We start from the raw sequence: 57671 nt of genomic DNA on the forward strand, positions 1-57671 counted from the left end.
GTGCGGGACCGTCCTGGTCCCGCACGGAGCCTCTCCCGTGTCTCAGGCGGTCGCGAGCGACACCTCCGTCGACTTGACCAGCGCGACGACGGGAACGCCGACGGACAGTCCCAGGTCGTCGGCGGCCTCCTTGGTGATCACGGCGGTGAGTTCGGAGCCCTCGACGGCGACCCTGACGGAGGCCATCGCGTCGCCGGTGGTGAGGGCGGTGACCGTACCGGGCAGCCGGTTGCGGATGGACAGGCCCTCGACGCGGCCGGTCGCCACGGACACCTCCGTCGACTTCACCAGGGCGCGGACCGCGGTGCCGACGGACAGTCCCAGGTCGTCGGCGGCGTCCCGGGTGATCGCCGCGGTGAGGTCCTGGCCGCCCAGGAGGCGGACCCGGACCGTCGCCATCGCCTCGCCCGGGGTGACGGCGGTGACAGTGCCGGGGAGCTGGTTGCGGATGCTCAGGCTCATGGGGGCACCGTAGCCCGGTGGAGGTGTCATGCCGGGTATGCGTGTGTCTGCGTCGCCTTGACCGTCGCCCATACCGGCGCGCCCGGGTGGAGGCCGAGCTCGGCCGCCGCGACCGTGGTGAGGTCGGCGGCGAGCGGGAGTTCGCCCGTGAGGTCCACGCGGATCTGGTCGCCGTGGGTCTCCAGGCCCGCGACCTCGCAGCGCCACAGGTTGCGTGCGCTGGAGCCGGTGGGGCGTTCCCCGTACAGGGTCACCGCGCCCGGCGGGAAGGCCACGAAGACCGGGCCGGACAGATCCTCGGTGGTGGTGATGGCGGGACCGGCGTCCAGCCGCACGGTGTGGCCGTCGGCCCGGCCGCGGTAGAGGTTCAGGCCGACCAGCTGGGCGATGTAGTCCGTGCGGGGCCGGCGGGCGATGTCGGCGGGGCCGCCTTCCTGGACGACCCTGCCGCTCTCCACGACGACCAGCCGGTCGGCCAGCACCATGGCGTCCAGCGGGTCGTGCGTGACCAGCACGGCGACGGCCTCGAACTCGGCCAGGTGGCGGCGGAGCTGGGCGCGGACCTCCAGGCGAGTCCGGGCGTCCAGCGCGGCCAGGGGCTCGTCCAGGAGCAGCAGCCGGGGGTGGGTGGCCAGGGCGCGGGCGAGTGCGACGCGCTGCGCCTGGCCGCCGGAGAGGCGGCGCGGCTTGGCGCCCGCGTGGCCCGCCAGGCCCATGCGGTCCAGCCACCCGGCGGCCAGCGCCCGGGCGTCCGCCTTGCTCGCGCCCCGGCAGCGCGGCCCGAACGCCACGTTGTCGAGCGCGGTCAGGTGCGGGAAGAGCAGGTAGTCCTGGAAGACCACGCCGACGGGGCGGGACTCGGGCGGCGTACGGTCCAGGGCGGCACCGTCGAGGCGCAGGTGGCCGTCGGCGAGCGGGACGAGGCCGGCGAGCGCGCGCAGGGCGGTGGTCTTGCCGGCGCCGTTGGGGCCGAGCAGGGCGACGACGTCGCCGGGCTCGGCGGTCAGCGCGACGTCCAGGTGGAAGGTGCCGCGGTCCACGACGAGGCGGGCGTCGAGGCCGGCGCCGGGGGCGTGTCCGCCGGTGGGTTCCATGGTGGCGGCCGGTTCGTCGGTGTCGGTCATGATGCCCTCATCCAGCGGTCCCGGAGACCGGCCAGCACGGCGATGGAGACGGCCAGCAGCACCAGGCTGAGGGCGATCGCGGCCGCCGGGTCGTTCTGCAGGGCCAGATAGACCGCCAGCGGCATGGTCTGGGTCCGGCCCGGGAAGTTGCCCGCGAACGTGATCGTCGCCCCGAACTCGCCCAGTGCCCGCGCCCACGCCAGGACGGCGCCCGCCGCGATGCCCGGCGCGATCAGCGGCAGCGTGACCCGGCGGAACGCGGTGAAACGGGACGCGCCCAGCGTCGTGGCGGCCTCCTCGAAGCGCGGATCGGCGGCGCGCAGGGTGCCCTCCACGCTGATCACCAGGAACGGCATCGCCACGAACGTCTCCGCGAGGATCACACCCGTCGTCGTGAACGGCAGCGTGATCCCGAACCACGCGTCCAGCCACTGCCCGACGACGCCGTTGCGCCCGAACGCCAGCAGGAGGGCCACGCCGCCCACCACCGGGGGCAGTACGAGGGGCAGTGTCACCAGGGCCCGGACGAAGCCGCGGCCGGGGAACTCCGTGCGGGCCAGCAGCCAGGCCAGCGGCACACCGACGACCAGGCTCAGCGCGGTCGCCGACGTGGCGCACAGCAGTGACAACCGAAGGGCCTGCCACACCTCCGGGCTGGCCAGCTGGTCGGGCAGGTCGCGCCACGGCGCACGTACCAGCAGGGCGATCAGCGGCAGCAGCAGGAAGGCCAGGCCCACGAGGGCGGGCACCAGCAGGGGGACCGGCACCATGCGGGTGCCCGTCCTGGGCATGTCGGGCTTCTTCACGGCGTGCGGAACCCGGCCCCGGTCAGCACCCGCTGCCCCTCGGCGGACTTCACCATGTCGATGAAGGCCTTCGCCGCGCCGGCGTTGGGAGCCTCCTTGAGGAGGCTGATCGGGTAGTCGTTGACGGCGTCGGCCGACTCGGGGAAGTCCACGCCCGTCACCTTGTCACCGGCCGCCTTCACATCGGTCCTGTACACGACGGCGGCGTCGGCCTCCTTCAGCTCGACCTTGGTCAGGGCGGCTTTGACGTCCTGCTCGTACGACACGGGGGTGAGCTCGACGCCGCCGGCCGCCAGCGCCTTCTGCGCCGCGGCGCCGCACGGCACGGTCTTGTCGCACAGCACGACCTTGAGGCCGGATTCGGTGAGGTCCTTCAGGGAGGAGATCCCTTCGGGGTTGCCCGCCAGGGTGGCGATCTCCAGCTGGTTCCGTACGAAGGTGGACGGCTCGCCGGCCGTGGCCCCGGCGTCGGTGACGGTGGCCATCGTCTTGGGGCTGGCGGAGGCGAACACGTCCGCCGGGGCGCCACTGGTGATGCTGGCGGCGAGAGTGTCGCTGCCGGCGAAGTTGAAGGTGACCTCGGTGCCCGGGTGCCGCTTCTCGAAGGTCTCGCCGAGCGCCGTGAAGCTCTCCTTGAGGGAGGCGGCGGCGAAGACGGTGACCTGGCCCGAGACCTTCCCGGAGGAGGACGACGAGGATCCGGCGGAGTCCGAGCCGGAGGACGACGAGCACGCGCTCAGGGCCAGCAGCGCGGAGGCGCCCGCGCCGGTCACCCGCAGGGTCCGGCGGATGCGGCGGGTCCCGCGCACGGAACGGGTCATCTCGGGCCACTCCCTCTGCGTTCGGGGGTGGGAGTCCGACGGCCCCGGCGCCCGGGCTGGGCGACCTTGCGCACGGCGGGCTCCCCTTGCGCCGATCATACTTCCGCAACTGCGAGGGGAAAGTCTGCTGTCACATCGCATGAGCAAGCGGTGCGTGACAAATAGCTTGCATGTGCGTTCCTACGGGTGCGAGGTCGCCGGGGCATGTCCGGCGGGTCGGGTCACGTCCTGTCGATATGTACGTTCGTCGACTTCACCCGGGCGGTGGCCTCCATGCCCACCTCCAGGCCGAGTTCCTCCACCGCCTCCCGGGTCAGCAGGGAGACGAGCCGGTGCGGGCCGGCCTGGATCTCGACCTGGGCGGCGACGTCGCCGAGCTTGATCGCGGTCACGATCCCCGGGAAGGCGTTGCGGGCGGAGGTGTACGGAGTCTCCTCGCCGGCCCCGTCGGAGCGGGCGAGGCCGACCGAGAACGCGGCCAGGTCGCGCCCGTCGACGAGTCGCCGCCCGCCCTCGTCGCGGTGGGTGGTGATCCGGCCCGCGTCGGCCCAGCGGCGCGCGGTGTCCGGGCTGACGCCGAGCAGCCGCGCCGCCTGGCCGATCGTGTAGGACTGCATGCCGGTCACGATAGGCCGCGGGAGGGGGAACGGCGGGACGTGGGGTTGGCCGTTGGGTATAACGCGATATATCTTTAGTCCGTGGCGGTGGTGGGGTGCTCGCGTGGCACCCCGGGGAGATCGGGGTGGAGCGATGACGATGTTGCCCTCGCGAGTCGGCGAGTCGGCCGGCCTCCGGGCCTCGCATGCGGACCGGGACCGGGTCGTGGACATACTGAGCGGCGCCGCCGGGGACGGCCGGCTGACCGCTGAGGAACTGGACGAGCGGGTGGGCGCGGCGCTCACCGCGCGGACGCTGGGAGAGCTGGCCGCCTTGACCGCCGACCTGCCGGTGGTGGCGGGCGAGGGCCCGGTCGCCGAGGCGAAGGACGTCGTCCGCATCGAGCAGGAGGGGGCGTCGACCCGACGTGGTGACGGCTGGGTGGTGCCCCGGCGGATGGAGATCCGGTCCGCCTGGGGTGAGGTGACACTCGACCTCACCCGGGCGGTGATCGCCCACGACACCCTCCACATCGACCTCGACATGCGCGCCGGCGCGCTGAGGATCGTGACCCGGCCCGGCATCGTGGTGGACACCGACGCGCTGGTGGCGAGCTACGCCGAGGTGAAGATCGCGCGCGCCGTCGACACCGGGACGCCCGTGGTGCTGCGGGTGCGGGTCACGGGCGGGATCAGCTGGGGGCAGGTCGTGGTGCGTTCGCCGCGTCGCGGGTTCCGGAGGAAGGCGTAGGCGCGGCTCGGCGCACCGCTCTGTGCGGCTCACCCGGCCAGTGACGGTCGTACGGCGTGTCGTCGAGTGGGGGCCCTGGGGCGACCGTAGGGACCGCGGGGCCGGTGACGGCGGCCCTTGACGGGGCTCTGACGTGCGCTCAGCCGTTCCTGACGCCGCCGCAGAGGGCCCCGAGCCGCCGGTGCCGGGGCGCGGCTCCCGCACGCTTCGGTCCGAAGTCGTAAGGGATCCGTCAAAGGGGCACAGACCACCGTATGGGACCCGTCAACAGTGGTCGCATCCGGTCGGGTGAGGGGTTTGCTCGAAGCGTCCTAGTCGCAACCGAACCTCACTCCAGGAGCTCACGATGGCCGATCTGGCCTTCGTCGTCACCACGATCGCGGTCTTCGCGCTGGTGGCTCTCGTCGCCAAGGGGGTGACGAAGCTGTGACCGCCGAGAACATCGTCGGCCTGGTCGTGGCCGTCTCCCTGCTGGGCTATCTCGTCCTCGCCCTGATCTTCCCGGAGAGGTTCTGAGAGTCGCATGGGTCCCGTAACCGCCGGCGTACTCCAACTGCTGGCCCTCATCGGCGCACTGGCCATCGTGCACGCCCCCCTGGGCAATTACATGGCCCGGGTCTACTCCTCTCCCCAGCACCTGCGGGTCGAGAAGTGGATCTACAAGGGCATCGGTGCCCGTCCGGACACGGAGATGCGCTGGACCGCGTATCTGCGCGGCGTGCTGGCCTTCTCCCTCGCCGGTGTCCTCTTCCTCTACCTGCTCCAGCGCGTCCAGGGCGTCCTGCCGGGCTCGCTCGGCTTCGACTCCGTGGAGCCGGCGCAGGCCTTCAACACCGCGGCGTCCTTCGTGGCCAACACGAACTGGCAGTCGTACTACGGCGAGCAGACGATGGGGCACGTCGTGCAGACCGCCGGTCTGGCCGTGCAGAACTTCGTTTCCGCGGCCGTCGGCATGGCCGTGGCCATCGCCCTCGTCCGGGGCTTCGCCCGCGCTCGCACCGGAGAGCTGGGCAACTTCTGGTCGGACCTGGTACGCGGGGTCACCCGCGTGCTGGTGCCGCTGGCCGTCCTCGGCGCGCTCGTGCTGGTCGCCTGCGGAGTCATCCAGAACTTCTCCGGTATCCACGAGGTCGGCCAGTTCACGGGCGGCTCGCAGCAGTGGAACGGCGGCGCCGTCGCCTCGCAGGAGGTCATCAAGGAGCTGGGCACCAACGGCGGCGGCTACTTCAACGCCAACAGCGCCCACCCCTTCGAGAACCCGACGCCGTTCACCAACCTCTTCGAGATCTTCCTGATCCTGCTCATCCCGGTCTCCCTGACCCGGACCTTCGGCGTCATGGTCGGCTCGGTGCGCCAGGGCTACGCGATCCTCGCGACCATGGCCACCTTCTGGGTCGGCTTCGTCGCCCTGATGATGTGGACCGAGTTCGCCCACCAGGGTTCCGCCCTGCAGGCGGCCGGCGGTGCGCTCGAGGGCAAGGAACTGCGCTTCGGGGTCGGCGGCTCGTCGATCTTCGCGGTGACCACGACGCTCACCTCCACCGGTGCCGTCGACTCCTTCCACTCGTCGTACACCGGGTTCGGCGGCGGCATCACGATGCTGGGCATGATGCTGGGCGAGATCGCGCCCGGCGGTGTCGGTTCCGGGCTCTACGGCATGCTGATCATGGCGATCATCGCGGTCTTCATCGCGGGGCTCATGGTCGGGCGTACGCCCGAGTACCTCGGCAAGAAGATCGGCCCCCGCGAGATCAAGCTCGCCGCCGTCTACATCCTCATCACCCCGGCGCTGGTGCTGGTGTTCACCTCGCTGTCGATGGCCCTGCCGACTCCGCCGAACTCGATGCTCAACCCCGGCGCCCACGGCTTCTCCGAGGTGCTGTACGCCTTCACCTCCGCCGCGAACAACAACGGCTCGGCCTTCGCCGGCCTGAACGCGAACACCGACTGGTTCAACACCACGACCGGGCTCGCGATGCTGCTCGGCCGTTTCCTGCCGATGGTGTTCGTCCTGGCCCTGGCCGGGTCGCTGGCCGGGCAGCAGCCGGTGCCGGCCACCGCGGGCACCCTGCGCACCGAGAAGCCGCTCTTCACCGGCCTGCTGGTCGGCGCCATCCTGATCATCGTCGGTCTCACCTACTTCCCGGCGCTGGCCCTGGGCCCGCTGGCGGAAGGGCTGGCGTGATGACCACTCGTATACCGAAGCACGAGGACTCCATGTCCACAGCCCCTTCCGCGGCCACTCCCACACCCCCTTCCGCAGCCACCGGGAACCGGGCGCCGCACGGCGACGTACCCACCGGTCGGCCGTCACCCCGGGGGCGTGGCGGCCAAGGTCTCTTCGCACCGGCGCAGCTGGCCCGGTCGGTGCCCGAGGCGTTCCGCAAGCTCGACCCGCGGGTGATGGTCAAGTCGCCCGTGATGTTCGTGGTGTGGATCGGCTCGGTGCTGACCACCGCCTTCTCCTTCACGGACCCGGGGGACTGGTTCGGCTGGACCATCAGCGTCTGGCTCTGGCTGACCGTGTTCTTCGCCAACCTGGCGGAGGCGGTCGCCGAGGGCCGGGGCAAGGCGCAGGCCGACACGCTCCGCAAGGCCAAGACCGACACGGTCGCCCGCCGGGTCGACGGGAGCACGGTCCCCGGCACCGAGCTGGGCGTCGGCGACCTGGTGGTCTGCGAGGCCGGGGACGTCGTCCCCGGTGACGGCGACGTCGTCGAGGGCGTCGCCTCGGTCGACGAGTCGGCCATCACCGGCGAGTCGGCGCCCGTCATCCGCGAGTCGGGCGGTGACCGCAGCGCCGTCACCGGCGGGACGAAGGTCCTCTCCGACCGCGTCGTCGTCCGGATCACCGCGAAGCCGGGCGAGACCTTCATCGACCGGATGATCAACCTGGTCGAGGGCGCGGCACGGCAGAAGACACCGAACGAGATCGCCCTGAACATCCTGCTGGCGTCGCTGACCATCGTCTTCCTGCTGGCCTGCGCCACGCTGACGCCCTTCGCCGACTACGCGGGCACCCGGCTGACGCTGGTCGTGCTGGTGGCGCTGCTGGTCTGCCTGATCCCGACCACGATCGGCGCCCTGCTCTCCGCGATCGGCATCGCCGGCATGGACCGCCTGGTCCAGCGCAACGTGCTGGCCATGTCGGGGCGTGCCGTCGAGGCCGCCGGTGACGTCTCCACGCTGCTGCTGGACAAGACCGGCACGATCACGCTGGGCAACCGGCAGGCGGCCGAGTTCGTGCCGGTGCGCGGTACGACGGAGGCCCAGGTGGCGGACGCGGCCCAGCTCTCGTCCCTGGCCGACGAGACGCCCGAGGGCCGCTCGGTCGTCGTCCTCGCCAAGGAGAGGTACGGGCTGCGCGAGCGGCACCAGGGCGAGCTGACCGGCGCCGAGTGGATCACGTTCACCGCACAGACCCGCATGTCCGGCGTCGACGTCGGCGGCCGGAGGATCCGCAAGGGCGCGGCCGGGTCGGTGATGGCCTGGGTGCGCGAGCGCGGCGGCCAGGTCGCCGAGGAGACGGAACGGCTGGCCGACGCCATCTCCGCGGCGGGCGGAACGCCGCTGCTGGTCGCCGTGGAGGACGGCGACGGAGCCCGCGTGCTCGGCGTGATCCATCTGAAGGACGTCGTCAAGCAGGGCATGCGGGAGCGGTTCGAGGAGCTGCGGCGCATGGGCATCAGGACCGTCATGATCACGGGCGACAACCCGCTGACGGCCAAGGCGATCGCCGACGAGGCGGGCGTCGACGACTTCCTCGCGGAGGCCACGCCCGAGGACAAGATGGCCCTGATCAAGCGGGAGCAGGCCGGCGGCAAGCTGGTCGCGATGACCGGCGACGGCACCAACGACGCGCCCGCGCTCGCGCAGGCCGACGTCGGGGTGGCGATGAACACCGGCACGTCGGCCGCCAAGGAGGCCGGCAACATGGTCGACCTCGACTCCAACCCGACCAAGCTCATCGAGATCGTCGAGATCGGCAAGCAGCTCCTCATCACCCGGGGCGCGCTCACCACGTTCTCCATCGCCAACGACGTCGCCAAGTACTTCGCGATCATCCCGGCGCTGTTCGCGGCGGTCTACCCCGGCCTGGACAAGCTCAACATCATGCGCCTGTCCTCGCCGGACTCCGCGATCCTGTCGGCGGTCGTCTTCAACGCGCTGATCATCGTCGTACTGGTGCCGCTCGCCCTGCGCGGCGTGCGGTACAGGCCGATGAGCGCGGACCGGATGCTCCGGCGCAACCTCGCGGTCTACGGCCTCGGCGGACTGATCGCCCCCTTCATCGGCATCAAGATCATCGACATGCTTCTGTCCCTCATCCCCGGAATCGGTTGACCGCCATGAACAACTCGGTATCGAACACCGTCCGGCTGCTCGGGGCAGGCCTGCGCGCCCTGCTCGTGCTGACCCTGGTGACCGGCGTCATCTACCCCCTGGTGGTCACGGGCGTCGCCCAGGCCGTGTTCAACGGCAAGGCGAACGGCTCACAGGTCTCGGCGGAGGGCCGCGTCGTGGGTTCCTCGCTGATCGGACAGTCGTACAACCTGCCGCTGAAGCCGGGGCAGGAGACTCCGGAACCGGACCTGAAGTGGTTCCAGGGCCGCCCTGCCAACGGCCTGGGGGAGAACACCCTCAACACCCAGTACCAGTTGATCCTGTCCGGCGCCACCAACCTGGCCGCCGACAACCCGGAGCTGGTCGAGCGGGTACGGGCGGCGCAGGCCGCCGTCATCAAGGACAACTCGGTGCCCGGCCACACGGTCGAGCGGTCCGACATCCCCGCCGACGCGGTGACCTCCTCCGGCTCGGGGCTGGACCCGCACATCTCCCCGCGCTACGCCGAACTGCAGGTTCCCCGGGTCGCCCGGGAGAACGGCCTGCCGGTCGCGGAGGTAGGGGCGCTCGTCGACCGGCACACGGAGGGCCGCACCCTGGGCTTCATCGGCGAGCCGCGGGTGAACGTCCTCGAACTGAACATCGCCCTCAAGGGGCGTGCGCAGAGGAGCTGAACGGGAGCGCCGGCACGGACGGCGCTCCACGGCCGAGCGGGAGCCGCCGGCACCGACGTCCCGGTGCCGGCGGCTCCGGCACCGGGGACGTCCTGGTGCCGGCGGCTCCCGCACCGCGCGCTACGGCCGCGTACGGATCGCCACAGCAGCCGGCGCCGTGCTCGCGCGGAGTACGAGTTCCGTGCCGAGCTCCACCCGCGGCGAGTCCGGCCGCGGGTCGCCGGTCAGCCGGAGCACCGTACGAGCGGCCAGTCTGCCCATGTCCGCGAGCGGCTGCCGCACCGTCGTCAGGGGCGGCGCCGACCAGCGGACCTCCGGAAGGTCGTCGAAGCCGACGACGCTCATGTCCTGCGGCACCCTCAGCCCACGCCGGCGCAGCGCCTCGATCGCGCCGAGCGCCATCTGGTCACTGGCGGCGAACACGGCGGTCGGTGGCTCGGGGAGGTCCAGCAGCGTGTCGCAGCCCGCGAAGCCGGACTCGGGGTGGAAGTCGCCGGGCACGATCAGGGACTCGTCCACGGGGACGCCGGCGCCTTCCAGAGCGGCTCGGTAGCCGTCGAGGCGGGCTCGTGAGCACAGGAGCAGGGGCGGGCCCGCGATCAGTCCGATCCTGCGGTGCCCGAGGGACAGCAGATGCTCGGTGGCCGCCATGCCGCCCGACCAGTTGGCGGCGCCGACCGTGGGCGCGTCCAGGGCCGGGGAGCCCGCCGGGTCGACGACCACCAAGGGGACGCCGAGGATACGGAGCTCCTCGTGGAGGACCGGCTCCAGCGCGGAGGTGACGAGTACGACGCCGTCACAGGCGCGGGCGCGCAGGTTCCGCATCCACTCGCGTGCGTCGCCCGAGCGTCCGTGGATCGCGGACACCACCGTGCCGACCCCGGCCGCGTGGGCCACCTCCTCCACTCCTCGGATGATCTCGACCGCCCAGGGGCTGTCGAGGTCGTTGAAGACCAGGTCGATCAGGGCGGCCCGGCGGCCGCGGGCGGCGGCGCGTTTGCGGTAGCCGTGCCGGCGGAGCAGCTCCTCCACCCGGGCCCGGGTCCCCGGCGACACGTCGGACCGGCCGTTGACGACCCGGGACACGGTCGGCACCGAGACGCCCGCGCGACGGGCGATGTCCGTGATCGTGACCCTGCCCGGGCTGCCGGGCGCCGCTTCGACCGCGGCCTCGTCAGCTGCCACTTCCCCCACCTCCGTCGACGCGCACCGTGGAACGTCCCGGAGTCTTCCGGAAACCGAGTGCTCGGGGGAAGGCGTTCGGGGCCGGTGAGCCGCACCATGACCGCGACAGCACGGGGGATCACGGGGAGTGACCGGCGTCGGGCACGCGTCGGGGCCGGTTCGCAGAGGTACCTGCGGGCCGGCCCCGTGGTTCACCGGGCCGAGCGGCGTCAGACCGCCCGGCCTGTGCTCAGGCGGCGGTCATCAGGCCCGCGCCGACAGGGCGGTGCGGGGCGATGGCCCGACCGTCCGGCAGAAGCTCACCGGTGTCCTCGAAGAGGACAACGCCGTTGCACAGCAGGCTCCAGCCCTGCTCCGGGTGGTGCGCCACGAGACGGGCGGACTCCCGGTCGGCGGAGTCGACTGAGGGGCACGGTGGCTGGTGCTGACACATGAGTGGGGTCTCTCGGTCTGTTGTGACGGGTGCGTTCGCTGTCTTGGCTGTCTCGCGGCGTGAAGCGTCGTTCATGGCCGCCCCCCGTTGTGAAAGTAGGTCCGAACCCAGTGTTGCCCCACGGGCCTCGATCCGCAGGTATTTCGCAGCACCGCTTCTCACAGGTTGATGACGCCTCACCCGCGCGGACGGTTCACCTCAACCGCACTGTCATTTCGGGTGGTTCGACATGGCCGGAAGGGGCTAGTCCGCGCGGGTGGGTGAGCGGTGCGGGTCAGGCGGGGGAGCGCAGCAGCCGGGTCGGCGTCACCCTGTGTGTGAGGACCGGCAGCAGCTCGGCGACCCGGTGCGGACGGTGGGCCGCGATGCCGGGAGGGGCCGGCGCCAGCGGCACCAGCAGGTCGGTGGCCGCGGGATGCCCGGCGGCGGCGTCCGCCGCGCAGTCGCCGTGCAGCCACAGGGTGAGCATGTACAGCCCGGGGACCGACAGCAGGCGCGGCTGGTAGGCCTGGGGGATCGACTCGGCCTGACGCAGCGCGCGCTCGGTCGAGGCGACGTAGGGGCCCTCGAAGAAGTGCGAGAACGCCCATCCGTCGGGGGTCAGCATGGTCTCCGCCGCCGCCACCGCCCGGTCGCCGCAGCGGATGAGGAACCGCCATCCGGTCAGCCGCGTCGCCGTCACGCCCTCTGCCGTGATCCGGTCCAGAACGTACACGGGCAGGGGCAGTTCGGGTGTCGCGGGTCCCTGGGCGCCGAGCAGGGAGGGTGTCCGGGCCTCGCGGACCGCGGTGGGAGAGGAGAGGGCGGTGAGGACGGAGCGCAGGGCGGGCGCGGGGGCAGGGGGGACACGCAGGGGCATGATGGGTCGCCTCTCATTCGAAGGCACGTGGCGCGAGGGCGGAGCGGGGCGGACGACGCTGTCAGCTCACAGGGCTGGGGAGGCAGGGGCCGGGGTCCGAGAACCGAGAAGGGGTGAGGCCTGCCGCGCGTCAGCTCGACGGCAGGATCCATCGACCGTGGGCGCCGGTCATCTGCCTTGTCCCCGGAGTTTATACGACATGTGTTCAGACTGTGTTTCGACTAGCCGATTCCGGTAACCAGTACAAGGTTGCATTCGGCCGTCGATATGCGGGAATCATCCGGATTTCCGAGCGGGTGTACGGCGATGACCTCGGGGAATGCTCACCGAGCGGTCGGCCAATTGTCGTCGGCGTTTTTCACGAGTTACCGGGCAGGGAAACCGCAGGACGTGTCATGCCCGGTGAATGTGCCAGCGGTCACATCGGCACAGCGTAGTGGGTGCCGGGTCGGCGCGAGGCGTTATCGATCGCATCGGCTGGGCATCATCCCACCTGACCGGCCACCGGCCACCGGCGGCCGGTTCTTCGACTCAACGCTCCGAGAAGGGACTCTTCCATGGGGGAGAAGGTCGTGGCAGGTCAGTTCGACCTGTCCGATCGCCAGCGCTACCGCGAGAAGCTCCAGCGGTGTCTGACGGGCCTGGAGCGACTTCTGGCGGAGAAGCGGTTCGACCGTCCGAAGAACCTCATGGGGCTGGAGATCGAATTGAATCTCGTCGGTGCCGACGGGATGCCGAAAATGTTGAATGCGCAAGTCCTCGAACGCATCGCGAGCCGTGACTTCCAAACAGAACTCGCCATGTTCAACCTGGAAGTCAACATCGCCCCACATCGGCTGGGCGGCCGGGTTTTCGACCGTCTCGCGGAGGAGATCCGTACGTCGCTGGCCTATGCGGACCGCAAGGCCGGCGAGGTGGACGCGAGCATCGCGATGATCGGCATCCTGCCGACGCTGGACCGGGACGACCTGGTCTCCTCCAACCTCTCCGCCGTCGACCGCTACGCACTGCTCAACGAGCAGATCGTGGCCGCCCGCGGCGAGGACTTCACCCTCGACATCGAGGGCGTCGAGCGACTGACCTGCACATCCAAGTCCATCGCCCCCGAGGCCGCCTGTACCTCGGTGCAGTTGCACCTCCAGGTCACCCCGGACCGTTTCGCCGACGTGTGGAACGCGGCCCAGGCGGTCACCGCCGCGCAGATCGCCGTCGGCGCCAACGCGCCCTTCCTGTTCGGCCGCGAGCTCTGGCGCGAGTCACGCCCCCCGCTGTTCCAGCAGTCCACCGACACCCGTCCCCCCGAGCTCCAGGCCCAGGGCGTCCGACCGCGCACCTGGTTCGGCGAGCGGTGGGTGACCTCGGCGTACGACCTGTTCGAGGAGAACCGGCGCTACTTCCCGGCGCTGCTGCCGATCTGTGACGACGAGGACCCGCTGGCGGTCCTGGACGCCGGCGGCGTGCCCTCCCTCTCCGAACTCGTCCTGCACAACGGCACCGTCTACCGCTGGAACCGTCCCGTCTACGACATCGCCGACGGCGTCCCGCACCTGCGCGTGGAGAACCGCGTCCTGCCCGCCGGCCCCACCGTCACCGACGTCATCGCCAACGCGGCCTTCTACTACGGAGTCGTGCGCGCGCTGGCCGAGGAGCCCCGGCCGGTGTGGACCCGGCTGCCGTTCGAGGCCGCCGCCGCCAACTTCGAGGCCGCGTGCCGCCACGGCATCGACGCCCGCTTCGAATGGCCCCGGCGCGGCCGGCTGGGCGGCACGACCGAGGTCGACGCCGCCGTCCTCGTACGCGACGAACTGCTGCCGCTCGCCGAGGCCGGGCTGGACGCGTGGGGGGTCGAGCCCGCCGACCGGGACCTGTACCTCGGCGTGATCGAGGAGCGGTGCCGGCGCCGGGTCAACGGCGCGTCCTGGCAGGCGGCCACCTTCCACCGGGCGCTGGAGTCGGGCCTGTCCCGGGAGGCCGCGCTGGCCGCCACGACCCGCCGCTACGTCGAGCTCATGCGCGACGGCCATCCCGTACACCAGTGGCCGGTGGGCCTGCCGGAGCCGGCGCGGCTGGGCTGATCCACGCCAGGGGCGCGCTGCTCCACGCCACGACCGCGCCGTTCCACACCCAGGCCCGCCGGGTCCGCCCCCGCCGCGCGCCGCCTCATACTGATCGGGCAAGCTGTGACGTCCCAGCTGGAGGCAGGTGTGCATGGCGGAGGCGGGCCCGTTGGACGATTCGTTCCCTCAGAAGCCAGTTCGTGAGGAGAAGCCCGGTGGCGGGGAGAAGCCCGCTGGCGGGGAGAAGCCCGGTCGGGGGGAGCGGCCCGGTCGTGGGGAGAGCGCGGGCCGTGGGGCGAAGGCGGTTCGTGAGGAACCGGTTGCCGGGGAGCGGCTCTCGCGACGGAGTCTGCGCGACGAGACGCTGCTCGTCCTGGCGCTGTCACTCGGCGCCAGCGGGGTGTCGGCCCTCATCAGTTTCATCGGCTCGGTCACCCGCCCCGGTGGGCTGAAGGACCAGGCGGCCACTCTCAACGCCTCCGCGGCGCCCGGCCGCCCCTGGCTCGACCTGGCCTGGCAGCTCTTCGGGATCACCACGGCGCTCGTGCCGGTCGCCCTCGTCGCGCACTTCCTGCTGCGCGAGGGGCGGAGCCTGCGCACGCTCGGCTTCGACCGCGGCCGTCCGTGGCCGGACCTGGGCCGCGGTGCCGCCGTCGCCGCCGTCATCGGCAGCACCGGTATCGCCTTCTACCTGGCCGCCCGGGGCCTCGGCTTCAACCTCACCGTGGTGCCCGAGGCCCTGCCCGAGGTGTGGTGGAAATACCCCGTACTGATCCTCTCGGCGGTGCAGAACTCCGTCCTGGAGGAGGTCATCGTCGTCGGCTACCTGCTGCGCCGGCTGGACCAGCTCGGCTGGAGTCCGGGCGCGTCCCTGGCGGCCAGTTCGGTGCTGCGCGGGTCCTACCACCTCTACCAGGGCATCGGCGGCTTCATCGGCAACATGGTGATGGGCGTCGTGTTCGTGTACCTGTACCGCCGGTGGGGGCGCGTGGGCCCGCTGGTGGTGGCGCACTCGCTGCTCGACATCGGGGCCTTCGTGGGCTACGCGCTGCTCGCCGGGAAGGTGGACTGGCTCCCGACGGCGTGAACGCGGCGGGGAGGTGGAGGGAGACGTCCCCACCACGTCCCACCTCACCCGCCACCGGACAGGCCCGGGCCCGCTCTCAAGCCAGCAGCTCACCCTCGATCACCGTCACCGCACGCCCGCTCAGCAGCGTGCGCTCGCCGCGCAGCTCGGTACGGACCCGGCCGGAGCGGGGCGAGGCCTGGAGACCGGTGAGGTCGGCGCGGCCGAGGCGCTCGGACCAGAAGGGCGCGAGGGCCGTGTGGGCGCTGCCGGTGACCGGATCCTCGTCGATGCCGACGTTCGGGAAGAAGCAGCGGGAGACGTAGTCGTAGCCGCGTGCCGGGTCCGCCGCACGGGCGGTGGCGATGATGCCGCGCTCGGAGTAGGCGGCCAGCGCCCTGTGGTCCGGCGTCAGGCCATGGACCGTCTTCTCGTCGGCGACCTCGACCAGCAGGTCCCCGATGTCCGGCCCGGTGTCGAGGACGGCGTGGGGCTCGGCGCCCAGGGCCTCGGCGACGCCCGCCGGTACCTCGACCGGAGTGAGTGTCGCGGTCGGGAAGTCCAGGGTGATCGACCCGTCCTCGCGGGGCGTCGCTACCAGGACGCCACTGCGCGTGGCGAACCGCACGGGGCCCTCGTGGGCGCCCGTGGTGTGCAGGACGTGGGCCGTGGCGAGCGTGGCGTGGCCGCACATCGCGACCTCGGTGGCCGGCGTGAACCAGCGCAGCGCCCAGTCGGCCTCACCGTCCTCGGACAGACGGTGGGCGAACGCGGTCTCGGCGTGGTTGACCTCCAGGGCGACCTGCTGGAGCCGGTCGTCGTCCGGGAAGGCGTCGAGGAGCAGGACCCCGGCGGGGTTGCCGGCGAAGGGCCGGTCGGTGAAGGCGTCGACGATTCGGATGCGCATGCCCCGACGCTAGACGCTCCGCGCGGCCGCGGGCCAAGGCCAATTCGCGAGTTCTGGACCGGGTCCCGTATGGGGAGGGGGCGGGGCGGTCCATCCGGTGCTTCCCGCTCTCGGCTCCGCGTCGAACCGGGCACAGCGCGAGAGCTTGGCGATCGGCTCCCCGCACGCTGACGCCCGCCGTCCCAAGGCGACCTGTGCCCAACTGCCTGGCCCCCGCTCAGCTCCCGCGCTCACTCAGGACGCGGAACTCGCGGGGGAAGCTCACACGAAGCCGGCGAGCCTTGCCAGCTCCTACGTTCCGATATATCGTTGAGTTATCGCGACAGATCAACGACTGAATGGAGTGATGGCGATGCACAGCCACGGATACGAGCGTGGGCATGGTGGGCACGGCGGCTTCGAGGGTTTCGATGGCCGGCGCGCGGCCTTCGGTCCCTTCGGGCCGGGTGGTCCCGGCGGCGGCCCCGGTGGCGGTCCTTTCGGGCCGGGCTTCGGCCACGGAGGCCCTTGGGGTGGCCGAGGGCGCGGCGGTCCGAGGGGAAGGGCGCGGCGCGGTGACGTACGGGCGTCGATCCTGGCCCTCCTGAAGGACCGGCCGATGCACGGCTACGAGATGATCCAGGAGATCGCCGAGCGCAGCGGCGGGGCGTGGAAGCCCAGCCCCGGTTCGGTGTACCCCACCCTCCAGTTGCTGGAGGACGAGGGGCTGATCGTCAGTGAGAGCGAGGGCGGGAAGAAGCTCTTCGCGCTCACCGAGGAGGGCCGCACCGTCGCCGAGGAAGGGCCGCAGGCGCCCTGGGAAGAGGCCTCGCGGGGCGTCGACTGGGAGGCCCTGCATGACATCCGGCAGGCCGGCTTCGGGCTGATGGAGGCCTTCGGCCAGGTCTGGAAGACCGGCAGCAAGGAGCAGCGGGAGAAGGCACTCGCAGTTATCGGTGACGCCCGCAAGAAGCTGTACCTGATCCTCGCCGACGAGGACTGACCCGTACCGCCGTGGTGAGGCCCTCGGGGAGTGCGGCACGACCGCCCCACCCCGCCGGCCGCGGTGTGGGTCACCGGCCGCTCCACGCCTGCCGGCGCGGCCCAAGGGGGCATCGGCCGGCAGGCGTGGAGCCCTGTACGTCGGGTTCGGTTCCGAGCCGGACCCTCAGCTGTTGCCCAGCGTGCGCTCCAGGAGAGGGCGCAGGCGGTCCCAGTGGTGTTGCAGCCCGGAGGCGCTGAAAGCGTCCGTGTCGGACATGGTGAAGCCGTGGATCGTGCCGGGGTAGATCTCGGAGGTGTAGTCGGCACCTGCGGCGTCAAGGGCCTGGTTGAGTTCGCCGAGGGCCTCGGGTGTCATGTCGCCTTCGGCGTGGCCGAGGTGGACCTGGGCGCTGAGCTCGGAGAAGAGGCCGGGCCCGTCGGCGCCCACCGGACCGTGGAACGCGGCGACGGCTGCCACCTGGCCGGGGTGGGCCGCGGCGGTGCGCATCGCCAGGAGGCCGCCTATGCAGTAGCCGGTCACCGCGACCGGACCGGCGCCGACCTCGGGCTGGGCGGTGAGGAACCCGAGGTAGGCCTCGGCGTCGCTCAGAACGCGTACGGTGGTGTGCGCCTCGATCAAGGGCATCAGCTGGGCGAAGATCGCGGGCCGGGCCTCTTCTCCGATGTGTTCGGGAAGCTCGACCACCGGTGCCGGGCCGTGCCGGTAGAAGAGGTTGGGGACGAGCACGTAGTAGCCGTGCCCGGCCAGTTCGCGGGCCATCTCCCGCAGCACGGGCCGGATGCCGAAGCCGTCCGCGTACATCAGCACCCCCGGGTGCCGCTCGCCGCGGTCGGGGAAGGCGGCGAACGCATCGGCGTGGCCGTCCGCGGTGGGAATCCGCAACGTCTTGGTGGGCATGAAGTCTCCTGTCGTGGTTGATGTGTCGAGCCTGTGATCAACACGACGGAGGCGGAGCCCGCGCGGCGGCGCGAGATCCTCGATCGAGCGGCGGACCCCCACCGGCCCGTACGGCGCTCAGAAGAGCACCGGGTCGCCAATCCGTGTGTGGCGCGATGCCGTCCCGGTAGTCATCCCCACAACCTAGTCCACAGCCCCGGTCACCCAGCCCTCGCGGTGGCCGTGCGGCCTCTCCCACGGGAGGCCCCTCCAAGGCGTCCACACCCGTCCCCGCCCGGCGCCGCCCTATTCGGCGAAACGGCTTGATCTCATCCGCAAGGAGGATATTTCGACCGACTGGGTCCACTCCACGTGGGACGCCGAAATGCTTCCCTTCGGGGATGCCCCGGTCGCGAGGGACTGATGAGCTAGGGGATGTGCAACCCCGTATCCCCCGGCAGTCGCCCGGCGAGCAAGGCCCCAGGCGCCCGGACGGCACCGACGTCGATGCCCGGTTCAACGCGGAACTGGCATCGGTGGTCTCCGGTGCCCGCCGCCGAGCGGTGCGGGACGGGGACCGGCAGGTCGACACGGCCCATCTGCTGCACTCCCTCCTGGAATACGACCCCGAGGTGCGCACCGTCCTCGGCGAGGGACCGCGGATCGCCCGGCTCCTCGGTTACCTCGTGCAGCGCAGCATCGGCTACGGCCTGCGCTGGCAGAGCACGGTCGAGGACTCCGGCGCCGTACCCGTGGTGACCGGCGTCGCCGGTTTCTCGCCGCTGGCCGCCGCGGCCATGGAGGACGCCCGCGCACGCGCGCAGCGGCGAGGGGCGGCCCGGGCCTGCGGTATCGACCTGCTCGCCGCCCTCGTCGCGGACCCGCAGGCGCGGGCCGTCGAGGTGCTCGGCCGCGCCGCCGTCGAACCGCGCACGGTGCTCGCCCGCGTGGAGAACCACTTCGAGCCGACGCCCTGATCCCGACCGGGGCGTCCGCGCGTTCGTGTCGTGGACGCGTCCAATCGGTGAGACAGGTGTCATTGGGGGTGACGGTCATGTCGTCCCCTGTCATCATGTGCCGGTGCATACGTCTGACAGTGCTCGCGGCAGCCACGGAAAGGGCGCGGGGCTCGGCCTGGCGCTCGCGTCCGCGGTCGCCTTCGGAGGATCCGGGGTCGCGGCCAAACCGCTGATCGAGGCGGGACTCGACCCGCTCCACGTGGTCTGGCTGCGCGTGGCCGGCGCGGCCCTGGTGATGTTGCCGCTCGCCGTGCGCCACCGCGCGCTGCTGCGCCGCCGGCCCGGTCTGCTCGCCGGGTTCGGACTGCTCGCCGTGGCCGGTGTGCAGGCCTGCTACTTCGCCGCCATCTCCCGTATCCCCGTGGGCGTCGCGCTGCTCGTCGAGTACCTGGCACCCGCCCTGGTCCTCGGCTGGGTGCGGTTCGTGCAACGACGGCCCGTGACGCGGGCCGCGGCGCTCGGCGTGGTCCTCGCGGTCGGCGGGCTCGCCTGCGTCGTGGAGGTCTGGTCGGGGCTGCGCTTCGACGCGGTCGGACTGCTGCTCGCGCTCGGCGCGGCCTGCTGCCAGGTCGGCTACTTCGTCCTGTCCGACCAGGGCAGCGACGCCGGCGACGAGGCGCCCGACCCGCTCGGCGTCATCGCCTACGGTCTGCTCGTCGGGGCCGCCGTGCTCACCGTCGTGGCCCGACCCTGGTCCATGGACTGGTCCGTCCTCACCCACGAGGTCCCCATGGACGGCACACCCGTCGCCGCCGCGCTGCTGCTGGCCTGGATCGTGTTCCTCGCCACCGTCCTCGCCTACGTCACCGGCATCGTCGCCGTGCGCCGCCTCTCGCCGCAGGTCGCGGGCGTCGTGGCATGCCTCGAAGCGGTCGTCGCGACCGTCCTGGCCTGGGTGCTGCTCGGCGAACACCTCTCCGCCCCGCAGATCATCGGCGGCGTCGTCGTCCTGGTGGGCGCCTTCATCGCCCAGTCGTCGACACCCGCCAAGGGCTCCACGGATCCGGTGGCGAGCGGCGGTCCGGAAAGGGAGTTGTCCGGCCGGGGAACGGCGACCTAAGGTGCCGATCATGCATTCCGACGCACTCGTCCTCCCGCCTCCGGCCGCCTGAGGCGGGCCCCTCCGATCAGCCCGGCGCGCTGTCGCCGGGCCGGACGATGCTGCCCGCAGACGCAGTCCCCGCGCCCCCGGTCGTTCCGGGGCCGCTTCGAACTCCCGCGCCCTGTGCGCGTCTGCGGAGAGAACTCGTGTCGAAAGCCGTGTCGAATGCCGTCTCCGGCCTGCCCGTCGGGCGTGGCCTCCTGTACCTGATCGTCGCCGGTTTCGCCTGGGGCACCGCCGGTGCCGCCGCCTCGCTGGTCTACCGGGCCAGTGACATGGGGCCCGTCGCCCTGTCCTTCTGGCGGTGCGCGGCCGGGCTCGTGCTGCTGCTCGCCGTCCGCCCGCTGCGCCCGCGCGGGCGCACCGCCGTACGCGAGCCGTTCGCCCGCAAGGTGCTGCGGGTCGTTGTCACCGGCCTCGGCCTCGCGGTGTTCCAGACCGCCTACTTCGCGGCGGTGCAGTCCACCGGGCTCGCCGTGGCCACCGTGGTCACGCTCGGCGCCGGCCCGGTGCTGATCGCGCTCGGCGCGCGCCTCGCCCTCGGGGAGCACCTGGGCCGGGGCGGGGCCGCCGCCGTGGCCGGGGCGCTCGCCGGGCTCGTGGTGCTCGTCCTCGGCGGCGGAAGTACGACCGTCCGCCTGTCGGGCGTGCTCCTCGCGCTGCTGTCCGCCGCCGGCTACTCGGTGATGACGCTGCTCACCCGCTGGTGGGGACGTGACGGCGGGGCGGACGCCGCCAGTACGTCCGTCGGAGCGTTCGCCGTCACCAGCCTGTGCCTGCTGCCGCTCGCCCTCGCCGAGGGGCTGGTGCCGCACACCGCCGAACCGGTCCGCCTCCTGTGGCTCCTGGCGTACGTCGCCGCCGTCCCGACCGCCCTCGCCTACGCGCTCTACTTCGCCGGCGCGGCCGTCGTCCGGTCCGCCACCGTCTCCGTGGTCATGCTGCTGGAACCGGTCAGCGCGGCGGCGCTCGCCGTGCTGCTCCTCGGCGAACACCTCACGGCCGCGACGCTGTACGGGACCCTGCTGATGCTCGGCTCGGTCGCGGGGCTGGCGGTGGCGGAGACCCGACGGGCGCGGACGCGGCCGGCGCCGGCGTGACGATCGGCCGGCGCCGGCAGGACGGCCGGCGCCGGCTCGCGGACCGGCCGACCCCGCGTCACAGGGCCGACAGGTAGCCGGGCAGCCCGGTGCCGGAGTCCAGGCCCGGGTCGGCGACCGGGGCGTCGTAGCCCTTGCGCAGCGGGACGAGGCCGGCCCAGTGGGGGAGGGCGAGGTCCTCGGGCTCGTCGTTCACGCCGCCGGTGCGGAGCTTGGCGGAGACCTCGTTCAGATCGAGGCGGATCACGGCGGTGGCGGCCAGCTCCTTCTTGTTGGCCGGCCGGGAGTCGCGGGAGCGGCCGGGGACGACGTGGTCGACCAGGGCGTCCAGGGCCGTCCGCCGCTCCTTTGGGTCCGTCACGTCGTACGCGGTGCCGTGCACCACCACCGACCGGTAGTTGATCGAGTGGTGGAAGGCCGAGCGGGCCAGCACCAGCGCGTCCACGTGCGTCACCGTCAGGCACACCGGCAGCCCCGGGTCGGCCGCGCCCGTCATCCGCAGCGGGCGCGAGCCCGTCGAGCCGTGCACGTAGAGCCGCTCGCCGACCCGGCCGTAGAGCGTCGGCAGCACCACCGGGGAGCCGTCGCGGACGAAGCCGAGATGGCAGACGTAACCCTCGTCGAGGATCGAGTGCACCAGCTCCTTGTCGTACGAGGCGCGGTCGGGGGAGCGGGTGGGGACGGTGCGGTCGGTGGGCGGGTACGCGGTGGCGGACTGCGACGGCGTCTGCGTGGGCCCCTGCATGGCACTCTCCATTGCACTAGTGCATAATGTGTTTTGTGCTAGGAGAGTATCGAATCACGGGGCGGGGTGCTGCGGAGATTTCCGCGAGCGTCGAGCGCGCGGTGGGCACGGGGGAGCTGGAACCCGGTCAACCACTGCCGCCCATGCGGGAGTTGGCGCAGCTGCTCGGGGTGAACCCGAACACGGTCGCCGCCGCCTATCGCACCCTGCGCGAGCGTGGGGTCATCGAGACGGCCGGGCGCCGGGGCAGCCGCGTACGGGCGAAGCCGGCCACCACCGGGCGTGAATTCATCCGGGTCGAGGTGCCGAAGGGTGTGCGCGACGTGTCCGCCGGCAATCCCGACCCGGCGCTGCTGCCCGCGCTGGGACCGGTGTTCGCGGCGGCGGCCGAGCAGGGCGACCGGGAACCGGTGCTGTACGGGGACGAGCCCGTGGAGCCCGAACTGGTGCGCCTCGCGCGGGCCGAACTGGACGCCGACGGGGTCCCGGAGGGGCCCGTGGCCGTCACGTCGGGTTCGCTGGACGCCATGGAACGGGTGCTCGCGACCCACCTCCGGCCGGGCGACGCCGTCGCCGTCGAGGACCCGGGCTGGGGAAGCCTCCTCGATCTCGTCCCCGCGCTCGGCCTGCGCACGGTCGCCGTCGGCGTCGACGACGAGGGGCCGCTGCCGGAAGACGTACGCCGGGTCCTGGAGGGCGGTGCCCGCGCCCTGGTCGTCACGGACCGCGCGCAGAACCCGACCGGCGCCGCGGTGAGCGCCGCACGCGCGCGTGCCCTGCGGTCCGTGCTGCGCGACCACCCTCAAACGCTGCTGATCGAGGACGACCACGGCCACCGCATCGTCGACCTGCCCCTGTACCCGCTCGCCGGTACGACGCACAGCTGGGCCTTCGTCCGCTCCGCGGCCAAGGCCTGCGGTCCCGACCTGCGCCTCGCCGTACTCACCGGGGACGCCATCACGCTGGACCGGGTGCGCGGGCGGCAGCGGCTGGGTCCGGGCTGGGTCAGCCGCGTCACCCAGCGGGCGGTGGCCCGGCTGTGGGCGGACGGCGCGGTGGACGCGCACGCGGTGGCGGCGGCGTACGGGCGGCGCCGGGACGCGCTGCTCGGTGCCCTCGCCGCACGCGGGATCGCCGCGCACGGACGCAGCGGTATGAACGTGTGGATTCCGGTGCCGGACGAGACCGGCGCCGTCGCCCGGCTGCTGCACACGGGCTGGGCCGTGGCACCGGGCGCGCGCTTCCGGGTGGGCGCCCCGCCCGGTATCCGGATCACCGTCTCCTCGCTGACGGAGGGTGACATCGGGCCGCTGGCGGACGCGGTCGCGACCGCGGTGGGGCCGGGACCGCGGTCGGGAAGGCATCGGAGCCAGGTCTGACGCCCGGCGTCCGCCGGGCCGCGCACGGTTTCGGCCGGGTCACCCAAGGGACAAGGGACTTCTACGTCGTCGACTTCTGCCGCACTCGCGACCGGCGCGTCGGCTGCTCCGCCGCGCCGTCCGTCGCGCTGGTGGCGACAGCGCCCTGCGTGCCGCCGGTGCGGGCGGTGCCGTCCATGGCGCTCGTGGTATCGGTGTGGGCGGTGGCGTCCGTGCCTTCCGTGGCATCGGCGCGGGCCGCGGTGCACGTGCCGCCCGTGGCCGTCTTCGGCCGTGACTGGGTCAGCGCCGCGCCCGCGAGGACGATGGCCGCGCCGACCGGCGTCGACCAGGACAGCGACTCGCCGAGCAGCGCGACGCCCGCGGCCGTGGCGATGACCGGGGTGAAGTAGGTGACCATCTGGGCCGTCGTCGGGCCGACCTCGGCGACCAGGTCGTACTGGATCAGGAAGGCGAGCCCGGTGCCGAGGACGCCCAGCGCCACGACCGCCAGCAGTGGAAGTACCGGGAAGCTGCTCGGCACCGAGGTGAAGAGCGGTGTCACGACGGCCAGTTGCAGGGTGGCGAGCAGCAGCTGACCGCCGGTCAGGGAGAGGTGGGAGTGGCTGGAGCCGGCCAGCGTGCGGCGGACGTAGATCCAGCCGATCGGATAGCTGAGCGAGGCCAGCAGGGCCAGCGCCGTGCCGGTGACGTCCAGGCCGTGGAAGCCCTGCCAGACACCCAGCACCGTCAGGACGCCGAGGAAGCCGATACCGAGGCCCGCCACCCGCCGCCGTGTCGGCCGGTCCTCGGAGAGGGCGACCAGTGACAGGGCCATGCCCCACAGCGGCGAGGTCGCGTTGCAGATGCCCGCCAGCGACGACGGGATCGTCAGCTCCGAGAAGGCGAACAGGGAGAACGGCAGCGCGTTGAGCAGGAACCCGGCGACCGCCAGATGCACCCAGGTCCACGCCCCGCGCGGCAGTCGCTCCCGCTTCACCGCCATCGCCACGGCGACCACCGCCGTACCGAACGCCAGCCGCCCCAGCGTGACCTGGAACGGGGCGAAACTCTCGGTGCCCACCTTCATGAAGAGGAAGCTGAAGCCCCAGACGAGGGAGAGGAGCCCGAAGCGCAGCCGCCAGTCGAGGGCGCGCAGGGACAGGGAGGAGGACGTGCCGCTACTGCTCATGCAGGCAACGATGATGCAAGCCGTCCTCGTAGCACAATCGAGATTTCACACGGAGTATCTCGTAGCATTGCTTATATGTTGAACTTGGAGCGCCTGCGCACCCTCGACGCCCTCGCCCGGCACGGATCGGTGAGCGGCGCCGCCGCCGGCCTGCACATCACCACCTCGGCCGTCTCCCAGCAGATGGCCAAGCTGGAGCGCGAGGCCGGTCAGCGGCTGCTGGCCAAGAACGGGCGGGGCGTGCGGCTCACGGACGCGGGCCGGCTGCTCGCCGAGCACGCGGCCCGCATTCTCTCCCAGGTCGAACTCGCCCAGGCCGACCTGGAGGCACAGCGCGGTCAGGTGGCGGGTGAGCTGAGGCTGTCGGCGTTCCCGACGGCCGCCCGCGGACTCTTCCCCGCGGCGCTGGCCGCCCTGCGCGCCGAGTACCCCGCGCTGCGCATCCGCTCCTGCGAGTTGGAGCCGGAGCGCGGCGTCAACGGTGTGGTGCGCGGCGACCTCGACCTGGCCGTCGTACTCGACTGGTACAACAAGCCGATGCCGCTGCCCGACGGCCTGGTCAAGGCGCCGCTCCTCGACGACCCCGCCGGCGTGGCCCTGCCGGCCGGCCACCGGCTCGCGGGCCGGGGCGAGGTGGACCTCGCGGAGTTCGCGGAGGACGAGTGGATCACGTGGGGAGAGGGCGAGTTCTGCCACGAGTGGCTGATGTTCACGCTGCGCTCGAAGGGCATCGAGCCGATCATCGGCCACCGCGCCGCCGAGACCCACACCCAGCTCGGGCTGGTCGCCGCGGGACTGGGCGTGTGCATCGCCCCGCTGCTCGGACGCCATCCGGTGCCCGACGGGGTCGTCACCGCGCCGCTGAAGCAGCGGGTGCGCCGGCACGTCTACGTCGTCTGGCGCGCGGACGCCGACCGCCGCCCGTCGATCCGGGCGGCGGTGGACGCGTTGCGGACGACGGCGGGGGAGGTGGCTCAGGCGGAGCGGGCGGGCTGAGCCGAGCCGCTCACCGCGACGCCAGTTTGCGGAAGTCCCAGGAGACGGTCTTCTCGGGCGTCAGCCGCAGCCAGGCGTGCCGGCCGTCGTGCGGCATCTCCTCGAGGGCGAAATTCTTGCGCGCGAACAGCGTCTCGGGAAAGTCGAGTTCGGCGCACAGCTCGCCGGTGCGCGGCGCCTCGCCCACGAACTCCACCCGGCCGGACAGCTCCGCGCCCCGCAACTCGTCGTACTCCTCTCCGGTGTCGACCACGATCGCCACCCGGGGGTCGCGCCGCAGGTCCGCCCAGCGTCGGCTGCGCACGACCGAGTACAGCCACATCGAGGAGCCGTCCCAGGCGAACCAGAGGGTGCTCACGTGCGGGGCGCCGTCTGCCGAGACCGTGGCGAGGCGGCAGGTGCGCTGGGTGGTCAGGAAGGCGTCCAGCTCACCGGGCGTCATCATGATCTTCCGGCCCCGGCGCTGAGTCACGGTCATCCGGCCAGCCGGATCGAATCCCCGCTGACCGTGATCCGCACGGCGGGCAGCGGCTTGCGGGCGGGACCGCTGCGCACGCTTCCGTCGGTGATGGAGAAGTTGCTGTTGTGACAGGGGCAGTTGATGACACCGTCGGCCACGCTCTTCACCGCGCATCCCTGGTGGGTGCAGGTGGCGGAGAACGCCTTGAAATCGCCCGCCGCGGGCTGGGTGACCACCACCTTCTGGTCGGCGAAGACCTTTCCGCCGCCCTCGGGGATGTCGGCGGTCGCCGCGAGCGCGGCTCCGGCGTCCTCGCCGCCTGCCGAACCGCCGCCCGCCTCCTCGCCGGCGGGAGCCGAGGGAGCGGTGCCGGTGTCGTCGGACGAGCCGTCGTCCGAGCCTCCGCACGCGGTCAGCGCGACGGCGAGCCCTGCCGCTCCGGCCGCCGCCACGACGGTACGACGGGCCGGCCCTGCGGGGTGAAACGATGCGCTGGTCATGCTGGGGTTCCCTTCCGGGGTGGACGCGTGAGGATCTGCCGAGAGGTACGGCCCCGGGACACATGCTGTTCAGACCGTGCCGAGATGCTGTCGTGCCGGCGGTCGGACGGGCGTAAAACACGGCTGTCGTTTCGCTGTCGGCCGGTCCCTGCCCCTGGTGGCGGCCGTATCCGTGATTCTCGGGCGAGGGAACCGCGGCCGAGGCCGTGGTCGTGGGTGGGGATCAGTGACCGTGGCGCCGTGAGGCGCCTCCGCCGGCCGCGTGCCAGGCCGCCTCGTCGAAGTCCGCGGGCAGGCCGCCCCCGGTGAGGTCCCAGGCCCACATGCCGACGAAGGCGCCGGTGAAACCGAGGGATCTGATCTGCCCGCTCTCGAACACCTCCGCGTGCTCGTCGGACAGGACGGTGGCGTCGAGCAACGGGCCGACCGGGTTCCAGCCGTCGTCGGTGGAGTAACGGAAACGCAGGTCGGGCCCCCGCAGATCGAGGCCCAGACGCAGCCGGCGGACCTCGCCCAGAGGTACCCCGCCGGCCTCGTCCACGCTCAGCACACCGCGGTCGCAGCCTGCCACGCGCAGCACCGCCCGGCCCTCGTCGTCCGCGGTGACGTACAGGAAGTACCAATTGCGCGTGTTGTAGTACGCCGTGATCCCGGCCAGATGCTGGAAGGACCGCGGCCGGTACTCCACGCTCACCTCGAAGGCACCGTTCGCGGACGTCACCCGGCGGCCGACCAGGCTGGAGCCGGTCAGGCTGCGCGGCGAGCGGCCGCCGCGCAGCCGCAGATGCGACGGGCGGTCGGTGAGCGACAGCCAGTCAGGAGCCGCTGGACGCCGCAGCGTCGACCACTGCGGCCCGAGCACCGGCTGGTCGAAGCCGTCGGCTTCGTCGTCCTCGACGCCCACCACGTCGTCGCCGCAGTCGTCGCCACCGTCGACGGCGACCGGGCCGGGGACTTCCAGCGCGGGCAGGCCGGTCGGGACCCGCGGCCATCCGTCGGGAGTCCAGGTGACGGGTGCCAGCGCGGTCTCGCGGCCCAGCACGCACGGTCCGCGGCGGCCTTCGGGCCGGGCGACGAGATAGGCCAGGTACCACTGGCCGTCCTCGGTGGCGACAAGGCTGCCGTGTCCGGCCTTCTGCAGAGGCAGGTCCGGATGGTGGCGGGCGGTGACCAGTGGCCCGCGCGGATCGCGCTCGTAGGGACCGGCCAGGGCGCGCGAGCGGGCGACGGTGACCTGATGGTCGTAGCCGGTGCCGCCGTCCGCGGTCAGCAGGTAGTACCAGCCGGCGTGCCGGTAGAGGTTGGGGCCTTCGATCCAGCCGGCCTGCGGCGGCAGCGTGATCGGCACCGGGTCCCCGACCAGACGGCGCGCGGACCGGTCGTACCGGGTCGCCTCCAGACCGGCCGAGCCGCCGTGACCGGGCCGCCAGTCGTGGACCAGGTTCAGCAGCCAGCTGTCGGGACCGTCGTGGAAGAGGGACGTGTCGAATCCGCGCGCGTGCAGCGGCACGGGATCGGACCAGGGGCCATGGACCGACGGGGCCGTGGTGAGGAGGTTGGGGCTGTCCGTGAAACCTCCCGCATACGTGGAGACGTTGCTGAAGACCAGGTGGAACAGGCCCTCCGCGTAGGTGAGGTTCGGTGCCCACACCCCGCCGGAATCGGGACAGCCGGTGAGGTCGAGGAGGCGTGTGGTGTCCAGGACACCTCCCAGCGGTCGCCAGTGCACAAGATCACGGGAGTGGTGCAGCCGTACGCCGGGGTGCCACTCGAACGTCGAGGTGGCCAGGTAGAAATCGTCGCCCACGCGCAGTGCGCTCGGGTCCGGGTGCGAACCCGGCAGGACCGGATTCCGGATGGTCTGGACAGTCGGCTGCCGCATGCGCCGCGTGCACCTCTCGAACCTCGGTGGTCGCCCTGTGAAGCCACGAACCGTAATGTCGAACATGCTTGCGTGCAACGGCTTGCAGTCGCCGTCCGCGCCCCGTCGTCCGCGAGGTCACCGAAACTCCTCGAACAGCCCCCGTGCGTGGAAAGCCGCCGGAGGGGTGGGCCGGGGGGGAGGGGGCGGTTCACACGCGTCTGCGCGCCGCCGGTGGGCGACGCGCAGACGGGGCCTGATGTGCGACGGGTCAGACGCGGTGGCCGGTCAGGCCCAGCATCCGTTCACGGTGGCGGCGAGGCCGTCCATGGCGTCCTTGATGTCGCTCGGGTCGGCCGACGAGTTGTTCTCGATGAAGGAGAAGATCCTCCACTCGCCGTCCTCGGTCCGCGTGACGCCGCTCAGGGCGACGGCTCCGGTGAGGGTGCCGGTCTTCGCGTGCACCTTGCCGACGGCGCACTGGGAGTTGGCGTCGTCGAAGCGGCCCCACTCCGGGCCGAGGCTGGCACCGGCCTCGCCCGCGACCGGCAGGCCCTCCAGGATCGAGCTCAGGGCGGGGGACTCCGTGATCGCGTCGAGGAGCTGCGCGAGGGTCGCGGCCGGGATGCGGTCGGCGCGGGACAGGCCGCTGCCGTCGTGCATCTCGAAGTTGTCGAGGGAGATTCCGTACGAGCTCAGCACCTGGCGGACGAGTTCGGCGCCGCCCTCGAAGGTGGCCGGCTTGCCCAGCTCCACGGCGGACATCCGCAGCAGGGTCTCCGCGATGTTGTTGTCACTCGTCTTGAGCATCTGCTTGACGATCTCCGACAGCGGCGCCGACTTGTGCTGCGCCACCGGTACGTCGGACTGCTTCGCCGTCGCGCGGCTCACGTCGCCGTCGACGGTGATGCCCTGCGCGGCGAGCTTCTCGGCGAAGACGTTGCCGGCGTCGATCGACGTGTCGTGGACGGCGGCGCCGTCCACGACGAGCGAACGCACCGGCGTGACCTCGGTGGGGTAGTAGCCCTCGTTCCAGCCCTTGGCGAGGCTCGGGTCGGCGAACAGGCTGTCGTCCACGCGGACCTTGACGCTGGTCAGCCCCGCGGCCTTGAGTCCGTCGACGGCCGTCCTGGCCATCTCGGCGACGTCGTCGCCGGTGAGGGTGCGGTCACCGCCGCCGACGAGGGTGAGGGTGCCGTCGCCGTACACGACCTTCGTGGTGAACTCGTGGTTCGCGCCGAGCAGCGTCAGGGCGGTGGTGGCCGTGGCGAGCTTGGCGTTGGAGGCCGGCATGAGGGTGGTGGACCCGTTGTGGTCCCAGAGCGGGGTGTCCGAGTCGGCGTCGAGCACCACGCCGCTGACGTCGGAGCCCAGACGCTCGTCGGCGACGCGCTCGTTGAGGTTCTTGACCAACTGCGCGTCGTCGGCGTCGAGGCCGTCGACCGAGACGCCCTGCGCCGTCGCGGTGCCGCCGTCGGCGGCGAAGGCCGAGGTGCCGGCCAGGGTGGCGGAGGCCACGGGCACGGCCATCGCGAGCACGATGGCCCGTCGCGCGCCGATGCGGCCCACTCTTGCCTTGCGGTGCCGACGGCGCCCGCCCGGGGCGAAAGTGTTCGTGGAGGTGGTGTCGTCCGGCGTACCAGTCATAAAGTGGAATCCAAGGATCGAGAACTTTGTTCTGTGGGGGTCGAACGGCGGGCACGTTACCAGCCGTCATGTGCGGGGCCGGAACAGGAAATGACGTGTGTGAAAGTCTTGCGACTGTTCATGACCGTCTCGTGACGGTGACGTCTTGCGGCCCGGGACCAGGCGGGCGCACGTGACGGAGCGGCACGGTCGGTTCTGACGGAGAGCAAAATACAGAACCGGCGTCCGGGAGTCCTCGTAACGGGCCTTTTTCAGTGCCGTACGGGCATTCTCCTTGCCCTTTCGTGCACAGACAGAGAATTTCCGGGTGCTTTCAGTGCCGGGTCGGGCGCGCGCGTCGGGAACCGAATGCGGGTGAACGGCGTCCGGGGGCGTCGTTCAGCAATACGTCAGCGTGAGTGCGCGTCGGCCGTTGCCGGTCCAGTGGTTCTCACAGTCGCCGTCAGGTGTGGACGCCGCGTCCGTTCCGCATCTCGACCACCCGGTCCGCGAAGTGCCGTACGACCGACCGGTCGTGGCAGATGAACAGGTAGGCGAGGCCCAGGTCGTCCTGGAGATCGGAGAGCAGGTTCAGAACGCCGGCCCGCACGGAGGCGTCGAGCGCGGAAACCGGTTCGTCGAGGACGAGCAGGCGCGGTGCGGAGGCCAGGGCGCGGGCGATTCCGGCCCGTTGGCACTGGCCTCCGGAGAGTTCGTGCGGGCGCCGGTCCCCGTACGCCGGGTCGAGACCGACCCGGTCGAGCAGCTCGGCCACGCGGGCGGGCCCGTCGGACCTGTCCCAGGTGCCCTGGACCCTGAGCGGCTCGGCCACCGCGTCGCGGATGCGGTGACGAGGACTGAGGGAGCCGTAGGGGTCCTGGAAGACCGGCTGCATGCGTGGGCGCAGGGGGCGCAGTTCGCGTTCCGTCAGGGCCGTCAGTTCCCGCCCCTCGAAACGGACCGTCCCGCCGTCGGGCCTGCGCAGCTGGAGCACCGCGAGGGCCGTGGAGGACTTGCCGCAGCCGGAGGGGCCGTTGAGGGCGAGGGTCTCACCGGCGTTCAGCGTGAACGACAGCCGGTCCACGGCGGTCACCGGGCCGTAGCGGACGATGAGCTCGCGGACGTCCAGCAGGGGGTGGTTCACACGAACTCCCGGAGGGGGTCGGTCATGTCGTCGGCGTGATGGCAGGCGACCAGGCGGCCGTCCACGGCCCGCGCTTCCGGTTCGTGGTCGCGGCACGGGTCCGTCGCCAGCGGGCAGCGCGGCGCGAAGGCGCAGCCCGGCCCGACGGCGCCCGGCGCGGGCGGGGTGCCGGGAAGCGCCGGCAGTCGGCGGAGCCGGGGGCCGTCCTGCGGGAGCGAGGCCACCAGGCCCGCCGTGTAGGGGGCGCGCGGACGGCCGAGCACCTGCCGGGCCGGGCCGAGTTCGGCCGCCCGGCCCGCGTACATCACCAGTACGCGGTCCGCGTGTTCCCGCACGACCTCCAGGTCGTGGGTGACGAGCACCAGCGCGGCGCCGACCGCCTCCCGCTGCTCGGCGAGCACCCGCAGAACCTGCTCGCGGCGCTCCTCGTCCAGCGCGGTGGTCGGTTCGTCGGCGACGACGACGTCGGGCTCGTTGACCGTCGCCATGGCGATCACCGCGCGCTGCCGCATGCCGCCCGAGTACTCGTGCGGGTAGGCCCGCGCCCGGCGAGCGGCGTCCGGGATGCCGACCCGGTCCAGCGCCGCCACGGCCCGGGCACGCGCCTGACCGCGGGACAGCCGCCGCACGGACCGTACGGCGGCGGCGAGCTGGTCGCCGACCGGGTGGACGGGGGAGAGGGCGGACAAGGCGTCCTGCGGAACGAGGGTGATCCGGCGCCCGCGTTCGGCGGCGAGATCGGCGGAGCCGCGCAACCGTACGCTGCCGCCGGCCGTCGCGCCCCGCGGCACCATGCCGAGCAGCGCCCGCGCGGTGAGGGACTTGCCCGCGCCCGACTCCCCGACGACGGCGAACACCTCGCGCGGGCGGACGTCGAAGGACAACCCGCGAACCGCCTCGACGGGGCCGAACGCGATCCGCAGGTCACGCACCGACAGCAGTGCCTCGGACAACATGGGCGGTCTCCTTTCGTGCACTGCGGCCGGTCGCGCGCCGGGTCTCCCGGCCCTGTGCGTACGCCGCCCCCGACACGGCCAGACCCGCCAGCAGGGCCAGAGCGGCGGCCGGGGCGAGGGCGGCCCAGGGGGCGCGTTCGATGTAGGCGCGCGATTCGTCGAGGAGCAGCCCCCACTCGGGGGCGGGCGGCTGGGCACCCAGGCCCAGGAAGCCCAGGGAGGCGAGAGCGAGGGCGATGCCGGGCAGTCGCAGCAGGGCATGACGTGCGACCGGGGCCGCGACGGACGGCAGGACGTGCCGGGTGAGGATCCACAGGGGCCGCGCCCCGATGGCGCGTTGGGCGGTCAGGAACGCCGACGCCCGCACCTCCTGCACCAGCGCCGCCGCGTGCGCCGCCAAGGGCGGCCAGGAGATCAGCGCGACGGCGAGGGCCGCGCCGCCGGTGCCGGGACCGGCCACCGCCGCGACCAGGATGCCGACGATCACGGGGGGCAGGGCGTTGGCGATGTCCGCCGCCCCCGCCGCGACGCCGGGCAGGAAGCCCAGCGCCAGGCCGGCCAGCAGGCTCAGCAGGCACACGGCCGCCGCCGTACCGACCGTGGAGGCGGCCCCGTGCCCGAGCCGGGCCAGTACGTCACGGCCGAGCCCGTCCGTGCCCAGCGGGTACGCCCACGACGGCGACGCCAGCCGCGCCGTGGTGTCCACCGCGTACGGGTCGCGCAACAGACCCCAGCCGATCGCCGCCAGCAGTACGGCGGCGAGGACGACCGGCACCGCCGGATGCGCCCGGACCGGGCGGGCAGGGGGCAGCGTGAGCCCGGCGTCACGCAGGGCGGGGCCCAGCAGCCGGCGCCGTACGACGGCGGCCAGCGCGCCGGTGACCAGGCCCAGGGCCAGGAGGGCGAGGACCGAACCCTGGAGCAGCGGCAGGTCCTGCGACTTGGCCGCACCCAGCGCGGTACGTCCGATGCCGGGAACCGCGAACACGGCCTCCACCGCGACCGCGCCCCCCGTCAGGCCGACCGCGACCATCCCGAACTGGGGGACCAGCGGCGGCAGCACACGGCGCAGCGCGGCGGCCGAGATCCGGGTACGGCTCACGCCCGCGCCCCGCCACAGCTCCACCCATCGTTCGTCCAGCACGGCGGGCAGCGCGTCCGCGACGAGCCGGCCCAGCAGCCCGCCCGCCGGGACGCCGAGCGCGAGGGCCGGCAGGACCATGTACGCGGGACCCTGCCAACCCGAGGTGGGCAGCCACCCCAGCCACACTCCGCACACCAGCAGCGCCACGGTGGCCAGGAGGAACTCGGGCACGGCGGCGGCCATGGCGGCGACCGCCCCGGCCGAACCCCGTCCGCGCATCAACACGGGCGTCACCAGTGCCACGGCCAGCAGCACCGCCACGGTCAGCGCCGCTGCCATCAGGCCCAGCGACACCTGGAGCCCGGAGACGACCGACGGCAGGATGTCCGTCCCCGACACCCACGAGGTGCCGAGATCGCCACGCACCAGCCCGGCCGCCCAGTCGCCGAGCAGGGAGAGCGGGCCGGCGTCCAGCCCCAGGTCCCGGCGGATGGCGGACAGCGCCTCCTCGGTCGGCTCCCGCTCGGCGGAGCGGGCGCGCAGCACGGTCAGGGCCGGGTCCCGGCCGGACAGCCAGGGCAGCAGGCCGACGGCGGCCAGCACGGCGAGCAGTGAGACGGCGCGGGTCGCCCCCGCTGCGAACGGCCTCACTCGACGTGGGTGTCGAGCGTGATCAGCTCTCGCTCACGCGGGTCGTGGGCCGCGCCGACCACGTCGGCGGCGTCGCCCTGGATCACGCGCTCATGGAGCATCGGCACGGCCGCGTCGGTGGCGAGCACGGCGGCCTCGGCGTCGACGACCGCCCGGCGGCGGGCCTCACCCGTCGGCGTCGCACCCGCCTTGTTCAGGGCCTTGTCCACGGCGGGGTCGGCCAGCTGGGAGATGTTGAAGGAGCCGTCGGAGGCGAAGTCGCTGTAGAGGTACGCGGCCGGGTCGCCCGAGTCGAGGACGGTGGCCCGGGAGAGGATGAACGCGTCGAAGGCGCCCGCCAGGGCGTCGGACTCGATGTTGGCGTACTCGCGGACCTCGAGCCTCACCTGGAATCCCGCCTTCTTCAGCTGCTGTTGCAGCGCGGCGGCGACCTCGGGCAGCTCGGCCCGGTCGGTGAACGTGCCGATGGTGATCTCCCTGCCGTTCGGATCACCGGCCTTCGCACGCCGTACCGGCTCGCGCAGGCCGGCCGCCCACGGCAGCGCGGGGCCGAGCAGCCCCTCGGCCACGTCCGCCCTGCCCTCGTACACACCCTTCACGATGGACTCGGCGTCTATCGCCTCCCGTGCCGCCGCCCGCAGCGAGGGGTCCTTGAAGGCGCCCTTCCCCGTGTTGAGGTACAGGGTGTTGGTGCGCGGCATCGGGACCTCGGTGATCAGCTCCTCGTCCAGCAGCGCGGCCTGCGAGACGGGCACCGCCTCGACGATGTCGGCCTCACCGCTGCGCAGGGCGGCGGCGCGTGCGGTGCCGTCCGGCACGAACGTGACGTCGATGCCGGGAGCCTTGGCCGTACCGCCCCAGTAGCCGTCGTAGCGGTCGAGGGCGGCGGAGGAGGTGCCGTTGACCTCGGTCAGCTCGAACGGGCCGGTGCCGGCGCCGACCGGGTTCACCGTCTTCCCCCGGTACGCCTTCGCCGAGAGGATCGACAACTGGGGGGAGCTGAGCCGCTGGGGGACCAAGGGGTCCTCCTCGGCGGTGGTGAGGACCACGGTGGCGGCGTCCACGGCCTTCACGGTCAGCTCGACGCCGTCGAGAATGCGGGGCTTGGGAGAGGCGCCGGTGGCCCGGGTCAGAGAGCGGACCACGGCCTCGGCGGTCAGCTTCGTACCGTCGTGGAAGGTGACACCCTCACGAAGAGTGAAGGTCCAGCTCCGGCCGGACTGCTTCCACCCGGTGGCGAGCGCGGGCTCGGCATCGCCGTCCGCGTCCAGCTTCACGAGCGTCTCCGCCGTCGACCAACGGGACAGCTTGAAGGCGTCGTCGGAGAGCGGGGACAAACCGGAACGCGGTGGCTGCATCATCGCGACGCGGAGCCGCTCGCCCGCGTCCGCGCCGGTTGCCTCCGTGGACGCGAAGCAGCCGGTGAGCAGGGCGGAGGCGGCGAGTGCCGCGGGGAGGGGCAGGAGACGGGCAGGGACGCGCACGGGTCACTCCGGGTAAAGGGCCGGTCAATGGTTGAGCGTGCGACGACCGTAGCACGATGACAATCGTTTTCATGATGGGGCCTACTTGGCGCCGTGCGTCGCACATGGTAATCATTTCCACCAAGGATTCGAACGGGGCCCACCGTGGCGGCATGCCGCGATCGCCGGCGCGGGGGTGAAGGTCGGCGACTAGTTGAAAATGGTAGTCGTTTGTTATTACTGTCTGACTGCCGCATGTCGGTCGCGTCGGCGGCTACAGGGGAGGGGCCCTCATGACCTTGCCAGGCCAGGCGTTCGAAGCCGGGAGAGTCAGCGCCGAGCGGGATCGGTGCGTCGGGGCGGGGCAGTGCGTGCTCGCCGCGCCGGCCGTCTTCGACCAGGACGAGGACGACGGGCTCGTGCGCGTCCTCGCCGAGAGGCCGTCGGCGGCCCAGTCGGACGCGGTACGCGAGGCCGTACGGGCCTGCCCGTCCGGAGCCCTCACCCTGCGGTAGCCGGCGGCCGGACCGGCTACGGGCCACCGCGGGGGACGGTACGGCTTGTCCGTACGCGCGCTCGTCCACGGCCACCCGCCCGCGTCGGGCCTCACCTCACGCGCCGCCGGTATCTCCCGGTGCTCGGTTCAGCTCAGCAGAACGTCAAGGAGAAGCATGTCCAGACAGATCGACCGCCGTGCCTTCCTCCGTCGCGGCGCGGCGGGCGCCGCGGCTCTGGCGGTGGGACCCGGCCTGCTGGCGGCGTGCTCCACCGACGAGCCCGACTCCGCCAGGAAGCCCGGATCAGGTTCCTCGCCCCGTTCGGGCGGCACGCTGAGGGCCGCCTTCGTCGGCGGCGGCGCCTCCGAGACGCTCGACTTCTTCAACGGCCCCTCCGCACTGGATCTCGTGCGTGCCCGGGCGTGGCACGGCACCCTGGGCAACCTCGATCCCAGCGGTCCCGACGGGGTGCGCTACGGCGTGCTCAAGGGCATCGACATCTCCGACGACCTGTCGTCCTACACGCTGCACATACGGCCCGGCGTCCGCTTCACCGACGGATCCGAACTGACCTCCGCCGACATCCTGCACTCGCTCAGCGCGCTCGCGGCCAAGAGCAAGCTGCCCGTGTACCGGCTCGCCGCCGCCAACTTCGACCTCGCGCGCGCCAAGGCCGACGGGGCCCTGAAGGTCGTACTGCCCACCCTGCGGCCCATCGCCGACGGCCGGCTGATCCTCTGCCAGGGCAACTTCCTCGTCGTCAAGGACGGCACCAGCGACTTCCGTAAGGGCATGCCCAGTTGTGGCCCCTTCCGGCTGACCGAGTTCGCGGCCGGCCAGGGCTCCGCGTTCGAGCGCTACGACGACCACTACGGTCACGTGCCCCACCTCGACGGCCTGGAGCTGCGGTCGATCGCGGACTCGACGGCCAGGGCGGGGGCGCTCACGGGCGGGGAGATCGACTTCGCCCACGACCTCTCGCCGGTCACCGCGCGCACGCTCGCGGACGACGCGAAGGCCGAACTCGCTCCCACGAAGAGCCCCTACCTGGTCGGTCTCTCCTTCCAGCTGAACATGAGCGTCAAGCCCTTCGACGACCCGCGGGTCAGGGAGGCGTTCAAACTCGCGATCGACCGTCAGGCCATGGTGAAGACCGTGTTCTACGGCAACGCCGAGATCGGCAACGACCTGCCCTCCATCGGCTTCCCCGACTACGCCGACGGGATCCCCCAGCGCGCCCACGACCCCGAGCGGGCCCGCCAACTCCTCCAGGAGGCCGGGGCCGACGGGATGAAGGTACGGCTGACCACCGGCCCCGAGACCCCGGGCATGGTGGAGATGGCCGCCCTCTTCGTCGAGGACCTGAAGAAGATCGGTGTACGGGCGTCCGTCCGCGAACTGCCCGCGGGTCAGCTCTACGCCGACTTCCCCGCGTACTCGGCGCTGCCACTGGCCGGTTCGTACCAGATGCCCATCCCCGCACTGTCCACGTACCAGATGAACACGGCGGGCGGATCGCCGTCGGCGTTCGGCTGGAAGAAGTCCGGGACCGACGCCCTCGTGGCGAAGGCACGCGCCGAGAGCGACGAAACGCAGGCCAGGAAGCTGGGCACGCAGGCCCAGCGAACACGCTGGGAAGAGGGCAACCAGGTGCTGCCGGTCTTCAAACCGAACCTGAACGCCCAGGCCAAGGGGGTCGACGGGATCCGGGACGATCTCTTCGAGCAGTTCCCGGGCTTCTCCCGGGCGTCGCTGGCGTGAACCTGCTCGCCTTCGCCGCCCGTCGCCTCGCGGGGGCCGCCGTCCTGCTCGTCCTGCTGTCGGCCGCGGTCTTCGCGGCCACGGCGGTCCTCCCCGGGGACGCCGTCAGCGCGGTCGCCGGCGTGGACGCGTCCGAGACGCAACGCGCCGAGGTCCGGGCCGGACTCGGGCTGGACCGGCCCGCCGCCGAGAGGTACGCGGACTGGGCGGCCGACGCGGTCCGGGGGGATCTGGGCAACGGCTTCGTGGGGGAGCGGCCGGTCACCGACGTCCTCGCCACCCGCCTGCCCAACAGCCTGCTCCTCGCCGGACTGACGCTCGCGGTCACCGCGCCGCTCGCCGCGCTGCTCGGCCTGTGGACGGGGCTGCGCGGCGGCGGCGCCGACCGTGTCGTCTCGACGTCCGCCCAGATCCTGGCCGCCGTACCGGAGTTCGTCGTCGCCGCGCTGCTCGTCGCGGTCCTGGCGGTGTGGCTGGAGGTCCTCCCGCGTGTCTCCGTGATCCCTCTCGGAGGTACACCGCTCGACGTCCCGCACGCGCTGGTCCTGCCCGTACTGACGCTCAGCGCGGTCGGACTCGCGGTGGCCACCAGGCTGCTGCGGGCCTCCGTCGCGGACGCCGCCGCCACACCGTACTGCGAGGCCGCACGGCTCAACGGTGTGCGCGGCGTGCGACTCGCGGTACGCCACATCCTGCCCAACGCCGCCGGACCGGCCGTGCAGGCACTCACCCTCACCACAGGGGCACTGGTCGGCTCCGCGGTGGTGGTGGAGAACGTCTTCGACTACCCGGGAATCGGCCGGGAGCTGCAACTGGCCGTCGCGGCACGAGACGTACCGATGGTGCAGGGCGTCGCCACCGCCCTGGTCGCGGTGATGCTCGTGGTGCTGCTGCTGGGTGACATCTGCGCGCGTCTGCTGGGGGCACGGGAGGCGCACGGCCGATGACGACGGCTCTGACACCACCGCGCCGCCGGGCACGCCCCGGCCGGCCCGGCACGCCCGGGCACCGCCGACCGCCACTGCTCACCGGGGCGGTCACCCTGCTCGTACTCCTCCTCGCGCTCCTGGGCCCGCTGGCCGCGCCGCACAGCCCCACCGCGCAGCTCGCGGCGCCCTTCCAGCAACCGGACGGACGGTTCCTCCTCGGCACCGACGTGCTGGGCAGGGACGTGGCGAGCCGGGTACTCAGCGGCGGCCGCACCATCGTCCTCACCGCGCTGGCGGGAACGGCGGCGGCCGGCGCCGCCGGGATGACCGCCGGCGTCCTGGCGGCCATGGTGTCCCGCCGGCTGGGCGACCTGCTGGTCCGCTGCGTGGACGCCCTCGCCGTCCTCCCCGCCCTCCTGGTCGTCCTCGTCCTGGCCGCCGGATTCCCCGGCAGCGACGCCGCCCTCGTGGCAGCCGTCGCCCTGGCCACCGCCCCCTTCTCCACGCGGGTGCTGCGGGCCGCGGCGGACACGGTCCTCAGCAGCGGGTACGTCGAGGCGGCTCTCGCCCGGGGCGACACCCGGCGGGCCGTGCTGCGCCACGACGTGCTGCCCAACATCGCCGGACCGGCCCTCATGGACACCGCGCTGCGCCTGGTCGCCTCGTTGCACCTCACCGCCACCGCGGGCTTCCTCGGCCTGGGACAGGGAGGAGCGGCGCCCGACTGGGGACGCATGGTGAGCGAGAACGTCCCCGGGGCCACACTGGCCGCCACGCCCTTCCTCGCTCCGGCCCTGCTGCTCGTACTGCTCTCCGTCTGCGTCGGCCTGCTGGCCGGACGGCTGGCGGACACGGTGGGAAGGGGGGCCGCGTGACCGGCCACGTGAGCGCACGCCCGTCGGGGGCGGACCCGCTCGCCGAGATCAGCGGGCTGTCCCTCGGCCCGGTGGCCGGCGGCCCGCCCGTCCTGCACGACGCCGGTCTGTCGCTGCCGCGCGGACGGGTACTGGGGATCGTGGGCAGGTCGGGATCGGGCAAGAGCAGCCTGGCGTACAGCCTGCTCGGGCATGTCCGCCCCGGCCTCGAGGTCCGGGCCGGCACCGTCCGGGTGGCCGGCCTCGACCCGTTCGACCGCGCGGACGCCCGCAGGCTGCGGGGGCGGGTGGTGTCCTACCTGGGGCAGGACCCCGCCTCCTCGCTCAACCCCGCACTCCGGATCGGCACGCAGATCGCCGAGGCGGTGCGCCTGCGTTCGTCCGCGAGGCGTGCGCACGAGGTCCGTGCGCGCGTCGAGGAGCTGCTGCTGTCCGTTCGGCTGCCGGCCGACCGGGCGTTCTGGCGGCGGCTGCCGCGGCAGGTGTCGGGAGGGCAGGCCCAACGGGTCGCCCTCGCCCTCGCCCTGGCAGGTACGCCCGGTCTGCTGGTGCTCGACGAGCCCACCAGTGGTCTGGACACGGTCCTGGCGGACGGGATGCGCGGCCTGCTGGCCGAGGTCCTGTCCGACGGGGAGCGCGCCGCGTTGCTGGTCAGCCACGACCCGGCGTGGGTCGCGTCCGTGGCGGACGAGGTGATCCGCCTGGAAGAAGGCCGGATGGTCGGCGCCGGGGCGCCGAAGGCGCCGATGCCCGCCCTGCCCCCGCCCGTGGGCTCCCCGTCCGGCGGCCACGGCCCGCGGAGCGCGCGGAGTACCGGTGGGGACGGAGGGCTGTCCGTGCGCGGGCTGGACGCGGTCCATGGGCGTGTTTCCGTGCTGCGCGACATCTCCCTCACCGTCCCGGCAGGCTCCTGCACCGCCGTCGTGGGTCCCTCCGGTTCCGGTAAGACCACCCTCGCCCGGTGTCTCGCGGGGCTTCACCGGCCCGCGCGGGGGAGTGTCGAGTGGCGGGAGGCGGACGCGGAGCGAGGGCGCGGTGCGGCGGTGCAGCTCGTCGCGCAGGACGCCCGGGGCGCTCTCAACCCCCGGGAATCCGTGGGCACCGCGCTCACGCGACCCCTCACAGGAGTACGGCGCCGGTCCGCCGCCGACGCCTCCCGTGAAGCCGTACGACTGCTCGGCCTGGTCGGGCTGGGCGCGGAAGTGCTGGCACGCCGGCCAGGGGAGTTGTCGGGAGGCCAGCGTCAACGCGTGGTGCTGGCCCGGACGTTGGCGGCGGCGCCGCGTGTCCTGGTCTGTGACGAGATCACCTCCGCGCTGGACCCGGAGACGGCCGGCGGGGTCCTGGACCTGCTGGAATCGCTGCGGCGCACGCTGGGAGTGACGGTCGTGATGGTGACGCACGACCTGACAGCCGCCGCCCGCGGCGCGGAGCGGGTCGTCGTCCTGGACGCGGGGCGGGTGGTCGAGGCCGGCCCCGTGGACCGGGTGCTGACGGCCCCGGAGCACCCCGTCACCAGAGAACTGCTGGCATACGCCGGCGATGGCGTCCTCGCCGCACCGGACCGGCGGCGGTGAAGGACGTCTTACGGCCGGCAGGAGGAGCGCCCCGGTCGCCGGGGGCTCCTCCGCGCCACGCCTTACGGCCGGGGCAACAGCCGGGCCAGTGCCGCCTTGTCGACCTTCCCGACCGGGGTGAGCGGAAGACCGGGAACCTGGACGACCTCGTCCGGCGCCTTGTACCCGGCCAGCCCGCGCTCCTTCAGGAGGGCGGCGACCTCCCGTGTGCCGGGAGCCGCGCCCGCGCAGACGACGAAGGCGACCGACCGCTCACCCCATCGCTCGTCCGGCATACCGACCAGCGCCGCCGCTGTGATCGCGGGATGCGCCAGCAGCTGCTCCTCCACCTCGACCGCGGCGACCTTCTCGCCGCCACGGTTGATCTGGTCCTTGATCCGCCCCACCACCACGAGGTGACCGGACGGCAGACGCCGCACCACGTCTCCGGACCGGTAGTAGCCGTCCGGGGTGAACGCCGTGCGGTTGTGCTCCTCGGCGCGGTAGTAGCCACGCAGGGTGTACGGACCCCGGGTGAGCAGCTCACCCGCCGCACCGTCCGGCACGGGCCTGCCGTCGGCATCCACCACGAGCACCTCGTCGTCCGGCGAGACGGGCCGGCCCTGGGTGGCGTGGACGAGGTCCTCGGGGTCGTCGAGGCGGGTGAGGTTGATCAGGCCCTCTGCCATGCCGAAGACCTGTTGCACGGTCACCCCGAGCGCCGGCCCGAGCTTGCGGGCGTGCTCCTCGGGCAACCGCGCCCCGCCGACCTGGACCACCGAGAGGCTCCCGAGGTCCCAGGAACCCGACTCCGCCTCGTCCATCCAGTGGGGGACGAGCGGCGGGGTCAGCGAGGTCAGGGTCACGCCCTCCCGCTCGACGAGGGCGAACGCCGTCTGCGGGCTGGGGTCGGGCGCGACGACGACGGTTCCCCCGGCCATGAGGGTGCCCAGCACACCGGGGCAGGCGAAGGTGAAGTTGAACCCGAGGGGAAGCACCGCCAGGTACACGGTCCGCGCGTCGAGGGCGCAGACCTCCGCGCAGGCCCGCGCGTTGTAGGAGTAGTCGTCGTGGGTGCGCGGGATGAGTTTCGGAAGTCCCGTGGTGCCGCCGGACAGCAGCAGGAGAGCGATGTCGGCGGCGTCCGCCCGGCCGTCGTCGGAGCCGGGCCCGGACGCGGACGGCGCCTGCGTCCGCAACGCCTCGAAGGAGACGAAGCCGTCGCCGGTGCCGGGTTCCCCGACCACGACCACGTGCCGCAGCGAGCCGTCCGGCCCCTGCTCCGCCCGTACCTCGCGCATCAGTTCGCGGTGGTCGAACCTGGCGTGCCGGTCGGGCACCACACAGGCCACGGCACCCGCCACGCGCACCAGGTGGCCGATCTCCCGGCGCCGGTGGCCCGGCATGGCGTGCACCGGTACGGCGCCGAGCCGCTGCAGCCCGAACCACACGAGCACGAACTCCGCGCGGTTCGGGAGCTGGAGCACCACGCGGTCACCCCGCCCGATCCCGAGTCCCCCCAGTCCCCGGGCGACACGGTCCGCCTCGGCGTCCAGCTCCGCGTAGGTCCACCGCCGGTCGCCGTCGACCAGGGCGACGCGCCCTCCATGGCCGGCCGCGCTTTCGCGCAGACGGGCGCCGAAGGTCTTCCCCTGCCAGTGTCCGGCGGCTCGGTAGCGCGCCGACTCCGCCTCGGTCCAGGTCCGTTGGGTCTCGGTCATGGGGCCCTGCCTCTCATTGCCGGGCCTCTGGCTCTGGCGCCGAGTCCCGTCGTGTGATTACGATGTGAATCATAGAAATGATAATCATTTTTATCTAGCGGGCGGTCAGCCCTGCGTGGAGAGCTCCCGGCGTCGGCGGACTTCGACGTGACTCCCACCCCCATCCGACCGGAAGGCAGCACCAGTGAGCGATGAAGCAGTCGTCCAGGCGCGGACAGCGCAAGGAGGCTCCGCCGGTCGGGATCTCCACGGGTCCGCGGCGGTGCGTGAGGCGGTGGCACGCGCGCTCCGGATGGCGCCGGAGGAGTTGGACGACGACCGCGACCTCTTCGAACTCGGCCTCGACTCACTGGTTCTGATGTCCCTGGTCGGTACCTGGCGGCGAGAGGGCAGCACGGTCACCTTCCGGGACCTCACGAGCAGTCCGACCCTGCGGGACTGGACGACCCTGCTCGCGCGGCGGCCAAGCGGTCGGTCGACCCCCGCCCCGGCCCCCGCTGCCCCGGCCCCGGCTGCCCCGCCCGCGCCGCACGGCGCGGCGGCGACCGAGGCGGAGCCGGACTCCTTCCCCTTGGCCACGATGCAGCACGCCTACTGGATCGGACGCCAGGACGGACAGCCCCTCGGTGGCGTCGCCGCGCACTTCTACGTGGAACTCGACGGCCACGAGGTCGATCCGGCCCGGCTCGACACCGCCCTGCGGGCGCTCGTGCTGCGGCACGGCATGCTGAGAGCCGTCTTCGACGAGGACGGCCGTCAGCGCTTCGGTGCTGCAGGTGCGCCGCTCACCGTCCACGATCTGCGGGAACGCACCCCCGTCGAGGCCGAGTCGGAGCTGGAACTGCTGCGTGAGCGCAACACCCACGCCCGCCCGGACATCAGCGCCGGTGACGTCTTCCGCGCGGCCCTGTGCCTGCTCCCCGACGGCAGGACCCGTCTGCAGGTCGACCTGGACATGATGGCCGGTGACGCGCTGAGCCTGCGGGTCCTCCTGACCGACCTGCGCCGTTTCTACGAGTGCCCCGACGACCCGCCGCGCGAGCTCGGCCTCGACTACAGGCACTACCTCGCGGAGCACGACGTGCGCAGACGCGCCGAACGCGAGCAGGACGCCGCCTGGTGGCGCGAGCGCCTGCCGGATCTGCCACGGGCCCCACGGCTGCCGACGGCCGTCGACCCCCTGACCCCGGTCGGCGCGGACGACAGTACGCTGACCCACTCCCGCCGCCTGCACCACTGGCTCGGCCCCGCCGACAAGGCCGCGCTCGTCAACGCCGCCCGCCGGCACGGCCTGACCCCCGCCGCCGCCCTCGCCACCGCCTTCGCCGAGGTCATCGCCGCCTGGAGCGACAGCCGGCGCTTCCTCCTCAACCTGCCGCTGTTCGACCGGGAGATGTTCGCACCCGAAGTCGCCGGCCTGGTGGGCGACTTCAGCAGCTCGGTCCTGCTCGACGCGGACATGAGCGCTTCCCTCCCCTTCTCCCGGCAGGCCCGCGGCCTCCAGGAACGCCTGCAGGAGGGCATCTCCCACGGTGCGTACGGCGGCGTAGAGGTACTCCGCGACCTGGCCCGCGCCGAGGGAGCCCCGGTGCTGGCTCCGGTCGTGTACACCAGCGCCATCGGACTGGGCGAGATCTTCGAACAGGACGTCCAGAAGTCCTTCGGACGCCCTTCCTGGATCATCTCGCAGGGCCCGCAGGTCTACCTGGACGCCCAGGTCACCGAACTCGACGACGGCCTCCTCCTCAACTGGGACGTCCGGGACGGCGTGTTCGAGGCCGGTGTGCCCGACGCCGCCTTCGACGCCTACCGCCGCCTCGTCACGCGTCTGGTGCGGGACCCCGACGCCTGGGCCCGGCCGGTGGACGGCCTGCTCGCCCCCGACGTCCTGCCCCGGCGCGCGGTAGCGGCCCTGCCCCCCACGCCCGTCGCGGACCGCGCCCTGCACACGCGCTTCTTCCGGCTCGCCGAGACCGAGCCGGGCCGCGCGGCGGTCGTCCGCGCGACCGGCGACACGACCACCTACGGCGAACTCGCCCACGCGGCACGGCGCATCGCCGCGCTGCTGCGCGAGAACGGCGTACGGGAGGGCGACACCGTCGCCGTGACCCTGCCCAAGGGCGCCGAACAGATCACCGCGGTCCTCGGCATCCTGGCCGTGGGCGCCGCCTACGCCCCCGTCGGCGTGGAACAGCCCGCCGCACGCCGGCAACGCATCCACGCCGTGGCCGGCGTGTCCGCCGTGCTCACCGACCGGGACCACGCCCACCTGTGCGAGGACCTCTCCTCGGCCCCGGTACTGCTCCTGGAGGACGCGTCGGGGGCCCGGCCCGCACCGGTCGTCCAGCCGGACCCCGCCCTGCCCGCCTACGTGCTGTTCACCTCCGGCTCGACGGGAGTGCCCAAGGGCGTCGAGGTGTCGCACAGGGCGGTCGTCAACACCATCGAGGCGATGGAGGACCAGCTCGGGCTCGGCCCCGCGGACCGCACGCTCGCGATCTCCGCGCTGGACTTCGACCTCGCCACCTGGGACATCCTCACCCCGCTGTCCCTCGGCGGCCAGGTGGTGGCCGTAGGACAGGAGCACCGCCGCGACGCCCACCACTGGGCGCGGCTGGTGCGCACGCACGGGGTGACGCTGGTGCAGTGCGTGCCCGCGCTGCTGGACCTGCTGATGGCCGCGGGGGAGGACGAGGGCCTCGGGGACTGTCTGCGCATGGTGCTGCTCGGCGGGGACTGGGTCGGACTCGACCAGCCCCGCAGACTCCGGGCTCTCGTCCCCGGCTGCCGTTTCGTGGCGCTCGGCGGCATGACGGAGGCCGCCGTCCACTCCACGGTGTTCGAGGTGGAGGAGACCGACCCGGCCTGGAAGTCCGTCCCCTACGGTGTCCCGCTGCGCAACATGCGGGCCCGTGTCGTGGACGGACGGGGACGCGACTGCCCCGACCTCGTCCCCGGCGAGCTGTGGATCGGCGGCCCCGGGGTGGCCAACGGCTACCGAGCGGACCCCGAACGCACGGCGGAACGCTTCGTCGAGCACGACGGCGAACGCTGGTACCGCAGCGGTGACCTCGCCCGCTACCGGCCCGACGGCGTGCTGGAGTTCCTCGGCCGCGCCGACCACCAGGTGAAGATCGGCGGCCACCGGATCGAACTGGGCGAGGTCGAGTCCGCGCTGGAGGACGACCCCGCCGTCCTGCACGCGGTCGCCGCCGTGCTCGACACACCGGTACGTCACCTGGCCGCGGCCGTGTCCGCCCTCGGCAAGGCACCCGACCCGGACGAGGTCCGCCTGCGGGTGGCGGCACGCCTCCCCGCCTACATGGTTCCCGAGCGTGTCCTCGTCCTGCGCGACCTGCCGCTGACCGCCAACGGCAAGCTCGACCGGACGGCCGTCCACCGGGCGCTGGCCGAGGCCGCCGGCCGGCACGGCCCCCGCACGTCGGCGCCGACCGGGCCGGTGGAGGCCGCCGTGGCGGCCGAGTGGGCCGACCTGCTCGGCGTGGCCGAAGTGGGACGCGAGAGCAGCTTCTTCCTGCTGGGCGGCGACTCGCTCGTCGCGACGCGCATGATCGGCCGACTGCGTGCCGCGGGCTTCCCCGGCGCCCGCGTGGCCGACCTCTTCGCCCGCCCCGTGCTCCAGCACTTCTGCGAGACGCTGCACCCCGCGACGACCGCCGACGACGAACCGGCACCGGCCACCCCCGTCGTCCTCGTGCCCGACCCTGACCACGCGCACGAGCCGTTCCCGCTGACGGACGTCCAGGCCGCCTACCACACCGGCCGCGACCCCCGGTTCACCCTCGGCGGCGTCGGCACCTGGCACTACACGGAGTTCGACGGCACCGACGTCGACCTGGGCCGGCTGGAGCGCGCCTGGAACACCCTCGTCGGACGGCACGGCATGCTGCGCGCGGTCGTCGAGGACGGACACCAGCGCGTGCTGCCCGACGTGCCGCCGGTGCGCGTGCCGGTGGAGGACGCGCGTGCCGGCGACGCGGCGAGGGCCCTGGCCGGTCTGCGCGCCCGCCTGTCCCAGCAGGTCCGCGACCCCGCCCGGTGGCCGCTCTTCGCCCTCGAGGCGGTGCGCTACCACGCGGACGAAGGCGCGGACGAGAAGGGCGGCGAGGTACGGACACGTATCGGCATCGGCCTGGACTACCTCGTGCTCGACGCGCTCTCCATCACCACGCTCTACGCCGAACTGAACGCGCTCTACACCGACCCGGAGCACGAACCGCCGCCCGTGGACGTGTCGTTCCGCGACTACCTGACCCGCCTTCCGGCGGACCCGGAGCCGACCGCGCGGGCCCGCGCCCACTGGCAGGCCCGCCTGTCGGAACTGCCGCCGCCTCCCGCCCTGCCCTTCGCCCGGGACCCGGCGACGCTCGACTCGCCCGTCTTCACCCGGCGCCGGCTGAGCCTGCCCGCCGAGGACTGGGGGACCGTCAAGCGGGACGCGGCCCGGCACGGCCTGACTCCGTCCACCGTCCTGCTCGCCCTGTACGCGGAGGTCCTGGCGGCCTGGAGCGGGACCGACGCGCTGACCGTCACGCTCACCCTCTTCAACCGGCGTGACGTCCACCCCCACATCCACCGGGTGCTGGGTGACTTCACCTCCCTGTCCCTGGCCGGGTACCGGCGCGCGGGCACGTCCTGGCCGGCGGCGGCCGCCGCGCTGCAACGCCGTCAGGCGGAGGACCTCGACCACGCCGACGTGCCGATCGACTGGCTGCTGCGGGAGTTCGGCCGGCGCACGGGCACGGTGGACGCCGCCGCACCCGTGGTGTTCACCAGCGCCATCGGCGTCGGGGACGCGACACTGGCCGGACCCGGCACGGGGTTCCCCGCGAAGGTCTGGGGCATCTCCCAGTCCCCGCAGGTCTGTCTGGACAACCAGGTCACCGAGGAGTCCGGGAACCTGGTCGTCACCTGGGACGCCGTCGAGGAGCTGTTCGCCGAGGGCGTGCTGGACGCGATGTTCGCGGCGTACGAGCGGCTGCTGCGGCACGTCGTGGCCGGTGACAGGGAGGCACCGCTCCCCGACCTGGTGCCCGCCTCGCAGTACGAACGGCGGGCCGCCGCGGCACGGGAGGCCGCCCTGGAACCGGTGGCGCCGCGCCCGCTGCACCAGCTGTTCTTCGCCCACGCGACGGCCACTCCCGACCGCACCGCCCTCGTCACGACGGCGGGGGAGGAGGTGACCTACCAAACCCTCGCGGGACAGGCGCTGCGCACCGCCGCCGCGCTCGGCGACGCGGGAGTGCGGCCGGGCGACCTGGTCGCGGTCACCCTGCCCAAGGGACCGGAACAGATCGCGGCGGTCCTCGGCGTCCACGCGGCCGGCGCCGCCTACGTCCCCCTGAGCCTCGAACAGCCCGCCGCCCGGTTGCAGCGGGTGCGCGCCACCGCCCGTTTCGACGTGGTCCTGGGGAGTTGGCCCGCATCGGAGGGCACCGGTCCCCGCACCCTGTCATGGGCGGACACGCAAGGCCGCGAGCCGTTGCCCGCGCCGGGTGGGACGTCCCCCCGGTCGCTCGCCTACGTGATCTTCACGTCGGGCTCCACGGGCGAGCCCAAGGGAGTCGAGATCACCCACGCCGCCGCCTGGAACACGATCGCGGACATCAACGCCCGGCACGGCATCACCGGGGACGACCGTGTCTTCGCCCTGTCGGCACTGGACTTCGACCTGTCCGTCTACGACGTCTTCGGCCTGCTCGCCGCGGGCGGCTCCCTCCTGCTGCCCACCGAGGACCAGCGCCGTGAACCGGCCCGCTGGCCGGGCCTGCTGGACCAGTACGGCGTGACCGTCTGGAACACCGTCCCCGCCCTGCTCGACCTGCTCCTCGACGCCGACGAACAGGGCGGAGGGGAAGGCGGCCGGATCGCGGGACTGCGGACCGCGCTGGTCTCCGGCGACTGGATCGGTCTCGACCTGCCCGCCCGGCTGCGGTCCCGGACCGCGCGGCCCTGCGCCTTCGTCGCCATGGGCGGAGCCACGGAGGCCGGCATCTGGTCCAACACCCTCACCGTCACCGAACCGGACCCCCGATGGGTGTCCATCCCCTACGGACGTCCCCTGACCGGCCAGCACTACCGCGTGGTCGACCGGGACGGCCGGGATTGCCCCGACTGGACCCCCGGCGAGCTGTGGATCGGCGGCGCGGGACTGGCCCGCGGCTACCTGGGCGACCCGGTCCGCACCGCCGAGAAGTTCGTCGAACGGGATGGGCGGCGCTGGTACCGGACGGGCGACCTGGGCCGGTTCCGGGGTGACGGACTGCTGGAGTTCCTCGGCCGGCTCGACAGCCAGCTGAAGATCGCCGGTCACCGCGTCGAGGCGGGCGAGGTGGAGGCCGCGCTGGAGGCGCATCCGGCCGTCGCGCGTGCCGCCGTCGTGGCCGTGGGGGAGCGCACCGCCAGGCGCCTGGTCGCGTTCGCCGTACCGCAGGACCTCACCGCGGGCGGCACGCCCGTCGACGAGCCGGCTCTCAGCGGGCCCGGCACGCCCGTCGTGTCCGGCACGTCTGTCGTGTCCGGCACGCCCGTGGGGCCCGGCACGTCTGTCGTGTCCGGCACGCCCGTGGGGTCCGGCACGCCCGTCGACGAGGCGGCTCCCACCGGGTCCGGCACGCCCGTCGAGGACCCGGAACTCACCGAGGGCCTGTTCGGCCTGCTGGCCGAGCGGGTGCCGGTCTACGCCGTCCCGTCCCGCATCCTGCTCCTGCCCGCCCTGCCCCTCACCGCGAACGGCAAGGTCGACCGGGCCGCCCTCGCCGGCCTCGCGGGACCGGAGGCGGTCCTCGCCGCCGCCGAGCCGCCACGGGGCGAGACCGAGACGGCCCTCGCCGCGCTCTGGCACGAGCACCTGCCGCAAGGCGCGCCGGACCGCAACGCCAACTTCTTCACCGTCGGCGGCGACAGCCTCACCGCGCTGCGCCTGCTCACCGCGATCGAGCGCCGCTTCGGGGCCACCGTGCCCGCCCGCCGCTTCTTCGCCGCACCGACCATCGCCGCGCTCGCCGCGGACGTCACCCGAACGCTCGCGGCCCACGGGACCGCCTACGAGACCGGAGAACTGTGAACATCGCTGAACTGCTGGCCCGCTACGCCGACGACGGCGTGGTGCTGTGGGCCCAGGACGGACAGCTGCGGTTCCGGGCCCCGCAGGGCCGGCTCACCGACACGCACCGAGCCGAACTGCGCACGCACAAGGAAGCCATCCTGCGCCACCTCGAGGCGGGTGAGGGCACGCTGCGCGCGGACCCCGGCAACCGTCACGAACCGTTCCCGCTGACGGACATCCAGGCCGCCTACCTCATCGGCCGCACCGACGCCTACGCCTACGGGGGCGTCGGCTGCCACGCCTACGTGGAGCTGGAGTACCCCGACCTGGACGTCGACCGCGTCACCTCCGTCTGGCGGGAGCTGATCCAGCGGCACGACATGCTCCGCGCGGTCGTCCACCACGACGGCTACCAGCAGGTCCTGCCCGACGTGCCCGCGTTCTCCGTGGGAACCGACGACCTGACCGCGCTGCCGGCCGCCACCGCCGAGGCCCACACGCGGCGCACCCGGGCCCGGCTGTCCACCCGCGAGGCGCCCACCGACCAGTGGCCCCTCTTCGACGTGCACGTGACCCGGACCGCCGAGCGGGCCGTGCTCCACCTCGCCTTCGACATGCTCGTCGTCGACCACGCCGGCCTGCGCGTCCTGCTCGCGGAGTTCCAGCGGAGCTACGGCGGCACCGCCCTGACCGACGCACCGCGGATCGCCTTCCGCGACTACGTCCTGGCCCGCCGCGCCCTCGCCGACACCGACGGCCACGCCCGCGACCGCGCCTACTGGACCGAACGGCTCGACACCCTGCCGCCCGCCCCCGAACTGCCCCTCGCCGAAGCATGGGAAGCCGCCGTGAGCGGCCCTGGCCAGGAGGTCCGCGCTCCGGCCTCCGGTGACGCGGTGACGTTCCGCCGGCTGGAGGTCCTGCTGCCCGCAGCCGACCGGGACCGGCTCACCGAACGGGCCGCGCGGCGCGGACTGACCGTGTCGACGGCCCTGCTCACCGCGTACGCCGAGACGGTCGGCGCCTGGTCGCGGACCAGCCGTTTCACGCTCAACGTGCCCACGGTCGACCGGCCCGCCCTGCACGAGGACATCGACCGGCTCATCGGTGACTTCACCTCGCTCGAACTCCTCGCCGTCGACCTCGACGCCCCGGCCACCTTCGCGGAGCGGACCAGGGCCGTGGGGGAGCGGCTCCTCGAAGACCTGGCACACCCGCTGTTCACCGGCTCGGAGGTGCTCGCCGAACTCTCCCGCAGGGCCGGTGCCCCGGTGCTCATGCCGGTCGTCTTCACCAGCGCCCTGGGCGCCGGTGCCACCTCCGAGGGCGTGCCTCCCGAGGTGACGTACGCCGTGACCCGGACACCGCAGGTGTGGCTCGACTGCCAGGTCATGCACCGCGGAGACACGCTCAGCCTGTCCTGGGACATCCGGGAGGGCGCGCTCGCCCACGGGGTGGCCGACGCCATGTTCGAGGCGTACACGGCACTCGTACGGTCGCTGTCGGCCGAGGGCGAGGCCGGTGAGGCCGCCTGGGACGCGCCGGCCCGCACCGCCCTGCCCGAGGCGCAGGCGGAGCGACGGAGCGCGGTCAACGCGACCGAGGGCCCGCTGCCGGACGCCCTGCTCCACGAACCCGTACTGGCCCAGGCACGGGCCACACCGGACGCGATCGCGGTCCGCACACCCGAACTGGCCCTGTCCTACCGCCGGCTCGTAGCCCGCGCGAGCCGTCTCGCCGAGACGCTGACGGCGTCCGGACTGCGCCCCGGGGAACCGGTGGCCATCTGGATGGACAAGGGCTGGGAGCAGGTCGTCGCCGTCTACGGCACCCTCATGGCGGGCGGCGCCTATCTGCCCGTCGACACGGCCCAGCCGCCGGCCCGCCGGGACACGATCCTCGCGGACGCGGACGTCCGCACCGTCCTCACCCAGTCTTGGCTCGCCGACCTCGAAGACCTCCCGGCGACGGTGACGGCCGTATCCGTGGACCTCGTCGAGGAAGCCGCCGGGGACGGTACGACAGCCGCCGCCCACCGGGATCCCGACGACCTCGCCTACGTCATCTACACCTCGGGCTCCACCGGCACGCCCAAGGGCGTGATGATCAGCCACCGGGCCGCCCTGAACACCGTCGAGGACATCAACCGCCGCTTCGCCGTCACCGAGCGCGACCGCGTTCTCGGCATCGCGGGACTCGGCTTCGACCTGTCCGTCTACGACCTGTTCGGACCGCTCGCCGTGGGCGCGACCCTCGTCCTGCCCCGGGCCGACCGGCGCGGCGACCCCTCCCACTGGGCCGAACTGGTCCGCGACTTCGGCGTCACGGTGTGGAACTCCGTGCCGGGCCAGCTCCACATGCTGTGCGACTGGCTCCGCTCCGAGCCCCCCACCGACGACGGCGAACTGCGGCTCGCGCTGATATCCGGCGACTGGATACCGGTCTCGCTGCCCGACCAGGCCCGTGAACTCCTGCCGGGCCTGGAGATCGTCTCCCTCGGCGGAGCGACCGAGGGCTCCATCTGGTCCATCGCCCACCCGATCGGCGAGGTGGACACCGCCCGCCCGAGCATTCCGTACGGCAAGCCCCTGACCAACCAGACCTTCGCCGTGCTCGACCGGCACCTGCGGCCACGGCCCGAATGGGTACCGGGTGAGCTGTACATCGGCGGCGCCGGGGTCGCCCTGGGCTACTTCGGTGACGAGGAGCGCACGGCACAGCGGTTCCTCACCGACCCCGTCACCGAAGAGCGGCTCTACCGCACGGGCGACCTCGGGCGGTACCTCCCCGACGGGACCATCGAGTTCCTGGGCCGGGAGGACGCCCAGATCAAGATCCGCGGTTACCGGGTCGAACTCGCCGAGGTGGAGGCCGCCGTACAGGCCCACCCGGCGGTCGCGGCGGGCGCGGTCGTCGTCGACGACTCGGCGGCGGGCGGGCGACGCCTGGCCGCGTTCGTGGAAACGGCACGCAAGGACGGCGAGACGCCGCGCGAGGGGGAAGCGGGGGAACGCGGAGAGGGCGGGACGCGACGCGAAGAGCGCGGGACGGCACGCCAGGACGGCGGCGGGCCCGCCGCCACCAGCCGCGAACAGGCGCGCGCGGCGGCCGCCGACGCCGTACGCGAAGCCTCCGCGGCCGTCGACGCCGCACGGCTCACCGACTTCATGGCCGCCCTCGACGAGGCGGCGATCGCCGAGATGACCCGGGTCCTCGCAGCCTCCGGAGTGTTCGACGGGGGAGCGGCACGCACGGCGGAGGAGGTGGGCACGGCACTGCGCGCCACACCCCGCCACCGGCACATCGTGCGCCGCTGGCTGCGCGCCCTCGCCGCCCGGGACCGGCTCACCCACCAGGACGCCGACGACACCTACACCGGCCTCGTCCCCGTCTCCGCTGCCGAGGCGGAGCGCCGCCGGCGGCTGGCCGCCGACCTGGAGCACGAGATCGGGTGGAGCACCGAGCTGCTCACCGTCATGCGCACCTGCGCCGAACGGCTGCCCGAGCTGATCTCCGGGGAGGCCGGCATCCGCGAGCTGCTCTTCCCGGGCGCGGCGACGGAGGCCGCGGACGCCGCCTACCGGGACAACCTCGCCATCCGGCACCTGAACCGCGCGGTGGCCGCCGCGCTGCGCGAGATCGCCGCGAGCCACACCGGCGAGGAACGGCTGCGGGTGCTGGAAGTCGGCGGCGGCGTCGGCGGCACCACCGGCGAACTGGTGCCCGTGCTCGCCGAGTACGGCGTCGACTACCTGTTCACGGACGCCTCGGCGTTCTTCCTGAACGAAGCCCGCGAGCGCTTCGCCGACCACGCCTGGGTCCGCTACCAGCGTTTCGACGTCGACGAGGACCCCCGCGCCCAGCACCTGCCGCCCAACACCTTCGACGTCGTGGTCTGCGCCAACACGCTGCACGCCGCCGCCGACGCGGACGCCGCCGTGGGCAGGCTGCGGGAACTGCTCGTGCCGGGCGGACAGCTCGTGTTCGTGGAGAACACCCGCGACGAGAACCTCCCGCTGCTCGTCTCCATGGAGTTCCTCGAGGTCGCCGGCCGGGCGTGGACCGACGTGCGCGAGCACACCGGGCAGTCCTTCCTCACCCACACCCAGTGGCGCGAACTCCTGGAGCGGCACGCCGCGTCCGAGGTCATCTCGCTGCCCGACGCCCGGGACGCCCTGGCACTCACCGGGCAGGAGGTGTTCATCGCCACGATGAAGGACGACCGGCACCACGTGCCGGTGGGGGAGCTGGCCCGCACGGCGGCCACCCGGCTCCCGGAGTACATGCTCCCGTCGGTGTGGCAGGTCGTCGACACCCTGCCCCGCACGGCGAACGGCAAGACCGACCGCGCGCGCCTGCGGTCCTGGCTGCCCCGGGAGAGCGCACCGGCCGTCGTGGACGAGCAGCCCAAGGACGAGCTGGAGAACAGCCTGGCCGACCTGTGGACGGAACTCCTCGCGGTCGAACGTGTCACCCGCAACGACGACTTCTTCGACCTCGGCGGCGACTCGCTCCTGGTGGCCCGGATGGTGGGCCGGCTGCGTGAACGGATACCGCGGGCGGCCGACCTGGAGTGGGAGGTCGTCCTGCGCCACATGCTGCGCCGCCCCACGGTCGCGGGTCTCGCCGGGTTCCTGCGCGGCCTGGCCGGTCCGCAGGACGCGCCCGCGTCCGGACCGGTGCGCACGGACCCGGTGATCCATCTGCACGGCTCGCGTTCGAAGGACGAGCCGACGACCGTGCTGGTGCACGCGGGAACCGCGACGATCATGCCGTACCGGGCGCTGGTCACCGAGATCAGACGCCGCTCGCCCGGCCTCGCCGAGGTCGTCGGCGTGGAGGTCCCGGACCTGAACGGGTTCCTCGACGCGCCGCCGGACGGACTCGTCGAGCAGATGGCGGCCGACTACGCGCGAGCCCTGACGGCGGACGGCCGCGGCCGCTTCCACATCATCGGCTACTGCCTGGGCGGCCTGATCGCCACCGAAGTGGCCCGCAACCTGGCCGAGTCGGGGGCCGAGGTGGAGAGCCTGACCGTCATCAGCAGCCACAGCCCCCGCTTCCGCCTGGACGACGAACTCCTCGCCGAGTACTCCTTCGCCGTCATGATGGGCATCGACCCGGCCGACCTCGGCTTCCCCGACGACCAGTACCGGGTGGCCGCGGCGGCCGACGCCGTCCTGGCCGCCAGTCCCGGTGTGCTGCCGGACGGCGGACTCGCCGCGCTGCCCGAGGAGTTCGAGGACGTCGCGAGCCGCTTCCGGCAACTCGCCGACGTTCCCCGCGCCACCCGAATCGCCCGGATGTGCGAGGCGGTACCCGCATCGGCCGGTACCTACGAACCCGACCACATGACGCGGCTCTTCCTCGCCTTCCGCCAGAGCGTCTTCGCCATCACCCGTTACGACGCGGAGCCGTACGCCGGTGACATCACCTTCCTGCGCCACGACGGCGCCTACCCCTTCCCCGGCAGCAAGGACGCCGTCACCACCTACTGGGAGGAACTGACCCTGGGAGACCTGGACATCGTCGACATCGACGGCGACCACTACAGCTGCCTGTCCGTCGAGCACGCGCCCGGCATCCTCAAGACCCTCGGTGAGCTGACCCAGGGGGCGATCACCCGATGACCAGGCCTGTGATCGGAGTCCTGGGCGCCTCCGGGGCGGTCGGCCGGGCCGCCGTACGGGAACTGCGCGCACTCGGCCACACCGGACTCCGCCTGGGCGGTCGTACCGCCTCCGCCCTGTGCGCGGTCGCCGAGGAGGATCCCGCCGGCCATGACGAGACCGTGTGGGCGGACGCCACCGCGCCGGACGGCCTGCGGGCCTTCACCGACGGCTGCGACATCGTCCTCAACTGCGCCGGCCCCACCTACCGGCTCCGCGCCACGGTGGCCTCGGCCGCACTCGCCGCCGGAGCGGACTGCGTCGACGTGGCCGGGGACGACCCGGCCGCCGAGGACCTCCTCGAGGCCGGCGACCCGGCCCGCGACGGCCGCACGGTCGTCCTGTCGGCCGGAGCCCTCCCCGGCCTGTCCAGCCTCCTGCCCCGCTGGCTGGCCGGGCAGGGTCTGGACAGCGCCTCAGCGCTGACCGCGCACTGCGGCGGCCTGGAGACCTGCTCGCCGACGGTGGCGCACGACCTCATGCTCTCCCTCACCTCCGGAGGCGCGGACGGCGCGGCCTACGGCGAGGCCCTCGCCGCCGTCCGCGCCGGCCGGCGCGTCCCGCGCGCCCTGCGCACGGCCGAGGACACCGAACACCGGTCCTTCCCCGGCCGGGTGGCCCTCCAGCCCTATCTCAGCGGGGAGAGCGAACGCCTCGCCACGGACCTCGGCCTCGACCGGCTCGACTGGTACAACGTCCACCCCGGTCCCGCCGTACGCGCGCTGCTCAACCTGCTGCCGGGCCGCCTCGCCGCCGGGGACGACCCGGCCGGGCTGGCGGACCGGCTGATCCTCGCCGCCGACCTCGACCTGGCCGGTCGCGGGCCCTACTACGTCATGGACTTCGAGCTGTCGGGCACCGCGTCCGGGCGGCCGGCCACCGCCGGACTGACCCTGCGCGCGGCCAGCAGCTACCGGCTCACCGCGGCCGTGGGCGCGCTCGCGGTGGACGCGGTGCTGCGGGGCGAGGTACCGGCGGGGGTGCGCTTCGCCCGCGACGTGCTGGACCCCGACACCGTGGTGCGCCACCTGCGCACCCAGTCGGCCGCGGACCTCCGGTTCACGGGAGCGGCGGCCGGCGCCGATCAGGTGGAAGAGGGCGTGCTGTGAACACATCGACGCCCTTGCGGGTGCTGGTCTGCGGCACCAACTTCGGCCGCTTCTACGCCGAGGCGGCACGCCGCCGCCCCGGATACGAGCTGGCCGGCATCCTGAGCCGGGGTTCGTCCGCCTCCCGGGCGTACGCCGAGCGACTCGGCGTCCCCCACTACACGGACGCCGGCGACCTTCCGGCCGACATCGACGCGGCGTGCGTGGCGGTCGGCTCGTCCATCTCGGGCGGTCAGGGAACCGAGCTGGCCAGGGCACTCATGGACCGGGGCATCCACGTCCTCCAGGAGCACCCCGTCCACCTCACCGAGTTGACGGACAACCTCAGACACGCACGCCGCCGGGGAGTGCGGTACCGCGTCAACACCCACTACCCGCACGTCGCCCCGGTCCGAGGCTTCATCGACGCGGCCCGCAGACTCGTCGCGCGACAGCGGCCGCTCTTCGTGGACGCCGCCACCCCGGTCCACCTGATGCACCCCCTGGTGGACATCCTCGGCCAGGCGATGGGCACGCTGCGGCCCTGGCGGTTCGCGGACCCGGCGCCGCTGCCCGCCGGGACCGGTCCGCAGCCGTTCCGCTCCCTGCACGGCGTGTTCGCCGGCGTACCCCTCACCCTGCGGGTGCACCACCAGCTCGACCCGTCCGACCGGGACAACCACGCCCTGCACTGGCACCGCGTCTGCATCGGCACGGAAGGCGGAGTCCTCACTCTGGCCGACACCCACGGGCCGGTCCTGTGGAGTCCCCGCCTGCACATCGGGCGCGACGCCGACCGGCGCTTCGTCCTCGACGGACCGGGCACCGGCCGTCTGGGGTTCGCCACCACGTCCGTCGCCGGAAACACGGGAACCTTCCGCACCGTCTTTTCCGACCTGTGGCCGGAGGCGATCGGCAACGCCCTCGACGGGCTCCGCGAGGCCGTCGAGCAGGGCGACGACGCCCTGCGCACGGGGCAGTACGACCTGGCCGTGTGCCGCGTCTGGACCGATCTGGCCACACGGCTCGGACCGCCCGAGATCGTCCGTCCGGCCACCCCTCGGCCCCTCGCGGTCAGCGACGTCTTTCCGGCCCCGGAGCAGACGCGCGCCGACACGGATCGCCCCAGCGCCGACACGGATCGCCCCAGCGCCGACACGGATCGCTCCAGCGCCGACACGGATCGCTCCAGCGCCGACACGGATCGCTCCAGCGCCGATACGGATCGCTCCAGCGCCGATACGGATCGCTCCAGCGCCGATACGGATCGCCCCCGCGCCGACCGGGACCCTGCCGGTGCGCG

The 57671-nt window shown here is 73.0% G+C and carries 43 protein-coding genes (1 of these 43 running past the window's edge); 22 read left to right on the forward strand and 21 right to left on the reverse strand.

Annotation, left to right across the window (positions count from 1 at the left end):
- Positions 1-42 precede the first annotated feature (42 nt).
- The 5 genes from QC283_RS25245 to QC283_RS25265 all read right to left on the reverse strand — a co-directional run bounded on the left by QC283_RS25245 (position 43) and on the right by QC283_RS25265 (position 3830).
- Positions 43-462 carry a TOBE domain-containing protein gene (locus QC283_RS25245; protein ID WP_279563961.1) on the reverse strand — a complete coding sequence of 140 codons (420 nt, stop codon included), beginning with the start codon at positions 460-462 and terminating at the stop codon, positions 43-45.
- Between the two features lie 26 nt (positions 463-488).
- Positions 489-1586 carry an ABC transporter ATP-binding protein gene (locus tag QC283_RS25250; protein ID WP_383531851.1) on the reverse strand — a complete coding sequence of 366 codons (1098 nt, stop codon included), beginning with the start codon at positions 1584-1586 and terminating at the stop codon, positions 489-491.
- The gene (modB, locus tag QC283_RS25255; RefSeq protein ID WP_279563962.1) at positions 1583-2377 is read right to left on the reverse strand and encodes a molybdate ABC transporter permease subunit; all 795 of its coding nucleotides are present in this window, start codon (positions 2375-2377) and stop codon (positions 1583-1585) included. The genes QC283_RS25250 and modB overlap by 4 nt, the downstream gene beginning before the upstream one ends.
- Before the next feature lie 11 nt (positions 2378-2388).
- On the reverse strand, positions 2389-3213 hold the full coding sequence (gene modA / locus QC283_RS25260; protein ID WP_279563963.1) for a molybdate ABC transporter substrate-binding protein: 825 nt from the start codon (positions 3211-3213) through the stop codon (positions 2389-2391).
- Positions 3214-3434: 221 nt separating this feature from the next.
- Positions 3435-3830, reverse strand: a complete 396-nt coding sequence (locus QC283_RS25265; RefSeq protein WP_279563964.1) for a TOBE domain-containing protein — start codon at positions 3828-3830, stop codon at positions 3435-3437.
- Positions 3831-3969: 139 nt separating this feature from the next.
- Here QC283_RS25265 and QC283_RS25270 point away from each other — a divergent pair, with 139 nt between their 5' ends.
- From QC283_RS25270 to QC283_RS25290, 5 genes are all read left to right on the forward strand, one after another.
- Complete coding sequence (locus tag QC283_RS25270) at positions 3970-4560, forward strand: DUF1707 domain-containing protein (protein WP_398126152.1); 591 nt, start codon at positions 3970-3972, stop codon at positions 4558-4560.
- A gap of 426 nt (positions 4561-4986) precedes the next feature.
- The gene (gene kdpF, locus QC283_RS25275) at positions 4987-5076 is read left to right on the forward strand and encodes a K(+)-transporting ATPase subunit F (protein WP_037722934.1); all 90 of its coding nucleotides are present in this window, start codon (positions 4987-4989) and stop codon (positions 5074-5076) included.
- A gap of 7 nt (positions 5077-5083) precedes the next feature.
- Entirely contained in the window at positions 5084-6745 is a 1662-nt protein-coding gene (gene kdpA / locus QC283_RS25280; protein WP_279563966.1) for a potassium-transporting ATPase subunit KdpA, read from the forward strand.
- On the forward strand, positions 6745-8904 hold the full coding sequence (kdpB, locus tag QC283_RS25285) for a potassium-transporting ATPase subunit KdpB (protein WP_279563967.1): 2160 nt from the start codon (positions 6745-6747) through the stop codon (positions 8902-8904). Before kdpA ends, kdpB begins: the two co-directional genes overlap by 1 nt.
- 5 nt (positions 8905-8909) lie before the next feature.
- On the forward strand, positions 8910-9578 hold the full coding sequence (locus QC283_RS25290; protein ID WP_279563968.1) for a potassium-transporting ATPase subunit C: 669 nt from the start codon (positions 8910-8912) through the stop codon (positions 9576-9578).
- 120 nt (positions 9579-9698) lie between these two features.
- On the opposite strand, the gene QC283_RS25295 is transcribed toward QC283_RS25290, so the two are convergent.
- The 3 genes from QC283_RS25295 to QC283_RS25305 form a co-directional block, all read right to left on the reverse strand.
- Positions 9699-10763 carry a LacI family DNA-binding transcriptional regulator gene (locus QC283_RS25295; RefSeq protein WP_443032684.1) on the reverse strand — a complete coding sequence of 355 codons (1065 nt, stop codon included), beginning with the start codon at positions 10761-10763 and terminating at the stop codon, positions 9699-9701.
- Positions 10764-10992: 229 nt separating this feature from the next.
- Positions 10993-11196, reverse strand: a complete 204-nt coding sequence (locus tag QC283_RS25300; protein ID WP_279563970.1) for a DUF5999 family protein — start codon at positions 11194-11196, stop codon at positions 10993-10995.
- Between the two features lie 274 nt (positions 11197-11470).
- Positions 11471-12055: a hypothetical protein gene (locus QC283_RS25305; protein ID WP_279563971.1), complete on the reverse strand. Its 585-nt coding sequence runs from the start codon at positions 12053-12055 to the stop codon at positions 11471-11473.
- A 557-nt stretch (positions 12056-12612) separates the two neighbouring features.
- Here QC283_RS25305 and QC283_RS25310 point away from each other — a divergent pair.
- Both QC283_RS25310 and QC283_RS25315 read left to right on the forward strand, forming a co-directional pair.
- A complete protein-coding gene (locus tag QC283_RS25310) occupies positions 12613-14130 on the forward strand; it encodes a glutamate--cysteine ligase (RefSeq protein WP_279563972.1) in 1518 nt (505 codons plus the stop codon).
- A gap of 133 nt (positions 14131-14263) precedes the next feature.
- On the forward strand, positions 14264-15199 hold the full coding sequence (locus QC283_RS25315) for a CPBP family intramembrane glutamic endopeptidase (protein WP_443032685.1): 936 nt from the start codon (positions 14264-14266) through the stop codon (positions 15197-15199).
- Positions 15200-15275: 76 nt separating this feature from the next.
- On the opposite strand, the gene QC283_RS25320 is transcribed toward QC283_RS25315, so the two are convergent.
- Positions 15276-16085: a PhzF family phenazine biosynthesis protein gene (locus QC283_RS25320; RefSeq protein ID WP_279563973.1), complete on the reverse strand. Its 810-nt coding sequence runs from the start codon at positions 16083-16085 to the stop codon at positions 15276-15278.
- Positions 16086-16437: 352 nt separating this feature from the next.
- On the opposite strand from QC283_RS25320, the gene QC283_RS25325 reads away from it, so the two are divergent.
- Entirely contained in the window at positions 16438-17067 is a 630-nt protein-coding gene (locus tag QC283_RS25325) for a PadR family transcriptional regulator (protein ID WP_279563974.1), read from the forward strand.
- 165 nt (positions 17068-17232) lie between these two features.
- On the opposite strand, the gene QC283_RS25330 is transcribed toward QC283_RS25325, so the two are convergent.
- The gene (locus QC283_RS25330; RefSeq protein WP_279563975.1) at positions 17233-17967 is read right to left on the reverse strand and encodes a dienelactone hydrolase family protein; all 735 of its coding nucleotides are present in this window, start codon (positions 17965-17967) and stop codon (positions 17233-17235) included.
- Positions 17968-18383: 416 nt separating this feature from the next.
- On the opposite strand from QC283_RS25330, the gene QC283_RS25335 reads away from it, so the two are divergent.
- From QC283_RS25335 to QC283_RS25345, 3 genes are all read left to right on the forward strand, one after another.
- Positions 18384-18923 carry a Clp protease N-terminal domain-containing protein gene (locus QC283_RS25335; protein WP_279563976.1) on the forward strand — a complete coding sequence of 180 codons (540 nt, stop codon included), beginning with the start codon at positions 18384-18386 and terminating at the stop codon, positions 18921-18923.
- A 97-nt stretch (positions 18924-19020) separates the two neighbouring features.
- Positions 19021-20025 carry an EamA family transporter gene (locus tag QC283_RS25340; protein WP_279563977.1) on the forward strand — a complete coding sequence of 335 codons (1005 nt, stop codon included), beginning with the start codon at positions 19021-19023 and terminating at the stop codon, positions 20023-20025.
- A 200-nt stretch (positions 20026-20225) separates the two neighbouring features.
- Entirely contained in the window at positions 20226-21167 is a 942-nt protein-coding gene (locus QC283_RS25345) for a DMT family transporter (protein ID WP_279564130.1), read from the forward strand.
- 58 nt (positions 21168-21225) lie between these two features.
- Here the strand turns inward: QC283_RS25345 and QC283_RS25350 are convergent, their stop codons facing one another.
- Positions 21226-21912 (reverse strand): pyridoxamine 5'-phosphate oxidase family protein, encoded by a 687-nt coding sequence (locus QC283_RS25350; RefSeq protein WP_279563978.1) that lies wholly within the window; start codon positions 21910-21912, stop codon positions 21226-21228.
- A 35-nt stretch (positions 21913-21947) separates the two neighbouring features.
- Between QC283_RS25350 and QC283_RS25355 the strand changes: the two genes are divergently transcribed.
- Positions 21948-23291, forward strand: a complete 1344-nt coding sequence (locus QC283_RS25355) for an aminotransferase class I/II-fold pyridoxal phosphate-dependent enzyme (protein ID WP_279563979.1) — start codon at positions 21948-21950, stop codon at positions 23289-23291.
- A gap of 61 nt (positions 23292-23352) precedes the next feature.
- On the opposite strand, the gene QC283_RS25360 is transcribed toward QC283_RS25355, so the two are convergent.
- Positions 23353-24462, reverse strand: a complete 1110-nt coding sequence (locus QC283_RS25360; RefSeq protein WP_279563980.1) for a DMT family transporter — start codon at positions 24460-24462, stop codon at positions 23353-23355.
- A 75-nt stretch (positions 24463-24537) separates the two neighbouring features.
- Between QC283_RS25360 and QC283_RS25365 the strand changes: the two genes are divergently transcribed.
- Entirely contained in the window at positions 24538-25458 is a 921-nt protein-coding gene (locus QC283_RS25365) for a LysR family transcriptional regulator (RefSeq protein ID WP_279563981.1), read from the forward strand.
- 10 nt (positions 25459-25468) lie between these two features.
- On the opposite strand, the gene QC283_RS25370 is transcribed toward QC283_RS25365, so the two are convergent.
- From QC283_RS25370 to QC283_RS25405, 8 genes are all read right to left on the reverse strand, one after another.
- Complete coding sequence (locus tag QC283_RS25370) at positions 25469-25936, reverse strand: pyridoxamine 5'-phosphate oxidase family protein (RefSeq protein WP_279563982.1); 468 nt, start codon at positions 25934-25936, stop codon at positions 25469-25471.
- Entirely contained in the window at positions 25933-26418 is a 486-nt protein-coding gene (locus tag QC283_RS25375) for a Rieske (2Fe-2S) protein (RefSeq protein WP_279563983.1), read from the reverse strand. Before QC283_RS25375 ends, QC283_RS25370 begins: the two co-directional genes overlap by 4 nt.
- Positions 26419-26641: 223 nt before the next feature.
- On the reverse strand, positions 26642-28300 hold the full coding sequence (locus QC283_RS25380; protein WP_279563984.1) for a family 43 glycosylhydrolase: 1659 nt from the start codon (positions 28298-28300) through the stop codon (positions 26642-26644).
- Positions 28301-28567: 267 nt separating this feature from the next.
- Positions 28568-29926 (reverse strand): D-alanyl-D-alanine carboxypeptidase/D-alanyl-D-alanine endopeptidase, encoded by a 1359-nt coding sequence (gene dacB, locus QC283_RS25385; RefSeq protein WP_279563985.1) that lies wholly within the window; start codon positions 29924-29926, stop codon positions 28568-28570.
- 442 nt (positions 29927-30368) lie between these two features.
- The gene (locus QC283_RS25390; RefSeq protein ID WP_279563986.1) at positions 30369-31049 is read right to left on the reverse strand and encodes a dipeptide/oligopeptide/nickel ABC transporter ATP-binding protein; all 681 of its coding nucleotides are present in this window, start codon (positions 31047-31049) and stop codon (positions 30369-30371) included.
- Positions 31046-32005 carry an ABC transporter ATP-binding protein gene (locus QC283_RS25395; RefSeq protein WP_279563987.1) on the reverse strand — a complete coding sequence of 320 codons (960 nt, stop codon included), beginning with the start codon at positions 32003-32005 and terminating at the stop codon, positions 31046-31048. Before QC283_RS25395 ends, QC283_RS25390 begins: the two co-directional genes overlap by 4 nt.
- Positions 31974-33740 carry an ABC transporter permease subunit gene (locus QC283_RS25400; protein WP_279563988.1) on the reverse strand — a complete coding sequence of 589 codons (1767 nt, stop codon included), beginning with the start codon at positions 33738-33740 and terminating at the stop codon, positions 31974-31976. Before QC283_RS25400 ends, QC283_RS25395 begins: the two co-directional genes overlap by 32 nt.
- Positions 33737-35224, reverse strand: a complete 1488-nt coding sequence (locus QC283_RS25405) for an ABC transporter substrate-binding protein (protein ID WP_279563989.1) — start codon at positions 35222-35224, stop codon at positions 33737-33739. Before QC283_RS25405 ends, QC283_RS25400 begins: the two co-directional genes overlap by 4 nt.
- Before the next feature lie 272 nt (positions 35225-35496).
- Between QC283_RS25405 and QC283_RS25410 the strand changes: the two genes are divergently transcribed.
- The 5 genes from QC283_RS25410 (at position 35497) to QC283_RS25430 (ending at position 40842) form a co-directional block, all read left to right on the forward strand.
- Entirely contained in the window at positions 35497-35718 is a 222-nt protein-coding gene (locus QC283_RS25410) for a ferredoxin (protein ID WP_279563990.1), read from the forward strand.
- Positions 35719-35874: 156 nt separating this feature from the next.
- Complete coding sequence (locus QC283_RS25415) at positions 35875-37461, forward strand: ABC transporter substrate-binding protein (RefSeq protein WP_279563991.1); 1587 nt, start codon at positions 35875-35877, stop codon at positions 37459-37461.
- Positions 37458-38408, forward strand: a complete 951-nt coding sequence (locus tag QC283_RS25420; RefSeq protein ID WP_279563992.1) for an ABC transporter permease — start codon at positions 37458-37460, stop codon at positions 38406-38408. The genes QC283_RS25415 and QC283_RS25420 overlap by 4 nt, the downstream gene beginning before the upstream one ends.
- Positions 38405-39265 carry an ABC transporter permease subunit gene (locus tag QC283_RS25425; RefSeq protein ID WP_279563993.1) on the forward strand — a complete coding sequence of 287 codons (861 nt, stop codon included), beginning with the start codon at positions 38405-38407 and terminating at the stop codon, positions 39263-39265. Before QC283_RS25420 ends, QC283_RS25425 begins: the two co-directional genes overlap by 4 nt.
- On the forward strand, positions 39262-40842 hold the full coding sequence (locus QC283_RS25430) for an ABC transporter ATP-binding protein (protein WP_279563994.1): 1581 nt from the start codon (positions 39262-39264) through the stop codon (positions 40840-40842). The genes QC283_RS25425 and QC283_RS25430 overlap by 4 nt, the downstream gene beginning before the upstream one ends.
- A gap of 62 nt (positions 40843-40904) precedes the next feature.
- Here QC283_RS25430 and QC283_RS25435 read toward each other — a convergent pair whose 3' ends face one another.
- Positions 40905-42542, reverse strand: a complete 1638-nt coding sequence (locus tag QC283_RS25435) for a (2,3-dihydroxybenzoyl)adenylate synthase (protein WP_279563995.1) — start codon at positions 42540-42542, stop codon at positions 40905-40907.
- Positions 42543-42804: 262 nt separating this feature from the next.
- Here QC283_RS25435 and QC283_RS25440 point away from each other — a divergent pair, with 262 nt between their 5' ends.
- The 4 genes in view from QC283_RS25440 to QC283_RS25455 are tightly spaced (each overlapping or abutting the next) and all read left to right on the forward strand, a layout consistent with a single transcriptional unit that may run on beyond the window.
- Positions 42805-49629 (forward strand): non-ribosomal peptide synthetase, encoded by a 6825-nt coding sequence (locus tag QC283_RS25440; RefSeq protein WP_279564131.1) that lies wholly within the window; start codon positions 42805-42807, stop codon positions 49627-49629.
- Entirely contained in the window at positions 49626-55241 is a 5616-nt protein-coding gene (locus QC283_RS25445) for a non-ribosomal peptide synthetase (RefSeq protein ID WP_279563996.1), read from the forward strand. Before QC283_RS25440 ends, QC283_RS25445 begins: the two co-directional genes overlap by 4 nt.
- Positions 55238-56389 carry a saccharopine dehydrogenase NADP-binding domain-containing protein gene (locus tag QC283_RS25450; protein WP_279563997.1) on the forward strand — a complete coding sequence of 384 codons (1152 nt, stop codon included), beginning with the start codon at positions 55238-55240 and terminating at the stop codon, positions 56387-56389. The genes QC283_RS25445 and QC283_RS25450 overlap by 4 nt, the downstream gene beginning before the upstream one ends.
- A protein-coding gene (locus tag QC283_RS25455) for a Gfo/Idh/MocA family oxidoreductase (protein WP_279563998.1) crosses the window boundary here: on the forward strand, positions 56386-57671 show its 5' portion. The gene runs 931 nt beyond the window's last position; the window shows 1286 of its 2217 coding nt (coding positions 1-1286); its start codon is at positions 56386-56388; its stop codon lies off the right edge, out of view. Before QC283_RS25450 ends, QC283_RS25455 begins: the two co-directional genes overlap by 4 nt.

Source organism: Streptomyces sp. DH41 (assembly GCF_029813785.1).
Classification (GTDB): domain Bacteria; phylum Actinomycetota; class Actinomycetes; order Streptomycetales; family Streptomycetaceae; genus Streptomyces.

Excerpts from the sequence above, each read along its gene's own strand:
- QC283_RS25245 (WP_279563961.1), bottom strand. The coding sequence starts at position 462 with ATGAGCCTGAGCATCCGCAACCAGCTCCCCGGCACTGTCACCGCCGTC.
- QC283_RS25250 (WP_383531851.1), bottom strand. The coding sequence starts at position 1,586 with ATGACCGACACCGACGAACCGGCCGCCACCATGGAACCCACCGGCGGA.
- modB (WP_279563962.1), bottom strand. The coding sequence starts at position 2,377 with ATGCCCAGGACGGGCACCCGCATGGTGCCGGTCCCCCTGCTGGTGCCC.
- modA (WP_279563963.1), bottom strand. The coding sequence starts at position 3,213 with ATGACCCGTTCCGTGCGCGGGACCCGCCGCATCCGCCGGACCCTGCGG.
- QC283_RS25265 (WP_279563964.1), bottom strand. The coding sequence starts at position 3,830 with ATGCAGTCCTACACGATCGGCCAGGCGGCGCGGCTGCTCGGCGTCAGC.
- QC283_RS25270 (WP_398126152.1), top strand. The coding sequence starts at position 3,970 with ATGTTGCCCTCGCGAGTCGGCGAGTCGGCCGGCCTCCGGGCCTCGCAT.
- kdpA (WP_279563966.1), top strand. The coding sequence starts at position 5,084 with ATGGGTCCCGTAACCGCCGGCGTACTCCAACTGCTGGCCCTCATCGGC.
- kdpB (WP_279563967.1), top strand. The coding sequence starts at position 6,745 with ATGACCACTCGTATACCGAAGCACGAGGACTCCATGTCCACAGCCCCT.
- QC283_RS25290 (WP_279563968.1), top strand. The coding sequence starts at position 8,910 with ATGAACAACTCGGTATCGAACACCGTCCGGCTGCTCGGGGCAGGCCTG.
- QC283_RS25300 (WP_279563970.1), bottom strand. The coding sequence starts at position 11,196 with ATGTGTCAGCACCAGCCACCGTGCCCCTCAGTCGACTCCGCCGACCGG.
- QC283_RS25305 (WP_279563971.1), bottom strand. The coding sequence starts at position 12,055 with ATGCCCCTGCGTGTCCCCCCTGCCCCCGCGCCCGCCCTGCGCTCCGTC.
- QC283_RS25310 (WP_279563972.1), top strand. The coding sequence starts at position 12,613 with ATGGGGGAGAAGGTCGTGGCAGGTCAGTTCGACCTGTCCGATCGCCAG.
- QC283_RS25315 (WP_443032685.1), top strand. The coding sequence starts at position 14,264 with ATGGCGGAGGCGGGCCCGTTGGACGATTCGTTCCCTCAGAAGCCAGTT.
- QC283_RS25320 (WP_279563973.1), bottom strand. The coding sequence starts at position 16,085 with ATGCGCATCCGAATCGTCGACGCCTTCACCGACCGGCCCTTCGCCGGC.
- QC283_RS25325 (WP_279563974.1), top strand. The coding sequence starts at position 16,438 with ATGCACAGCCACGGATACGAGCGTGGGCATGGTGGGCACGGCGGCTTC.
- QC283_RS25330 (WP_279563975.1), bottom strand. The coding sequence starts at position 17,967 with ATGCCCACCAAGACGTTGCGGATTCCCACCGCGGACGGCCACGCCGAT.
- QC283_RS25350 (WP_279563978.1), bottom strand. The coding sequence starts at position 21,912 with ATGCAGGGGCCCACGCAGACGCCGTCGCAGTCCGCCACCGCGTACCCG.
- QC283_RS25360 (WP_279563980.1), bottom strand. The coding sequence starts at position 24,462 with ATGAGCAGTAGCGGCACGTCCTCCTCCCTGTCCCTGCGCGCCCTCGAC.
- QC283_RS25365 (WP_279563981.1), top strand. The coding sequence starts at position 24,538 with ATGTTGAACTTGGAGCGCCTGCGCACCCTCGACGCCCTCGCCCGGCAC.
- QC283_RS25370 (WP_279563982.1), bottom strand. The coding sequence starts at position 25,936 with ATGACCGTGACTCAGCGCCGGGGCCGGAAGATCATGATGACGCCCGGT.
- QC283_RS25375 (WP_279563983.1), bottom strand. The coding sequence starts at position 26,418 with ATGACCAGCGCATCGTTTCACCCCGCAGGGCCGGCCCGTCGTACCGTC.
- QC283_RS25380 (WP_279563984.1), bottom strand. The coding sequence starts at position 28,300 with ATGCGGCAGCCGACTGTCCAGACCATCCGGAATCCGGTCCTGCCGGGT.
- dacB (WP_279563985.1), bottom strand. The coding sequence starts at position 29,926 with ATGACTGGTACGCCGGACGACACCACCTCCACGAACACTTTCGCCCCG.
- QC283_RS25395 (WP_279563987.1), bottom strand. The coding sequence starts at position 32,005 with ATGTTGTCCGAGGCACTGCTGTCGGTGCGTGACCTGCGGATCGCGTTC.
- QC283_RS25410 (WP_279563990.1), top strand. The coding sequence starts at position 35,497 with ATGACCTTGCCAGGCCAGGCGTTCGAAGCCGGGAGAGTCAGCGCCGAG.
- QC283_RS25415 (WP_279563991.1), top strand. The coding sequence starts at position 35,875 with ATGTCCAGACAGATCGACCGCCGTGCCTTCCTCCGTCGCGGCGCGGCG.
- QC283_RS25425 (WP_279563993.1), top strand. The coding sequence starts at position 38,405 with ATGACGACGGCTCTGACACCACCGCGCCGCCGGGCACGCCCCGGCCGG.
- QC283_RS25435 (WP_279563995.1), bottom strand. The coding sequence starts at position 42,542 with ATGACCGAGACCCAACGGACCTGGACCGAGGCGGAGTCGGCGCGCTAC.
- QC283_RS25450 (WP_279563997.1), top strand. The coding sequence starts at position 55,238 with ATGACCAGGCCTGTGATCGGAGTCCTGGGCGCCTCCGGGGCGGTCGGC.